53 protein-coding genes and 1 other annotated feature (2 of these 54 cut by a window edge) are annotated in these 57,671 nt (G+C 43.4%); of the genes, 39 read left to right on the top strand and 14 right to left on the bottom strand.

Annotated elements, in window-relative coordinates; all coding sequences use genetic code 11:
• Together pcp and IGJ25_RS15765 are read left to right on the top strand one after the other, a co-directional pair.
• Positions 1 to 555: the 3' portion of a pyroglutamyl-peptidase I gene (pcp, locus tag IGJ25_RS15770; protein ID WP_005227979.1), read on the top strand. The gene continues 93 nt to the left of window position 1, outside the view; 555 of the gene's 648 nt are visible here — the last part of the coding sequence; its start codon lies off the left edge, out of view; it ends in the stop codon at positions 553 to 555.
• Positions 556 to 998: 443 nt separating this feature from the next.
• The gene (locus tag IGJ25_RS15765; protein WP_231472521.1) at positions 999 to 2,660 is read left to right on the top strand and encodes a peptide ABC transporter substrate-binding protein; all 1,662 of its coding nucleotides are present in this window, start codon (positions 999 to 1,001) and stop codon (positions 2,658 to 2,660) included.
• A 100-nt stretch (positions 2,661 to 2,760) separates the two neighbouring features.
• Here IGJ25_RS15765 and IGJ25_RS15760 read toward each other — a convergent pair whose 3' ends face one another.
• Positions 2,761 to 3,096: a DUF3899 domain-containing protein gene (locus IGJ25_RS15760; RefSeq protein ID WP_005227990.1), complete on the bottom strand. Its 336-nt coding sequence runs from the start codon at positions 3,094 to 3,096 to the stop codon at positions 2,761 to 2,763.
• 84 nt (positions 3,097 to 3,180) lie between these two features.
• On the opposite strand from IGJ25_RS15760, the gene opp3b reads away from it, so the two are divergent.
• From opp3b to IGJ25_RS15735, 5 genes are read left to right on the top strand one after another with little or no spacing between them, the layout of a single operon-like run.
• Positions 3,181 to 4,122, top strand: a complete 942-nt coding sequence (gene opp3b, locus IGJ25_RS15755) for an oligopeptide ABC transporter permease (protein ID WP_005227991.1) — start codon at positions 3,181 to 3,183, stop codon at positions 4,120 to 4,122.
• Complete coding sequence (locus tag IGJ25_RS15750) at positions 4,122 to 5,165, top strand: ABC transporter permease (protein ID WP_005227994.1); 1,044 nt, start codon at positions 4,122 to 4,124, stop codon at positions 5,163 to 5,165. The genes opp3b and IGJ25_RS15750 overlap by 1 nt, the downstream gene beginning before the upstream one ends.
• Entirely contained in the window at positions 5,165 to 6,217 is a 1,053-nt protein-coding gene (locus IGJ25_RS15745) for an ABC transporter ATP-binding protein (RefSeq protein WP_216593164.1), read from the top strand. The genes IGJ25_RS15750 and IGJ25_RS15745 overlap by 1 nt, the downstream gene beginning before the upstream one ends.
• Positions 6,218 to 6,231: 14 nt before the next feature.
• Positions 6,232 to 7,170, top strand: a complete 939-nt coding sequence (locus IGJ25_RS15740) for an ABC transporter ATP-binding protein (RefSeq protein WP_005227998.1) — start codon at positions 6,232 to 6,234, stop codon at positions 7,168 to 7,170.
• Positions 7,171 to 7,200: 30 nt separating this feature from the next.
• Positions 7,201 to 8,199: an RNA-guided endonuclease TnpB family protein gene (locus IGJ25_RS15735; protein ID WP_010749109.1), complete on the top strand. Its 999-nt coding sequence runs from the start codon at positions 7,201 to 7,203 to the stop codon at positions 8,197 to 8,199.
• Between the two features lie 145 nt (positions 8,200 to 8,344).
• Here IGJ25_RS15735 and IGJ25_RS15730 read toward each other — a convergent pair whose 3' ends face one another.
• Both IGJ25_RS15730 and IGJ25_RS15725 read right to left on the bottom strand, forming a co-directional pair.
• The gene (locus tag IGJ25_RS15730) at positions 8,345 to 9,175 is read right to left on the bottom strand and encodes an NUDIX domain-containing protein (protein ID WP_005228002.1); all 831 of its coding nucleotides are present in this window, start codon (positions 9,173 to 9,175) and stop codon (positions 8,345 to 8,347) included.
• 50 nt (positions 9,176 to 9,225) lie between these two features.
• A complete protein-coding gene (locus tag IGJ25_RS15725; protein WP_005228003.1) occupies positions 9,226 to 9,501 on the bottom strand; it encodes a hypothetical protein in 276 nt (91 codons plus the stop codon).
• 207 nt (positions 9,502 to 9,708) lie between these two features.
• Here IGJ25_RS15725 and IGJ25_RS15720 point away from each other — a divergent pair, with 207 nt between their 5' ends.
• From IGJ25_RS15720 to IGJ25_RS15665, 12 genes are all read left to right on the top strand, one after another.
• Positions 9,709 to 9,870 carry a hypothetical protein gene (locus IGJ25_RS15720; protein ID WP_438779432.1) on the top strand — a complete coding sequence of 54 codons (162 nt, stop codon included), beginning with the start codon at positions 9,709 to 9,711 and terminating at the stop codon, positions 9,868 to 9,870.
• An 18-nt stretch (positions 9,871 to 9,888) separates the two neighbouring features.
• Complete coding sequence (locus IGJ25_RS15715) at positions 9,889 to 10,197, top strand: immunoglobulin-like domain-containing protein (RefSeq protein ID WP_438779431.1); 309 nt, start codon at positions 9,889 to 9,891, stop codon at positions 10,195 to 10,197.
• Between the two features lie 328 nt (positions 10,198 to 10,525).
• Complete coding sequence (gene metG / locus IGJ25_RS15710; RefSeq protein ID WP_225000620.1) at positions 10,526 to 12,532, top strand: methionine--tRNA ligase; 2,007 nt, start codon at positions 10,526 to 10,528, stop codon at positions 12,530 to 12,532.
• A 262-nt stretch (positions 12,533 to 12,794) separates the two neighbouring features.
• Positions 12,795 to 15,473, top strand: coding sequence for a cation-translocating P-type ATPase (locus IGJ25_RS15705; protein ID WP_005228006.1), 2,679 nt, complete (start codon positions 12,795 to 12,797; stop codon positions 15,471 to 15,473).
• Between the two features lie 171 nt (positions 15,474 to 15,644).
• Positions 15,645 to 16,073, top strand: a complete 429-nt coding sequence (locus IGJ25_RS15700; protein WP_005228008.1) for a hypothetical protein — start codon at positions 15,645 to 15,647, stop codon at positions 16,071 to 16,073.
• 495 nt (positions 16,074 to 16,568) lie between these two features.
• Positions 16,569 to 18,062 carry a ribosomal protection-like ABC-F family protein gene (gene abc-f / locus IGJ25_RS15695; RefSeq protein ID WP_225000619.1) on the top strand — a complete coding sequence of 498 codons (1,494 nt, stop codon included), beginning with the start codon at positions 16,569 to 16,571 and terminating at the stop codon, positions 18,060 to 18,062.
• A gap of 474 nt (positions 18,063 to 18,536) precedes the next feature.
• Positions 18,537 to 19,610 carry an ABC transporter ATP-binding protein gene (locus IGJ25_RS15690; protein ID WP_005228012.1) on the top strand — a complete coding sequence of 358 codons (1,074 nt, stop codon included), beginning with the start codon at positions 18,537 to 18,539 and terminating at the stop codon, positions 19,608 to 19,610.
• Complete coding sequence (locus IGJ25_RS15685; protein ID WP_005228014.1) at positions 19,610 to 20,491, top strand: carbohydrate ABC transporter permease; 882 nt, start codon at positions 19,610 to 19,612, stop codon at positions 20,489 to 20,491. Before IGJ25_RS15690 ends, IGJ25_RS15685 begins: the two co-directional genes overlap by 1 nt.
• A gap of 4 nt (positions 20,492 to 20,495) precedes the next feature.
• Positions 20,496 to 21,314 carry a carbohydrate ABC transporter permease gene (locus IGJ25_RS15680; protein ID WP_005228015.1) on the top strand — a complete coding sequence of 273 codons (819 nt, stop codon included), beginning with the start codon at positions 20,496 to 20,498 and terminating at the stop codon, positions 21,312 to 21,314.
• The gene (locus IGJ25_RS15675; protein WP_225000618.1) at positions 21,298 to 22,590 is read left to right on the top strand and encodes an MBL fold metallo-hydrolase; all 1,293 of its coding nucleotides are present in this window, start codon (positions 21,298 to 21,300) and stop codon (positions 22,588 to 22,590) included. The genes IGJ25_RS15680 and IGJ25_RS15675 overlap by 17 nt, the downstream gene beginning before the upstream one ends.
• A gap of 16 nt (positions 22,591 to 22,606) precedes the next feature.
• Positions 22,607 to 23,890 (top strand): ABC transporter substrate-binding protein, encoded by a 1,284-nt coding sequence (locus IGJ25_RS15670; RefSeq protein ID WP_016609876.1) that lies wholly within the window; start codon positions 22,607 to 22,609, stop codon positions 23,888 to 23,890.
• Between the two features lie 176 nt (positions 23,891 to 24,066).
• Entirely contained in the window at positions 24,067 to 25,614 is a 1,548-nt protein-coding gene (locus tag IGJ25_RS15665; RefSeq protein ID WP_225000617.1) for a bifunctional metallophosphatase/5'-nucleotidase, read from the top strand.
• A 43-nt stretch (positions 25,615 to 25,657) separates the two neighbouring features.
• On the opposite strand, the gene IGJ25_RS15660 is transcribed toward IGJ25_RS15665, so the two are convergent.
• Genes IGJ25_RS15660 through IGJ25_RS15650 form a run of 3 tightly spaced genes read right to left on the bottom strand, consistent with a single transcriptional unit; the run spans position 25,658 to position 27,245 of the window.
• Positions 25,658 to 25,819, bottom strand: a complete 162-nt coding sequence (locus tag IGJ25_RS15660) for a hypothetical protein (protein ID WP_005228019.1) — start codon at positions 25,817 to 25,819, stop codon at positions 25,658 to 25,660.
• Positions 25,820 to 25,852: 33 nt separating this feature from the next.
• Positions 25,853 to 26,203, bottom strand: coding sequence for a hypothetical protein (locus IGJ25_RS15655; protein ID WP_005233740.1), 351 nt, complete (start codon positions 26,201 to 26,203; stop codon positions 25,853 to 25,855).
• A 19-nt stretch (positions 26,204 to 26,222) separates the two neighbouring features.
• Positions 26,223 to 27,245 (bottom strand): lactonase family protein, encoded by a 1,023-nt coding sequence (locus IGJ25_RS15650; RefSeq protein WP_010749118.1) that lies wholly within the window; start codon positions 27,243 to 27,245, stop codon positions 26,223 to 26,225.
• Positions 27,246 to 27,363: 118 nt separating this feature from the next.
• On the opposite strand from IGJ25_RS15650, the gene IGJ25_RS15645 reads away from it, so the two are divergent.
• The 5 genes from IGJ25_RS15645 (at position 27,364) to IGJ25_RS15625 (ending at position 31,971) form a co-directional block, all read left to right on the top strand.
• The gene (locus tag IGJ25_RS15645) at positions 27,364 to 27,717 is read left to right on the top strand and encodes a PTS glucitol/sorbitol transporter subunit IIA (protein WP_005228025.1); all 354 of its coding nucleotides are present in this window, start codon (positions 27,364 to 27,366) and stop codon (positions 27,715 to 27,717) included.
• A 15-nt stretch (positions 27,718 to 27,732) separates the two neighbouring features.
• A complete protein-coding gene (locus tag IGJ25_RS15640; protein WP_115232822.1) occupies positions 27,733 to 28,914 on the top strand; it encodes an AI-2E family transporter in 1,182 nt (393 codons plus the stop codon).
• A 281-nt stretch (positions 28,915 to 29,195) separates the two neighbouring features.
• Positions 29,196 to 29,765 carry a TetR/AcrR family transcriptional regulator gene (locus IGJ25_RS15635; RefSeq protein WP_010749120.1) on the top strand — a complete coding sequence of 190 codons (570 nt, stop codon included), beginning with the start codon at positions 29,196 to 29,198 and terminating at the stop codon, positions 29,763 to 29,765.
• Between the two features lie 33 nt (positions 29,766 to 29,798).
• Positions 29,799 to 30,338 carry a flavodoxin domain-containing protein gene (locus IGJ25_RS15630; RefSeq protein WP_010749121.1) on the top strand — a complete coding sequence of 180 codons (540 nt, stop codon included), beginning with the start codon at positions 29,799 to 29,801 and terminating at the stop codon, positions 30,336 to 30,338.
• 322 nt (positions 30,339 to 30,660) lie between these two features.
• Positions 30,661 to 31,971 carry a family 20 glycosylhydrolase gene (locus IGJ25_RS15625; protein ID WP_225000616.1) on the top strand — a complete coding sequence of 437 codons (1,311 nt, stop codon included), beginning with the start codon at positions 30,661 to 30,663 and terminating at the stop codon, positions 31,969 to 31,971.
• A gap of 227 nt (positions 31,972 to 32,198) precedes the next feature.
• On the opposite strand, the gene IGJ25_RS15620 is transcribed toward IGJ25_RS15625, so the two are convergent.
• The gene (locus tag IGJ25_RS15620; protein ID WP_005228070.1) at positions 32,199 to 33,059 is read right to left on the bottom strand and encodes a MurR/RpiR family transcriptional regulator; all 861 of its coding nucleotides are present in this window, start codon (positions 33,057 to 33,059) and stop codon (positions 32,199 to 32,201) included.
• A gap of 216 nt (positions 33,060 to 33,275) precedes the next feature.
• On the opposite strand from IGJ25_RS15620, the gene rpsO reads away from it, so the two are divergent.
• The 4 genes from rpsO (at position 33,276) to celB (ending at position 39,263) form a co-directional block, all read left to right on the top strand.
• Positions 33,276 to 33,545: a 30S ribosomal protein S15 gene (gene rpsO, locus IGJ25_RS15615; protein WP_005228072.1), complete on the top strand. Its 270-nt coding sequence runs from the start codon at positions 33,276 to 33,278 to the stop codon at positions 33,543 to 33,545.
• Positions 33,546 to 34,191: 646 nt separating this feature from the next.
• Positions 34,192 to 36,309 carry a polyribonucleotide nucleotidyltransferase gene (gene pnp / locus IGJ25_RS15610; protein WP_010749123.1) on the top strand — a complete coding sequence of 706 codons (2,118 nt, stop codon included), beginning with the start codon at positions 34,192 to 34,194 and terminating at the stop codon, positions 36,307 to 36,309.
• Between the two features lie 210 nt (positions 36,310 to 36,519).
• Complete coding sequence (locus IGJ25_RS15605) at positions 36,520 to 37,920, top strand: glycoside hydrolase family 1 protein (RefSeq protein WP_225000615.1); 1,401 nt, start codon at positions 36,520 to 36,522, stop codon at positions 37,918 to 37,920.
• Between the two features lie 2 nt (positions 37,921 to 37,922).
• Positions 37,923 to 39,263, top strand: coding sequence for a PTS cellobiose transporter subunit IIC (celB, locus tag IGJ25_RS15600; RefSeq protein ID WP_010749125.1), 1,341 nt, complete (start codon positions 37,923 to 37,925; stop codon positions 39,261 to 39,263).
• Positions 39,264 to 39,343: 80 nt separating this feature from the next.
• On the opposite strand, the gene IGJ25_RS15595 is transcribed toward celB, so the two are convergent.
• The 5 genes from IGJ25_RS15595 to mvk form a co-directional block, all read right to left on the bottom strand.
• Positions 39,344 to 41,266 carry a heavy metal translocating P-type ATPase gene (locus IGJ25_RS15595; RefSeq protein ID WP_225000614.1) on the bottom strand — a complete coding sequence of 641 codons (1,923 nt, stop codon included), beginning with the start codon at positions 41,264 to 41,266 and terminating at the stop codon, positions 39,344 to 39,346.
• Positions 41,267 to 41,561: 295 nt separating this feature from the next.
• Complete coding sequence (gene fni, locus IGJ25_RS15590; protein ID WP_010749127.1) at positions 41,562 to 42,602, bottom strand: type 2 isopentenyl-diphosphate Delta-isomerase; 1,041 nt, start codon at positions 42,600 to 42,602, stop codon at positions 41,562 to 41,564.
• A complete protein-coding gene (locus IGJ25_RS15585) occupies positions 42,599 to 43,681 on the bottom strand; it encodes a phosphomevalonate kinase (RefSeq protein ID WP_010749128.1) in 1,083 nt (360 codons plus the stop codon). Before IGJ25_RS15585 ends, fni begins: the two co-directional genes overlap by 4 nt.
• Before the next feature lie 36 nt (positions 43,682 to 43,717).
• A complete protein-coding gene (mvaD, locus tag IGJ25_RS15580; protein ID WP_005228088.1) occupies positions 43,718 to 44,716 on the bottom strand; it encodes a diphosphomevalonate decarboxylase in 999 nt (332 codons plus the stop codon).
• Entirely contained in the window at positions 44,709 to 45,641 is a 933-nt protein-coding gene (gene mvk / locus IGJ25_RS15575) for a mevalonate kinase (protein WP_010749129.1), read from the bottom strand. Before mvk ends, mvaD begins: the two co-directional genes overlap by 8 nt.
• A 305-nt stretch (positions 45,642 to 45,946) precedes the next feature.
• Between mvk and IGJ25_RS15570 the strand changes: the two genes are divergently transcribed.
• Positions 45,947 to 46,591 (top strand): deoxynucleoside kinase, encoded by a 645-nt coding sequence (locus IGJ25_RS15570; protein ID WP_010749130.1) that lies wholly within the window; start codon positions 45,947 to 45,949, stop codon positions 46,589 to 46,591.
• A gap of 89 nt (positions 46,592 to 46,680) precedes the next feature.
• Complete coding sequence (locus tag IGJ25_RS15565) at positions 46,681 to 47,586, top strand: magnesium transporter CorA family protein (protein WP_376717001.1); 906 nt, start codon at positions 46,681 to 46,683, stop codon at positions 47,584 to 47,586.
• Here IGJ25_RS15565 and IGJ25_RS15560 read toward each other — a convergent pair.
• Positions 47,583 to 48,218, bottom strand: coding sequence for a pentapeptide repeat-containing protein (locus IGJ25_RS15560; RefSeq protein WP_438779430.1), 636 nt, complete (start codon positions 48,216 to 48,218; stop codon positions 47,583 to 47,585). The two genes, IGJ25_RS15565 and IGJ25_RS15560, sit on opposite strands and share 4 nt — an antisense overlap.
• 334 nt (positions 48,219 to 48,552) lie before the next feature.
• Here IGJ25_RS15560 and nox point away from each other — a divergent pair, with 334 nt between their 5' ends.
• From nox to IGJ25_RS15530, 6 genes are all read left to right on the top strand, one after another.
• Positions 48,553 to 49,887: a H2O-forming NADH oxidase gene (nox, locus tag IGJ25_RS15555; protein ID WP_005228102.1), complete on the top strand. Its 1,335-nt coding sequence runs from the start codon at positions 48,553 to 48,555 to the stop codon at positions 49,885 to 49,887.
• 99 nt (positions 49,888 to 49,986) lie between these two features.
• Positions 49,987 to 50,110 (top strand) — a sequence feature (ribosomal protein L20 leader region).
• A 47-nt stretch (positions 50,111 to 50,157) separates the two neighbouring features.
• Positions 50,158 to 50,679, top strand: coding sequence for a translation initiation factor IF-3 (infC, locus tag IGJ25_RS15550; RefSeq protein WP_005228103.1), 522 nt, complete (start codon positions 50,158 to 50,160; stop codon positions 50,677 to 50,679).
• A gap of 60 nt (positions 50,680 to 50,739) precedes the next feature.
• Positions 50,740 to 50,940: a 50S ribosomal protein L35 gene (gene rpmI / locus IGJ25_RS15545; protein ID WP_003128650.1), complete on the top strand. Its 201-nt coding sequence runs from the start codon at positions 50,740 to 50,742 to the stop codon at positions 50,938 to 50,940.
• 63 nt (positions 50,941 to 51,003) lie between these two features.
• Entirely contained in the window at positions 51,004 to 51,363 is a 360-nt protein-coding gene (gene rplT, locus IGJ25_RS15540) for a 50S ribosomal protein L20 (RefSeq protein ID WP_143112441.1), read from the top strand.
• 202 nt (positions 51,364 to 51,565) lie between these two features.
• Positions 51,566 to 52,018, top strand: coding sequence for an IS200/IS605 family transposase (tnpA, locus tag IGJ25_RS15535; RefSeq protein ID WP_010750015.1), 453 nt, complete (start codon positions 51,566 to 51,568; stop codon positions 52,016 to 52,018).
• A 267-nt stretch (positions 52,019 to 52,285) separates the two neighbouring features.
• Positions 52,286 to 53,905: an ABC transporter ATP-binding protein gene (locus IGJ25_RS15530; RefSeq protein ID WP_438779429.1), complete on the top strand. Its 1,620-nt coding sequence runs from the start codon at positions 52,286 to 52,288 to the stop codon at positions 53,903 to 53,905.
• A 25-nt stretch (positions 53,906 to 53,930) separates the two neighbouring features.
• Here the strand turns inward: IGJ25_RS15530 and IGJ25_RS15525 are convergent, their stop codons facing one another.
• Positions 53,931 to 54,506, bottom strand: a complete 576-nt coding sequence (locus tag IGJ25_RS15525; protein ID WP_010750013.1) for a helix-turn-helix transcriptional regulator — start codon at positions 54,504 to 54,506, stop codon at positions 53,931 to 53,933.
• 551 nt (positions 54,507 to 55,057) lie between these two features.
• Between IGJ25_RS15525 and IGJ25_RS15520 the strand changes: the two genes are divergently transcribed.
• The 3 genes in view from IGJ25_RS15520 to IGJ25_RS15510 are tightly spaced (each overlapping or abutting the next) and all read left to right on the top strand, a layout consistent with a single transcriptional unit that may run on beyond the window.
• Positions 55,058 to 55,657 (top strand): MptD family putative ECF transporter S component, encoded by a 600-nt coding sequence (locus tag IGJ25_RS15520; RefSeq protein WP_225000612.1) that lies wholly within the window; start codon positions 55,058 to 55,060, stop codon positions 55,655 to 55,657.
• Positions 55,654 to 56,355 (top strand): energy-coupling factor transporter transmembrane component T, encoded by a 702-nt coding sequence (locus tag IGJ25_RS15515; RefSeq protein ID WP_010750011.1) that lies wholly within the window; start codon positions 55,654 to 55,656, stop codon positions 56,353 to 56,355. Before IGJ25_RS15520 ends, IGJ25_RS15515 begins: the two co-directional genes overlap by 4 nt.
• Positions 56,352 to 57,671, top strand: partial view of an ABC transporter ATP-binding protein gene (locus tag IGJ25_RS15510; RefSeq protein WP_081116030.1) — the 5' portion only. 117 nt of this gene lie beyond the right edge of the window; the window shows 1,320 of its 1,437 coding nt (coding positions 1-1,320); it begins with the start codon at positions 56,352 to 56,354; its stop codon lies beyond the right edge, outside the window. The genes IGJ25_RS15515 and IGJ25_RS15510 overlap by 4 nt, the downstream gene beginning before the upstream one ends.

The following is a 57,671-nucleotide window of genomic DNA, read 5'->3' as shown; positions in this document are numbered from 1 at the left end:
GGTGCACAGATCGTGAAAGCAGAGATCCCCACTGTATTTGGGAAATCAGCAGCGATCGTCGCAGAGAAAATTGAAGAGATCCACCCAGATGTCGTTTTAAACATTGGCCAAGCGGGTGGACGGTTTGCCATCTCACCAGAACGAGTGGCGATCAATGTGGATGATGCCCGGATTCCTGATAACGAAGGCAATCAACCCGTCGATGAAGCGATCCAAACAGAAGGGAAGCCTGCTTACTTCACACAACTGCCGATCAAAGCAATGGTAGAAAACATGAAAAAAGCAGGAATACCTGCAGCCGTTTCTAATACTGCTGGAACCTTCGTCTGCAACCACATCATGTATCAAGTACAATACATGATTGATACAAAATACCCTGAAATGAAGGGTGGTTTTATCCACGTGCCGTTTATTCCTCAGCAAGTCGTCGATAAAGCAGGACAGCCTGCAATGAGCATCGAAGACATCGCCAAAGGATTGACTGCAGCGGTGGAAGCCATCGTTGATTATGCCGACAAAGAAGATCTAAAAGCAATTGGCGGCGCGATCCATTAATCATTAAAGAGGACATCCTTTCGGGGATGAAACAAATGTCTTTAAGGCGAGAAGACCTGATCAGCAAGCATGCGATCAGGTCTTTTTTTGGACTATTTTGATAAAAATCATTGGCGATTTCTGTATGTTTACCCTTCTATCAGACATTTCTCATTTTGACGGATCAAATGAAAAAGAAAGACGGAAAACGAATGTAAGTTACATTTAACCATGTTTTTTTATTATTTTTTTTGCTTTATTTCTTATAAATAAAGAAAGGAAAAATAGCATTTAACGAATGTTTGATGAGAGTAAGGTAAGTAAATACCAAGAAAACTTTCTGTCAGAGGTGTTTTTTATCGAAAAAAGGATTGCTTTTTTAATAATTATTAATTAAAATCTTATCTAACTTCAGAAATCGCATGATTATTCTGAAAATTAATTCAATTAAGGGGTAGGACAGGATGAAGAATAAATGGGCCTATGGTTTAGTGGCTGTGTGTGGCGTGACGTTAGCCGGTTGTACAACGGGCGGAACAAATAGTTCAAGCAATGACACAGCAGCAAGCGGCGACAGCAGTGCAGAACAAGTGTTTAACGTAGTGGTTTCACAAGAAATGCCAAGTGCGGATCTCTCATTAGCAACCGATACGATCAGCTTCAGTGCATTGAACAATGTATATGAAGGACTGTATCGTTTGGATGCTGACAGTACACCACAACCTGCTGGTGCAGCTGAAGCAGCTGAAGTCAGCGAGGATGGACTGACTTACAAGATCAAATTACGTGAAGATGCGAAATGGTCAAATGGTGACCCTGTTACAGCAGCAGATTACGTCTATGGGTGGCAACGGACAGTCAAACCTGAAACAGCATCAGAATACGCGTATCTATTTTCACCAGTTAAGAACGCAGATGCCATCACAGCAGGCGATACGGATCCATCAGAGCTAGGCATCAAAGCAGTGGGGGATTATGAATTAGAAATCACCCTAGCAAAAGCAACACCTTACTTTGACTACTTATTAGCATTCCCATCCTTCTTCCCACAAAATCAAAAAGTGGTAGAAGAAAATGGCGATCAATATGCGTCAACTAGCGACAATGCTGTCTATAATGGACCGTTTGTCTTGACTGGGTTTGATGGACCAGGAACGGATACGGAATGGGCTTATGAAAAGAACGACCAATATTGGGACAAAGATACTGTTAAATTACAAACGATCAACGTAAGCGTCGTGAAAGAATCCTCAACTGCCTTGAACCTTTTCCAAGATGGACAAGCAGATGATGTCATCCTAACAGGTGAATTAGCGCAACAAATGGCTAACGATGAAGCCTTCGTTTCTCAACCAGAAGCAACGACTTCTTACCTAGAATTGAACCAACGTGATGAAGATTCACCTTTCCGTAACGAAAACTTACGTAAAGCGATCTCTTATGCGATTGATCGTGATGCCTTAGTGACATCGATCTTAGGGGATGGTTCGATTGCTTCAACTGGGTTGGTACCAGAAGGTATGACCTTCAGCCCTGGCGATCATACGGACTTCACGGAAGCAGCTGGCAGTGTCATTGAATACAATGAAGAGCAAGCCAAAGAACATTGGGAAAAAGCCAAAGAAGAATTAGGGATCGATTCATTAGAATTTGATATCTTAGCTTCTGATACAGACTCAACGAAGAAAATCATTGAGTACTTGCAAGATACGATCGAAAAAACATTGGACGGTGTGAAAGTCACGTTAAGTCCAGTACCATTCTCTGTTCGTTTGGATCGTTCAAACGCTGGTGATTTTGATACAGTAATGGGCGGTTGGGGTGCTGACTATGCCGATGCAAGTAGCTTTACTGACTTGTTTACGACAGGCAACTCATACAACCGTGGACAATGGAGCAACGAAGAATACGATGCAGCCGTTGAAGCAGCGGGTACAACCAATGCCAATGACCCTGACAAACGTTGGGAAGACCTAGTCAATGCAGAAAAAATCATTATGAATGAACAAGGTGTCATTCCAGTTTATCAAAAAGCGGAAGCACACTTACGTGCAACAAAAGTCAAAGGTGTTGTTGCTCACGCAGCGGGCGCACAATACGACTACAAGTGGACATCAATCGAATAATCACGAGTAGTTGACTTGAAATGCCGAAGAAAAGGCTGGGACAATTTCTTGTCTCAGCCTTTTGCTTCTCATTTCAATGAGTAAAACTATAAGAATGAAATTAACTAGTAGCAATCATTAAAAAGAGCAATGAAAGGAATAACAAGAAGACACCAGGCCATAACCAAAAGGCGTAGCTCTGTTTGCCGACTTGGGATAATTTCAGATAATCTGTTTTATTTTTGGAAAAAGCTTTCTTCATGGAGTATTGAAAATGGTCAAAGAAACCAGAAGCAAATACCCATAAAAAACCGCCAATGATCAAAAAGAACAGCGCCCACAAGAAAAGGGCATCTGAAAGAGCTGCTATGGAAAATTCATTTTTTATGGCTAACCATCCGCCAGAAATTGCGAGGCATAGGAGGGGTATGAGCCCACTACTTTTTTTTATTTTCATGATCTGACTCCTTTTTAATGATTCGTACTATGTTAATTTACATAATTATTGAATAGAAGTCAAAATACTTAAGGGGGAAACTGCGTGAACAGCTTTTTGAAATATTTATTGAAACGAGTGTTCTACATGGTCTTAACATTATGGCTGATTGCCACGATCACCTTTTTCTTGATGCAATTTTTGCCAGGAACACCATATACGAATGCTGAAAAATTAAGTCCAGAACAAATTGCCTTGCTAAATGAGCAAGCAGGATTGGACAAACCGATCATTACCCAATATTGGCTTTATTTGACCAATTTACTAAAAGGTGACTTTGGGATCTCTTTCCAATTTAAAAACCAGCCAGTAGCGAATTTATTATCAGGAAGAATCGGACCTTCACTGCAACTAGGGCTACAAGCGATCATCTTTGGTACGTTCTTTGGGATCATTTTAGGAACGATCTCTGCGATGAAACAAAATACTTGGATCGATACAACGTCTACCTTAGTGGCGATCTTAGGACGTTCGATCCCTAACTTTGTCTTTGCCGTGTTGCTGCAATACATTTTTGCCATCAAACTAGGGATCTTACCGATTGCTAAGTGGGAGACTTTTGCCAGCACGATCCTACCGACCGTCGCCTTGGCGATGTCGCCGTTAGCGGATTCCGCCAGGTTTATTCGAACCGAGATGGTGGAAGTGCTGCATAGTGATTATGTCGAGTTGGCACGAGCAAAAGGGTTGAGCCGCTGGGAAATTGCCTTCAAGCATGGTTTGCGGAATAGTTTGATTCCGTTATTGACGCTGTTAGGACCGCTAGCTGTCGGTTTGATGACGGGTTCTCTTGTCGTAGAAAATATTTTTGCGATCCCAGGTATCGGTGAACAGTTCGTAAAATCAATCATGACCAATGACTATCCAACGATCATGGCGGTAACAATTCTTTATTCCGCGATGTTGGTCTTTGTTATTCTTGTTGTTGATATTTTATATGGAATCGTTGATCCGCGGATCCGAGTTTCAGAAGGGAGTCGTGGCTAATGGCAGAGAAACCTTACACAGCAAATGATGTTGCTGCCATCGATGCAGCCAAATTTCAACCGTTACAAAAAAATACCAATGAAGAGCGTGAAGCGATCGCAACCCCTTCATTAACGTTTTTCCAAGATTCATGGCGTCGTCTGAAAAAGAACAAAGCCGCTGTTTTCTCAATCATTTTGTTGCTGATCATTATCGCGATCTCAATCATTACGATTTTTGTCTCGCCACATGATCCAACTGCGCAAAATGTGACCTTTACAAATCTGCCGCCGAAAATTCCTGGTATCAACATCAATGGCTTAAACGGCTATGCGATGGTGGGAGGCGAGCTAGTAGATAAGTATGCAGCTGCCAATGTTCCTGACGGGACGTATTTCCTTTTAGGAACGGATGGCTTGGGTCGTGACCTATTGAGTCGTCTATTTGTAGGAACACGTATTTCCTTGTTGATCGCGTTTATCGCGGCAATGCTTGACATTATCTTTGGTGTAACCTATGGCCTGATCTCTGGTCTTTTAGGTGGACGGATCGATAATGTGATGCAACGTTTTCTAGAAATCTTATCTGGTATTCCCAACTTAGTGGTAATGATCTTGATGTTGGTGGTTTTTGAACCTGGGATCTTCTCGATCGTGGCAGCAATGGCGATCACTAACTGGATTCCAATGGCGCGGATCGTACGGGCCCAAACGATGAAACTAAAAGATCAAGAATTCGTTTTAGCCGCAACGACGCTGGGTGAAAGTCGCCTCAAGATTGCGATGAAACACGTATTACCGAATATTTCCAGCGTGATCATCGTACAAATGATGTTCAGTATTCCCTCGGCGATTTTCTTCGAGGCCTTCCTAAGCTTTATTGGGCTAGGATTAAAACCACCTTCAGCATCTTTAGGGATGTTACTAAGCGATGGCTACAAAACCTTCTTGTTCCTGCCTTACCAAATGTGGGTACCAGCTGTGACCTTGTCTGTGATTATGATTGGGTTCAACTTGCTGGCAGACGGTTTGCGTGATGCCTTTGATCCGAAAATGAAAGAGTGATTGCTATGAAAAAAGTCTTAGAAGTGAAAAACTTAGAAATTTCTTTTGACACCTTTGCTGGGAAAGTCCAAGCGATCCGCGATGTCAGTTTCGATCTATACAAAGGAGAAACCTTGGCGATCGTGGGCGAATCTGGGAGCGGCAAGTCCGTGACGACCCGCAGTATCATGGGGTTGTTAGCCAGCAATGCCAATGTCGATAATGGCCAGATCCTCTTCAATGGGACGGACATTTTGAAAAAATCCGAAAAAGAACTGCAAAAAATCCGTGGCAAGGAAATCGCCATGATTTTCCAAGATCCAATGACTTCATTGGACCCAACGATGCCGATTGGCAAGCAAGTGGCAGAATCATTGATGAAGCACAACAAAATCAGTAAAAAAGAAGGCTTGCGACAAGCGTTGGAACTATTGAACCTTGTCGGCATCCCGAATGCTGAGAAACGCTTGAAAAATTATCCGCATCAATTTTCTGGTGGTCAGCGGCAGCGGATCGTCATTGCGATCGCGTTGATCTGTTACCCGCAGATCTTGATTGCAGATGAACCAACGACTGCATTGGATGTAACGATCCAAGCACAAATCTTAGAGTTATTAAAAGATATCCAGAAGAAAATCAATTCGTCCATCGTCTTCATTACCCATGACTTAGGGGTCGTTGCCAATGTGGCGGATCGGGTGGCCGTGATGTACGGTGGGAAAATCGTCGAAGTGGGGACCGCAGAAGAGATCTTCTACAACCCGCAACATCCATACACTTGGGGCTTGTTAGGTTCGATGCCGACGTTAGAAGGAACAGGCGATCGCTTGTACGCGATTCCTGGTTCACCTCCAGATTTGTTAGATCCGCCAACAGGCGATGCTTTTTATCCACGGAACGAGTTTGCCTTGCAGATCGATGCTGAACAGCAACCGCCATTCTTTGACGTCTCACCGACGCACAAAGCGGCCACTTGGCTATTAGCGCCGCAAGCACCGAAAGTGACTCCGCCGGATGAGATCTTGATTCGCTGGAAAAAATTCCAAGAAAAAAATACTCAGGCATCTGTCTAAAGGAGGAGAAACGGTTGGAAAAAGTTTTACTTGAAGTAAAGAATCTCAAACAATATTTTAACGTTGGCCGCAAAGACGAAGTCAAAGCCGTCGATGATATCTCCTTCCAAATCTATGAAGGAGAAACCTTTGGTCTAGTCGGTGAATCTGGAAGCGGAAAATCGACGACTGGACGGACGGTGATTCGCTTGAATAACCCTACCGGAGGCGAAGTTCTTTTTGATGGACAAGATGTTATGAAAATCAAAGGCAAGAAACCGCTGGCTGATTTTCGCCGGGAAGTTCAAATGGTCTTCCAAGATCCTTATGCTTCCTTGAACCCACGGATGAAAGTTCGGGACATTATTGCCGAAGGGATCGATATCAACGGATTAGCCAAAAATGAAAAAGAACGCAATGATCGGGTGGATGAACTTTTGCGAACGGTCGGACTAAACCCAAGTCACGGGACCCGTTATCCCCATGAATTTTCAGGTGGACAACGTCAGCGGATCGGGATCGCCCGCGCGTTAGCTGTCGATCCAAAATTCATCATCTGTGATGAACCGATCTCGGCATTGGATGTTTCGATCCAAGCCCAAGTCGTCAACTTGCTGCAAGATCTGCAAGAAGAACATAAATTGACGTACTTGTTTATCGCCCATGATTTATCGATGGTCAAACACATCAGCGATCGGATCGGCGTGATGCACAACGGCAAACTGCTAGAAGTAGGCACCAGCGATGAAATCTATCATTACGGGGTCCATCCGTATACTGAAAGTCTTTTATCAGCGATTCCGCTGCCAGATCCTGACCATGAGCGTCAACGCAAGCGGATCAAATACGTCAGCGAACCAAACGATAACCAAGAACGAGCAATGGAAGAGATCGCACCAGGACATTTCGTTTATGCCACGAAAAAAGAAGCCAAGATCTATCAAGAAAAGTTAGCACAAAAAAAGGGGAACTAGCGTCAAAGGTATAGGGAGTGTTAGGAGGAGATGAAACTGGGTGTTTTAAAAGCATACAAATTTCGGATCTATCCTAATGGACAGCAAAAACAGTTTTTCATCGAAACCTTCGGCTGTGTACGTTTTACGTACAATCAACTGCTAGAGGCAAAGATGGAGGAGCTGGCCAACAATGAAGCAAAGCAAGGGTTGACGCCAGCCAAACTAAAAAAGGAGTATCCTTTTTTGAAGGAGACCGATAGTTTGGCATTGGCGAATGCACAACGGAATCTGGACCGAGCGTTTCGAAATTACTTTCAAAAGCGGGCTGGCTTTCCAAAAATGAAAACCAAAAAAAGTATCTGGCAATCGTATACCACCAATAATCAGCAGCACACCATTTATTTTGAAGACGATCAAATCAAGCTGCCAAAGCTTAAAACATTGGTTCCCGTAAAAAAGCATCGGGCGATCAAAGGGAAGATCAAATCGGCAACGATCTCAGCAAAAAACAACGAAGAGTTTTACATCTCGATCCTTTGTTTGGAAGAGATCCCGCCATTGCCGAAGCAGCAAGCCTCTGTCGCTGTTGTTTATGATCCGCAGCAGTTGGTCAAAGCCAACCAGCCGATACCCATCACCTGTGAGCATGCCATCCAAACGAAGCAAAAGCTGACGCGAGCAGAACGCAAACTTCAAGTGAAAGCGACGGCGGTCAAACGGAAGAAAATCCTTTTGACCCAGGCGCGAAATTATCAGAAGCTAAAAGGAAAGGTCGCTCGCCTTTATCGTTTTCACTGCTGTCAAAAGCGGGAATTCATCGATCAAGTCAGCTACCATCTCGTAAAACAGTACGATACGATCTATTTGGAACAAATCGCAGAAGATACGGTTTTAAAAGCTGGTCATTACAGCATCAGTGATTGGCATCAATTCGTTCGTAAAATCCAGTACAAAGCGCAGTGGTACGGCAAAGAACTGCGTTTTGTCACGTTGGATACGCAGGACCAACAGAAGCTAGAACGGCTCTCAGGCGAAATGAGCAGCTGAGCCGCTTGAACTGGAAGGAACGCCAGGGATCGCCTAGGGTATAGAAAAAATCTTTCTGATTTTTGTTTCTAGGAACCACGTTCACTAATTATGATTAACCAGCAACCCCCTGCCAAACTACGGTCTGACAGGGGGTTGTATTTTTTTACATTTTGTCACCTAAAAATGCGTCATTTAAGCGATAGATCTTTGAGGGACGCCCGATGCCGACGGGCTTTTCGCCAACTTCCGTAAAATATTGGAGCATGGATTTTTTGAAGTTGGAATGATCGATCATTTTAAAATCGATCCCTAAAAACTTGGCGAATACTTTACGGGCTTCCGTGATCGTAAAGTCTTTGCCTAACACGAGCAGCACTTGTGGCTCGTGTTCCATCTTGTTGGCAACCCGTTTGAAAGCTTTGAGGATGATCGCGCTGTGGTCAAAAGCCAACGTATCTTTTCCAACAGAGGCGCCAGTCACTAGGTCAAGAATGATCTCGATCTCGCCGCTGGTCAAATAAATTTGATTGGCTTTTCTTTCTAAAGAGAACCAGCGTACTTGGTTCGCATCGTCACCGGCACTTAAGGGTTCTTCACCGATAAAAGCCAAATAGCTGACGGTGATCACCCAACCGCGAGGATCGCGATCTGGGGTGCTGAAGGTATGCAGCTGTTCGATGTTTTGCTTGGAGATGGTGACCCCGATCTCTTCTTGCGTCTCACGGATCACACTTTGCCCTGTCGATTCATTGGGATTGACGAAGCCTCCCGGCAATGCCCAAGAATTACGGAAAGGGTGGCCTTTTCTTTGGATCAGCGCAATTTTTAATTGTTCTTCTTCTTTGTTGTAACACATCAAAACCATATCGACGGTTACGGAAGGTTTCTCGTATTTCGGCTGATCTTGCGCCTGATACCATGTAAGAAACTCTGCTTCTGACGCTTCTTTTTCATAGTAGTGTTTTTCAGCTGATTTTGAGGTAAATTCTTTCATTGGTTTCTCCTGCCTTAGATAAAGTAAGTAGCTGAACGCGACGGTTTTCCTTAACGGAAAAAATAAGGAACGATCAAATTAAGGAAAAATAATGCGAGATAAAGCCAAGAAGACGGCGGGTGTTCTTTGAGTGCTGAATAGCCCCAAAGAGCGATCCAGAGCAAAAAAAGCACACGGAGGACTGCCATCGCTGTTGCAAAGAGCGCAGCATAATCATGGCTATTGAAGTACGCAAACAAAAAGGGGTAACTTGTGGTTGAAAAAAGCAAGTGTCCCACAGAAAGCACAGTTAAAAGCAAAAAATGCTGTTTGTTTTTTCGAGTCATAGCGTTCCTTTCTATAAGTGAAGTCTTCCTCATTATAGCAAAAGAAGCACCTGTTAATCAAAGACCGTCTGCAAGAAGCTTTTTCAGATCCTTTTTCTCAAAAAAAGCAATAAATGACTAGAAATGCTGCTGAAAAGGCACGAAATAGGTATACTAGAGGAAAGAAGGTGAGCCACAGAGAATTCTTTCGAGAGGGGGGACAAAGAGGTGAAGACAATCAAGTTTCTCGTTTTTCTATTGCTGTTGTTGATCATTAGTGGCTGTACCCGTTTCCGTCAGCTGCAAGAGCAGCCGACGGATTTGATGGTTGGGCAAAGTGTCAATCGAATCCCTGCCGATACGTTTATGGGGCCCCCATTCCCTCAATAAGCAACCCTTCGTCTGGAAGTGGAAACCAGCACAGCAACATCCGGACGCTTCAAACTGTACAATCATTCCGATCAGAGGGTGATCTACGACAACTATTTTGCAGTGGATGTTTTCGAGGGGGATGAATGGCGGGAGCTCCTTTTTAAAGAAGACGTGGTTTTTCAAGACATCGGTCATTATGCCTCTGCCCACAGTCAAACAACTTTACTAATCAATTGGTCGAAGTATTTTGGCACCTTGTCGAAAGGAACCTATCGCTTGATCAAAGAAGTGACGATTGAAGAAGAGGGACCACAAACGCTGATGATAGAATTTATGATCGAATAAGCGCTAGTTGCCGCTTGGAAGACACAAAACGATCAGAAAAAAGAAGCAACTCCCTCACTAGCACCCTTTGTATCTAAGCAAGATTCTTCCCCTAGAACATTGAAGTGAACGGCTATCTGCGCTATGATAACTAGTAGAAAAGAAATGCTCAAATCTGCTGGTTTATTTGCTGCGTGTTAAGGACCAAAACGATTCCTTTGTTCCTTGTAGACCATGGAAAAAGGTCTTAGGTTATCCGCTTTTTTGATTAAAATTATAGCATTTTTGGGTTGCGAACTGTATACTACCTAAGTATACACTTTACTAGTGAAAAGGAGGACTTGCGTCCATGGCTGAAAAAGAAACATTCTATATTACGACGCCAATTTATTATCCAAGCGGCAAGCTGCACATCGGGAATTCTTACACGACGATCGCTTGTGATGCGGTAGCACGATACAAACGATTGATGGGCTTTGATGTCTTTTATTTGACGGGTGTCGATGAGCACGGTCAAAAAATCGAGAAAAAAGCAGAAGAACTTGGCGTAGATCCGCAAGAATACGTCGACAAAATGGCAGCTGACGTCAAGAAACTATGGAACACACTAGACATCAGTTACGATAAATTTATCCGCACAACGGATGATTACCATAAAAAAGCCGTTCAAAAAATCTTCCAGCAATTGCTTGATCAAGGAGATATCTATCTTGGTGAATATGAAGGGTGGTATTCCGTTTCTGATGAAGAATACTTTACTGAAACGCAATTAGCAGAAGTTTACCGAGATGAAGAGGGCAAAGTCATCGGCGGTAAAGCGCCAAGCGGTCATGAGGTAGAATTGGTGAAGGAATCTTCTTATTTCTTCCGCATGAGCAAATATGCCGATCGTTTGGTTGAATACTATGATGAGCACCCAGAGTTCATTCAACCAGAATCACGTAAAAATGAAATGCTGAATAATTTCATCAAACCAGGGTTAGAAGACCTGGCTGTTTCCAGAACGACCTTTAAATGGGGCATCCCAGTCACTGCTAGCCCTGAACACGTGGTGTATGTGTGGATCGATGCGTTATCCAACTATATTACGGCATTGGGCTATGGCTCAGACGACGATTCCTTGTTCCAAAAATACTGGCCAGCTGACGTGCATATGGTTGGGAAAGAAATCGTGCGTTTCCATACAATCTATTGGCCAATCATGCTGATGGCATTAGACTTGCCATTGCCGAAAAAAATCTTTGGTCATGGCTGGTTGATGATGAAAGACGGCAAGATGTCGAAATCTAAAGGCAATGTCGTTTATCCAGAAATGTTAGTGGAGCGCTACAGTTTAGATGCGTTGCGTTATTACCTCTTACGGGCGGTTCCTTTTGGTAGCGATGGTGTATTTACACCAGAAGATTTCGTTTCTCGTTTGAACTACGATCTAGCCAATGACTTAGGTAACCTGTTGAATCGGACGATCGCTATGATCAATAAATATTGTGATGGCTTAGTCCCAGATTATGCCTCAAAAGTGACGCCTTTTGATAGCGAGCTGTCAACGACTGCGGCCAATGTGGTTGGTCGTTACCATGAAGCCATGGATAAAATGGAATTCAGTACGGCATTGTCAGAAGTTTGGACATTGATCTCCCGTGCCAACAAATACATTGACGAAACTCAACCATGGGTATTAGCCAAAGAAGAAGAAAAGCGTGCTGAATTAAACAGTGTAATGGTTCATTTAGCGGAAAGCTTACGCATCGTTGCGATCTTATTGCAACCGGTGATGACAGAAACATCAGCCAATATTTTCCAACAATTAGGATTGGCTTCTGTTGCCATGGATCTGAAAGATTTACGCTTTGGTGAATTTCCAAGCGGTACGAAAGTCGTTGCCAAAGGCACACCGATTTTCCCTCGTTTGGAACTTGAAACAGAAGTAGCCTACATCCAAAAGAAAATGGCTGAAGGGACACAAAGTCCAGAAGAAACAGTCAAATGGAATCCAGAAGAAACCACATTGCAATCCGAAAAAGCTGAGATCAAATACGAAGACTTCGACAAGATCGAATTAAAAGTGGCAGAAGTCGTTGACTGTCAAAAAGTCAAAGGCGCCGACAAGCTGCTGCAATTCCGCTTAGCTGCGGGAGATGATCAAGATCGTCAAATTTTATCGGGGATCGCTGAATTTTATCCAGAACCGCAAGATTTGATCGGTAAAAAAGTCGTGATCGTTGCTAACTTGAAACCGCGGAAAATGCGGGGACAAGTCAGCCAAGGAATGATCCTTTCAGCAGAAGACAATGACGGTCGTCTGCAAATCGTGGAAGCACCAAAAGGCATGCCAAACGGCTCGATCATCGCCTGATTCATAGGAGAAATCCTTCTGCTAGTTTCAGCAAAAATAAAATTGCCAGACCTGAAAAGTTTTTGTATAATGTAGGTTATTGACATGAACATGAGGGAGTAATTGGCGGATTTTATCTGCGGCAGTATCACCATCCTGAAAGAAATTTCTGGTGCTGTCTTAAACAGTGAGACTTATGTATGCTTAGACAGTGCATACATAAGTCTATTTTTTTTCATATCATGTACAATAAAGGAAGAGTAAATATAAAAGGAGGAGAAACATGTCAGAAGAAAACAAAAAGGAACAGCTATCGCAGGCGTTTTATGCGCAAGAAGCGCAGCATGTTCTGGAAGAAATGCAAACAGATGCCAATGGATTAACGAACGATGAAGCACAAAAACGCTTATCTGAGTACGGTCCCAACGAATTAGAAGAAGGCAAAAAGAAATCGATGGTACAAAAATTCTTTGAACAATTCAAAGATTTAATGATCATTGTTTTGCTAGCGGCGGCGATTATCTCAGCAGTCGTTTCCCATGAAGTCGTGGACTCAATTATTATTTTAGCAGTTGTCATTATCAACGCGATCATGGGTGTCGTTCAAGAGGCGAAGGCGGAGCAGGCGATCGAAGCACTAAGAGAAATGTCTACACCAAATGCCAATGTGTTGCGTAATGGTCATACCGTCACCATCAAGAGCGATGAATTGGTGCCGGGGGATATTGTCCTATTAGAAGCTGGCGATGTCGTACCGGCAGATTTACGCCTTTTAGAAGCAAGTTCTTTAAAAATTGAAGAAGCTGCTTTGACCGGTGAGTCCGTACCAGTCGAAAAAGAATTGACCGTCATCGAAGGGACGGATGTCGGGATCGGCGATCGCGTCAATATGGCATATTCAAACAGTAATGTGACCTATGGCCGCGGCAAAGGGGTCGTGGTCAATACAGGGATGGGAACTGAAGTTGGGAAAATCGCTGGCATGCTGGCTAGCGCCCAAGAAACCGAAACACCATTGAAGCGTAACTTAAATGAACTAGGAAAATTCCTGACGATCGCCATCATTATCATTGCAGTGATCATGTTCTTTGTTGGAACGATCTTTAACAATACGTCATGGGTCGACATGCTATTGACTTCGATCTCATTAGCAGTAGCGGCGATCCCAGAAGGGCTGCCAGCGATCGTAACGATCATCTTAGCCTTAGGTACGCAAGTAATGGCGAAACGAAATGCAGTGATCCGTAAATTGCCAGCGGTTGAAACCCTTGGGGCAACCGATATTATCGCTTCTGATAAAACTGGTACGTTGACGTTGAATCAAATGACCGTGGAAAAATTGTATGTCAATGACAAGCAACATGCTGCTTCAGAAGATATTCCGTTAGACAACATGGCATTAAAAGTCATGAACTTTGCCAATGATACAAAATTTGGTGAAGAAGGCAACTTGATCGGTGATCCGACTGAGACCGCATTGGTGCAATTCGGGATGGATCAAGGATTCCATGTGCGAGATCTTGTCAATCAAGAACCACGGGTAGCAGATCTGCCATTTGATTCTGACCGAAAACTTATGAGTACGATCCACCAACAAGAAGACGGCCGCTATTTAGTTGCTGTCAAAGGCGCACCAGATGTCTTGCTAGGCAGAACCTCAAAAGTACTACTGGACGGCCAAGAGCTGCCGATGACCAATGAAGAAAAAGAAAAAATCTTATTCAACAATACCGATATGGCAAAACAAGCACTGCGGGTATTGGGGATGGCCTACAAATATGTAGACCAAGTACCAGAAAACTTAGAATCAGAAATCGTCGAAAATGATTTGGTCTTTGCTGGCTTAGTCGGAATGATCGACCCAGAACGGGCAGAAGCAGCCGATGCGGTACGTTTAGCCAAAGAAGCTGGGATTCGTCCAATCATGATCACCGGAGACCACCGCGATACAGCTGAAGCCATTGCGGGACGTTTAGGGATCATCAAACCGGGCGATGATGATGCCGTCCTGACTGGCGCTGAACTCAATAAAATGAGCGAAGAAGAGTTTGCCCAAAAGGTAGCGAACTACTCAGTCTATGCACGGGTATCACCTGAACATAAAGTTCGGATCGTCAAAGCTTGGCAACAAGAAGGCAAAGTCGTTGCCATGACTGGTGACGGGGTCAACGATGCACCCTCACTGAAGCAAGCCGATATTGGTGTCGGCATGGGGATCACAGGTACCGAAGTTTCTAAAGGTGCTTCCGATATGGTCCTAGCAGATGACAACTTCGCTACGATCGTCGTAGCAGTGGAAGAAGGACGAAAAGTCTTCTCCAATATTCAAAAAGCGATTCAATACTTGCTAGCCGCTAACCTAGGGGAAGTTTTGACCTTGTTCTTAGCAACCTTGTGGGGTTGGGACTCGCTATTGCCGATCCACTTGCTTTGGATTAACCTAGTAACGGATACCTTCCCAGCAATTGCTTTAGGAATGGAGCCTGCTGAAAAAGATCTAATGAAACATGCACCGCGGGGACGCAGTTCCAACTTCTTCTCTGGTGGTGTGATGAGCAGTATCATCTACCAAGGGATCTTAGAAGCGGCGACCGTGCTGTTCGTTTATTGGTCAGCGATCCAATGGCCCGTTCACAATACGTACGATGCGATCCATGCCGATGCCTTAACGATGGCCTTTGCCACGTTAGGATTGATGCAGTTGTTCCATGCCTTCAACGTCAAATCGATCCATCAGTCGCTCTTTAAAGTAGGGGCATTTAGAAACAAAGCCTTCAACTGGGCGATCCTGTTGTCCTTTGCGTTGATGCTGGTGATCTTCATCGTGCCAGGATTAAATGATATCTTCCGTGTTGCACACCTTGACTTGTATCAATGGGGCATCGTTTTAGGCGCCTCCTTTGCGATCATTCCAGTCGTTGAGATCGTCAAAGCGATCCAACGAGCAATGGGACGCAAATAAGCCAAAAATAAACGGAAAAACAATCAATGGTCTGCTGTCCTTCTCCCTTGGCAGCAGACCTTTTTTTGCTGGCTTATTTTCGATAAACCCTACGGCTGTTACTTGACCTTTTCATTTGCAGTAAGAAACGGTAAAATAGGAGATAATAACAAAGAAAGTAGGGGACCCACTGTGCGACCAAACTTAGGTTTTTATGTACAAACAATCAACGATCTTGTCAAAGAAACAGAAGCGATCGGGGAGAAAATGAATCCCAATTATGAAGAGATCCGCAAAGCGATCGACGAGAAGAAAGAAGCCGAGGTAACACCTGAGCGGCTAGCTGAGATTACCAGAATTTTTAAAGAAGGCACGGACAAATACCGCTTGATGCTGGAAAAAATCAGCAAATTGCGTCCCCCAGCGAATGTGATGGGGATCCATAAAAAATTCGAACGGGCGTATATGAAATATGTTGCTGGCTGTGATGAGATGATTTTGAGTCTCGATAACAAAATCGACCAAGAAGCCTTTGATGCGGCAGAAGCCAAGCAAGATGAAGCAACCGACGAAATTTCTTTTGCCATTCAACGGATGACGGCTTTATTGTTAAAAAAGTGATAAACATTCAAGTTAAACAAGAGTTATTTAATTTAACTGTTATGTTTTTCACATGTAAAGTTTTTTTATCGGAGGTATAATGAATTCACAACCAACAACCTTTTTATTTTTCATTTTACTCCTTTTGCCATCAGGACTAACCAACCTGATGGTTTTTTTGTGTTTCAAGTGTTTTTTAATGAAACGTTTCCAGCGATAACGGGTTTAGTTTGTGAATAAAATATAAATGAAAAGCAGCAGGGGGTACTGAACTTGCGCTTTTTTGCCGATCAATGCTATACTTAGGGCACTATTAAACGAAATGAGGGATCCTCCATTGAAAAATTAACCAATTTGTTGAAAGCTGCATGAAACTGTTCCTCCAAGGGGATAGTCTGCAGATTTTCAGGATTGGTTGACTTTTTCGATGGGGGATCTTTTTGTGTACCTCTAAAAACTGATTCTGAAAATAGCTTTAGGTCTACTCTATTCCGTGAATAGAGACGAGGTATATTTATGTCGAATATCAGTATTAATCATTTAACTTTTGGCTTTGACAGCCAAGAACGGTTGCTTTTTGAGGATGCCAACTTGAACCTTGATACACAATGGAAATTAGGGGTGATTGGCAGAAATGGTCGCGGCAAAACGACCTTGCTGCGTCTGCTACTCAATGAATTGCCTTATAGCGGCTCGATCACCCATGAGCAGCAATTCGTTTATTTTCCCTTACCTGTCGCTGACGATCAGCAACTGACGCTTTTTGTTTTACAGGAATCTGGCGAATTTGAGCAGTGGCGTTTGGAACGGGAATTGAACCTGCTGCAGCTTGATCCAGAAGTTCTTTGGCGGCCCTTTGCCACTTTATCTGGCGGCGAGCAAACGAAAGTCCTGTTGGCGCGGTTGTTCGTTGATGAAGAGAATTTTCCTTTGATCGATGAACCAACCAACCATTTGGATGTGACCGCTCGCGAACATGTTGCCCGCTATTTGCAGCAAAAAACCGGGTTTATCGTTGTGAGCCATGATCGACAGTTTGTCGATGACGTCGTCGATCATGTATTGGCGATCGAAAAAAGCCGCTTGGTGCTGTACAAAGGGAATTATTCAGTCTATGAGCTGCAAAAGCAGCAAAAAGATGCGTATGAGCAAGAACAAAACAGCAAGTTGAAAAAAGAAATCGGTCGTTTGAAGCAGACGGCAGCCGAGAAAGCGGAGTGGTCCCGAGGACGCGAACGGGACAAATTAGGGTCGCCGACCAAAAAAGGCAGCGGGGCAATCTATGATACGGGGGCGATCGGTGCCCGAGCGGCACGGACCATGAAGCGCTCGAAAGCGATCGTTAAACGGATGGAAGATCAAATTCAAGACAAGTCTGCGTTGTTAAAAGACATTGAGTGGATTGATCCTCTGAAAATGACTCCGCTTGTTAGCCATCATGATGTGTTGCTGGAAGCAGAGCATTTTCAACTTGGCTATGAGCAGCCTTTGTTTAAACCGCTGACGTTTGCGATCCGTCAAAAAGAGCGCTTGGGGATTCAAGGGGCCAACGGATCTGGCAAGTCCAGTTTGATTGCGAGTATTTTAGGTACTTTCGATGGACAGCAGACAGGGACGATCAAAACAGCCCATGGGATCACCATCAGTTATGTCCGACAAAACTACGAGGACAACTGTGGGATGCTGACAGAATTTGCCCAAGAGCATGGCTTGAATTATCAAGATCTGCTAAATAACTTAAAAAAGCTTGGCTTGGAAAGAGCTGTCTTTCAAACGCCGATCCAGCAAATGAGCATGGGGCAGCGTAAACGCGTGGAACTAGCCAAATCATTAGCGACACCAGCAGAATTGTTTATCTGGGATGAACCGCTAAATTATTTGGACGTCTTCAATCAGAAGCAATTAGAGGAAGTGATCCATTTGGTGGAGCCTTCTATGCTAATCATTGAACACGACCGTTATTTTCTTGAGCAAGTTTCAACGAAATTGCTGACGCTGACGGATGACTGAGGCGAAGGATAGAATGAAAAAGGATGATTGTTTTTTTAATAACCATCCTTTTTTTGTTATTTTAAAAGAAGAAATACTGATGGTCTTAGTAAACAATTACTAAAGGTGCTTTTGGACAAAAAGTCGCGTAAAAATAGTGTTAACATCAATGGATACTGAAGGATTGATAATTTTTACCCGTTTTTCATGAAAATTTTCTAAAAACGTTAAAATGTTCGTGTTTACTGGCTAGAAACTGCGTTGTTTGGCTCATTGTTTTCTCATTAAAAGGTAAATTAATTAAAAATTCTTTCATAATTCCCAATGATTTTTACAAAACATTTACAATAATGGTATCGAATAAAAACATTCGTTTGTTATGATTAAAATCGAATTTCTTTGAGCGTTTGACCGAAACATCAAGAGTTCGTTTTTTTTGTGACTTGAAATGCCAGTCAACTATTCGGAGGAAAAAGAGAAAATGGAGGGGCAGTTTTGATAGAAGTAGTCGGGTTGAAGAAGGTTTTCGATAATAAGTTTGAAGCCTTGAAAGCAGTAGATTTTACAATAGAAAAAGGCGATTTGGTTTGTTTGTTGGGACCAAGTGGTTGTGGGAAATCGACGATATTGAATTTGATCGCGGGGTTGTTGAGTCCCACCGATGGTGATATCCGCTTTAATGGTTCTTCCGTTGTTAAGACCGAGCCAAAAGACCGCAATATCGGGTTTGTTTTTCAGAATTATGCCCTTTATCCCCATATGACTGTTTTAGAAAATGTCATGTTTCCACTGACAGTCGGAGAGAAAAAGATCAAGAAAAACGAAGCACAGAAAATTGCTGAAAAGTTCATGAAACTGACCAATATTGAAGAGTTAAGTCAGAAAAAACCAGGAACCCTTTCTGGCGGACAGCAGCAACGGGTAGCGATCACGCGTGCCTTGGTGCAAAGTCCAGAAGTCTTACTACTGGATGAACCATTAAGTAACTTAGATGCCCGTTTGCGCTTGAAGATCCGTGAAGAGATCCGTCGGTTAGTCAAAGAAGTGGGCATCACCACGATCTTCGTGACCCATGACCAAGAAGAAGCTCTTTCTATCAGTGATAAGATCATCTTGATGAACGAGGGGATCATTCAACAAAATGATGATCCGCAAAACCTTTACTTAGAACCAAACAATCTTTTTGTAGCGAAATTCATCGGTAATCCAATCATCAACATCTTGCCAGTAGAAGTCAAAGATGGTCAAATGATCCATCCTGCCTTCACTGTACCAGTTGACCGTTTTACTGACCTTCGCTTCAAGAAACCATTAACAGACGGCCAATACACGTTAGGCATTCGTCCAGAAGATGTGCTGACCACCTTGCAAGCAGGTTTGTTCCAAACGGAAGTCAAGAGTGTGGAGCTGATCGGACGAGAACGAATCTTGAACTTTGATCTGGCTGACAAACATATGAAATCGATCGTTAGTATTGAAGAAATCATTGAAGAAGGCGCGCAAGTGTCATTTGATTTTCATTACAAAAAAGCCTTTATCTTTGATGAAAAAGGAGAGCGGGTCTACTAATGTTCAAAAAAAATTATAACCCTGAGAACCAACCGAAAGCATGGCTGTTTTTACTGCCTTCATTGGTCATTATTTTCTTATTCAGTGTATATCCGCTGTTTCGTTCCTTCATCATGAGTTTCCAAAAAGGAACCTTGATTAACCAACAGTATGCTGGGCTTGAGAACTATCAAAGGGTTTTAACGGACCCAGTCTTCTTTCGAGCACTGCAAAATACGGCGCTCTTTGCTTTTGCGGTCGTACCGATCGCGTTGATCCTTTCTTTAGCGATTGCGTGGATCATTTTTGAAAAAGTCAAATACAAAAGTTTTTTTGAAACGATCTTTTTTATGCCTTATGTCACGAGTACGATTGCCATCGGGATCGTGTTTCGCTACTTTTTCAATGGCTCTTACGGGATCATCAACTATTTGTTGAGTCTTGTCGGCATTCCACCAGTCAACTGGCTGGATAATGTCAATATGAGTATGACGACCTTGATCATCTTTGGCGTTTGGACGAGCCTCGCCTTCAACATTATTATCTTGTTGGCAGGAATGCGCAACATCGACAAAGAACACTACAAAATCGCAAAAATGTTTGGCGCCACCGATGGCGAGATTTTTCGGAAAATCACCTTTCCGCAGTTGATCCCGACTTTTGCCTTCTTGTTAACGGTCAATCTGATCAGTGCCTTTAAAGTCTATACTCAAGTATATGCCTTGTTTGGCGGACAGCCAGGGATCGCCCGCAGTGCAACCACGGCAGTCTTTTATATTTATGACAAATTCCATATCGCCGGACGTCCGGGGATTGCAATGGCGGCAACCGTGATCTTGTTCATCATTATTTTGCTCGTCACCTTTATCCAAAATAAACTTTTGAAGAAAGTGGGCGAATAAACGAATGAAAAAAATTGTCACGATTGTTTCGATGCTGTTTTTAGCAATTTTAGCAGTGATCACGCTGTTTCCCTTTGTCTATATGATTTTAGCTGGTCTAATGACCTACAGTGAAGCAACCAGTATTCCACCGACGATCATGCCAGAGTCTTTCCAGTGGAGCAACTACGGGGAAGTTTTTACCCGAGCACCGTTTTTACGCTACTTCTTTAATACGGTCTTCGTTTCCGCGGTGACGACTATCGCGACGCTGATCACTGCGATTCTAGCTGCCTTTGCATTGACTAGTCTTGAATTCAAATACAAACGGTTAGTTATCGGATTGATGATCTCGTTATTGATGGTTCCTTATGAATCGATCATTTTCACCAATTACAATACGATTGCGCGAATGGGCTTATTGAATACGTATAGTGCGTTGATCATTCCCTTTCTGACCAGTATTTTTTACATCTATTATTTAAACGGTTATTTACAAAGTATTTCTAATACCTTTTATAAGGCAGCCAAAATTGACGGTGCCAGCGACCTAGCTTATATCCGCCGAATTTTGATCCCCATGTCTAAACCAGCCTTGGTGACAGTCGGGATTCTGACGTTCATCTCTAGCTGGAATTCCTTCTTATGGCCGTTGCTAGTAACCAATGAGAAAAAATACCGCCTCTTAAATAATGGGTTGGCTGCCTTTACCACAGAAAGCGGCAGCGATGTTCATTTACAGATGGCGGCAGCGACCTTGACCGTCATTCCAATTCTGATCATTTACTTGATCTTTAGAAAAGAAATTATCAAAGGAGTGGCTAAAGATGGCATCAAAGGATAAAACGACGATTACCTTTCATAGCGGGATCTTAACGATTGGAGGGACCGTCATCGAAGTTGCGTACAAAGATGCCCATATCTTTTTTGACTTCGGTTCGGAGTATCATCCAGAAACACCCTTACCAGATGAAGAATTACAAACGTTAGTTGCGCATCGCTGGATACCAGAACTGAAAAATGTCTACGATCCACGCTTAGATTACACGTACCAAGGAAGCGAAACGAAAGAATACCAAGAAACAGCAGTTTTTCTTTCCCACGCCCATCTGGATCATTCCAAGATGATCAACTTTTTAGACCCAAATATTCCTATGTACACCTTGAAGGAAACCAAAGTGATCCTCGAAGTGTTGAATCAAAAAGGGGACTTCTTGCTGCCCGTTCCTCATGAAGAAAAAAGCTTTGTCCGTGAATTGATCGGCTTAGAACCCCATGATGTGATTCGGGTCGGGGAAATCGAAGTCGAGATCATTCCAGTCGATCATGATGCGTACGGTGCGGCAGCTTTGTTGATTCGAACGCCAGATCATTTTATCGCTTATACCGGTGATTTGCGTTTGCATGGCTATCATCCAGAGCGTACCAAAGAATTCTGTCAGTTAGCCAAACACACGGATTTATTGATGATGGAAGGGGTCAGCATCAGCTTTCCAGAAAGAGAACCGGACCCCAAAGCGATCACAGTGGAAAGTGAAACAGAATTGATCGAGACCTTCGTGCGTTTGGTCAAAGAAAATCCCCAACGACAAATTACTTTCAATGGCTATCCAGCCAATGTCGAGCGCTTTATGGCGCTTGTTGAAGCCGCGCCGCGGACGGTTGTTTTAGAGGCGACGCAAGCTGCTTTGTTGAAAGAAATTTTCAATAAAGATGTACCGTTCTATACGATCGATGATCAAGTACCAGCGACTCTCGATCCAGCCTTCGCCATTTCTTATCAGGCATTATGTGCCGACACGAGCCAGTACCTTTGGCAAGCAGTCGCGCATTTTGAAAACTTGCAGACGGGTGGTTTGTATATTCACAGTGATGCGCAGCCGTTAGGCGATTTTGATCCAGCTTATCAAGTCTTTTTGGATCAATTGGCAGCACTGGAGATCGAATTTGTCCGTTTGCCAAACTCGGGACATGCGAAACCAGCTGATTTAGATCAGATCATTGCATGGATCGAGCCCCAACGATTGGTTCCAATCCATACGCTGAAACCAGAAAATCTGGTGAATCCGTATGGTGAAAGAATATTGCCGCAACGCGGTGAAAAAATTATTTTAGAGTGATAGAGGAGAGGAAAAAATGAAAACAAAGAAACTTGCATTTGCAGCAGCTGCAGCCGCGACATTGGTATTAGGGGCTTGTGGAAACAACAACGATTCATCTGGTTCTACCGAAAGTGATGAAATCGTTACAGAACTAAGCGAAGATACGACTGTCACCTTTTGGCATGCAATGAATGGTGCGCAAGAAGAATCATTGACGAAATTGACCGAGCAATTCATGGACGAAAATCCAAACATCAAGATCGAATTGCAGAACCAATCAAGCTATCCTGATTTGCAAGCAAAGGTGAATTCAACCTTGCCTTCACCAAAAGATCTGCCAACTATCACCCAAGCATATCCTGGTTGGTTATGGAATGCTGCCCAAGATGACATGCTAGTTGACCTTGGCGAATACATCAACGATGATACTATCGGTTGGGGTGACCAAGAAGAGATCCGCAGTGCCCTTTTAGATGGTGCACAAATCGACGGCGTGCAATACGGGATTCCTTTCAACAAATCTACAGAAATGCTGTTTTACAATGCAGACATGTTAGACGAGTATGGTATTGACGTACCAACAAACCTGGAAGAATTAAAAGAAGCTTCTCAAGAAATCTATGAAAAATCAAACGGTGAAGTCGTAGGTGCTGGTTTTGACTCATTAAACAACTACTATGCCATCGCAATGAAAAATCAAGGCGTTGATTTTGACAAAGACTTGCAATTAGACAGCGATGAATCAAAAGAAGTCATCAACTACTACCTAGATGGTGTTAAAGACGGCTACTTCCGAATCGCTGGTTCTGACAAATACTTGTCTGGTCCATTTGCCAACGAGCAAATCGCAATGTATGTCGGCTCAATCGCAGGGGAAGGCTTTGTTAAAAAAGATACCGAAGGCAAATTTGAATATGACGTAGCAGCTCGTCCAGAACCAATCAACTTGCAACAAGGAACTGACTTGTATATGTTCAACAGCGCAACACCAGAGCAACGCACCGCTGCTTTTGAATACATGAAATACCTAACTTCGCCAGAAGCGCAAAAAACATGGGCGATCGATACCGGCTACATGCCAGTTGTTGAATCTGTTTTGGAAAGCGATGAATACAAAAACAATCCTGAAACAAAAGTGGCTGCCAAATTAGAAGATGCAACCAAAGAATTGTTCTCGATCCCAGTGATTGAAAATGCTGATCCTGCTTACAATGAAATGCGTTCAATCATGGAAAACATTTTGTCTAATACAGATCAAGATGTCGATCAATTGATTGAAAACGCAAAACCACAATTAGAAGATGCTTGGAACCAATAATTCTGAATTTCTTCGTCAAAATAGGGTATAATCAGGGAAACACCTGAGAATGAAAGACAAAAGGGTTTGTGCCATAAGGTTTGAAGACACAAGGAAGCAGAAAATGCTGGCTTTCGAGGGTTTTCGACTTATGCGCATGCCCTTTTGGTCTATTGAGGGGAAAAGGAGTCTTTTGAATGAAAATCACGTTTTTAGAAACGAGCGATATGCATGGCTATGTCTATCCAACCAATTTTGCCGATGACACGGAACAAGGATTCGGCGTGGCAAAAATTGCTACCAAAATGAAAGAGCTACGTCAAGCAGCCACCGGACCGGTCGTAACGATCGAAAATGGCGACTTTATCCAAGGCTCGCCCTTAAGCTATTACATCGCCAAAAGCCAGCACTCCGTTGCCGCATTGACCGCTGTCGTCAACCACCTAGACGTTGATGTCCATGTCTTAGGCAATCATGAGTTCAACTACGGTCTGCCTTATTTGCAAGAAGCGATCGCCAGCTACCAAACACCAGTACTCGCAGCGAATATTTTAAATGAAGCGGGAGAACCATTCTTTGGCCAAGCTTACACCATCATTGAAAAAGAAGGGGTAAAGATCGCGATCTTAGGAATGGTGACGCCATATATTCCTCATTGGGAACAGCCTGCGACGATTCGCGGGATGCAGTTTGTCAGCATCGTTGAGACAGCGAAAAACTATGTGCCTTATTTAAGAGAAAAAGCCGATATCGTTGTCGTCAGTTACCATGGCGGTTTCGAGCGTGATTTAGTCACTGGAGAACCGACCGAATTATTGACTGGTGAAAATGAGGGCTATCAATTATTGCAGGAAGTCTCAGGAATCGATGCGTTCTTCACAGGACACCAGCACCGTGAGATCGCCACAAAAATCAATGGTGTCCCCGTTGTACAGCCCGGTTATCGTGGAAGCTTTATCGGCGCCATCGAATTGACGGTTGAAAAAAATCAGACAGGGGTTCATGTCACAAACAGTACGGCTGCGTTGATCCCTGTTGCAGATGCTGTCCCAGATCAAGAGACGTTGGCATTGTTAGCACCCATCGAAGAAGAATTACAAACCTGGCTAGATCAGCCGTTAGGCAAAGTCAGTGGGGATATGCGAATCACCGATCCGATGGGGGCACGCTTGAAAGAGCACCCTTATATTGAATTTATCAATCGTGTTCAGATGGCTGCCAGCGGCGCCAAAATTTCTGGTACTGCTCTTTTCAACAATGAGGGCAAAGGCTTTGGCGCAACAATCACGATGCGAGATGTGATCACTAATTATATTTACCCAAATACGTTAGCTGTAGTCAAAATAACAGGTGCCGAATTAAAAGCCGCTTTAGAACAAACGGCGGATTATTTAGCCGTTGTTGACGGTCAGATCATCTTCAATCCTGCTTTTATTGAGCCAAAGCCGCAATATTATAACTACGATATGTATGAAGGCATCGAGTATACGATCGATCTTAGTCAACCCGTCGGTCAGCGAATCACCCGCTTGGACTTTGAAGAAAAAGCCATTGCGATGGATCAAGAATTAGAGATCGTCATTAACCAATACCGTGCAGTAGGTGGCGGCAACTACGCCATGTTTTCTGCCGAAAAAATCGTTCGTGAGATTCAAGTCGATATGACGGAACTGATTGCTGACTATTTAAAACAGCATCCTCAAATCGAAGCTACGACGAATCAAAACTTTCTAGTGACGTTATAACAGTAAAACAGCCTGCGATGAAGGAATCATCGCAGGCTGTTTCTTAATTTTCTACATTGCGTACATAGTCATCAAAGTATTTTACCAAATCCGCTTTGACTTGTTGATAGTCTTCTTCGGAATACTCTTTGTCTTCTAGTTTTGCTTCGAAAAACGGCATGGCCAATTCTTCTCGTAAACGATCCAACACTTGTTCTTGGTTCATAACGTCACCTTTTTCACATTTGATTTGATTTCATCATAACAAATGAAATGAGGCTGTCAATGCTTCGTAAGTGTCTTTCATTTTTTCTAAACGATTTTTTAAAGAAACAAAATCATCGTCATCATGAAAAAGGACTTGTTTTAATTCAAAATAATAGATCTCAAAAGCATCAAAGAAAGCAATGACTTCCGCTGTTTGCAGCTCTTTGGCAGTATCGCAGCGAATATAGGCTTTTTCAGCGATCGCATACGTTTCTGCAGTCGTTAATAGGACCAATGATTCATTGTATTTGCGGCTCGTCACTAGTTCAAAGGTTGATTGACATTTATTGTAGATATTAGAAAAATCTTTGAGCACAAGTTCCTTTGGTGTTTTATCAAACATGGGGGAATCCTCCAAAACTTTATTTTTTGAATAAGACGCAGACACATTCCGGTGCGTAGATGTCTTTTTCTAAGACAGTCAATTTGCCAGTGGCTTCATCGCGTTTGTATAACGTTAGGTTATCAGAATTTTGGTTGGCACAAACGAGATAATCGTTTGTCGGGTCCAAATCGAAGTCGCGAGGGAAGTCGCCTTCAGTCGAGATTGATTGAACAAAAGTCAGGCCAGCGCCTTCATCGGTTACTTCAAAAACAGCGATTGAATTATGGCCGCGATTTGAGCTGTAAACAAAACGGCCATCGTTCGAGATACGTACCGCAGCGCCACTGTTGAAATCCGTAAAGTCTGCAGGGATCGTTGGCACCTTTTGGATATTCTCAAAACTGCCATCTGCTTCATTGTAGCGTAAAACAGTCAATGAGCTGTCTAATTCGCCCACTAAGTAAGCGTATTGGTTAGTTGGATGGAAGACCAAGTGACGTGGGCCAGTTCCGTCTTCTGCCACGTAAACGGCAACTTCTGTCAGTTTGCCATCTTCTGAAATATCATAAGTATAGACACGGTCCGTTCCAAGGTCACAAACTGCTAAACGTTGGTCTGGTGTTAAGTCAGTATAGTGGACATGAGGTTTGTCTTGGTTTTCATGAGAGCCGACGGGTTCATCATGGTAGATGCTGTCCGTTGCTTCGATGCTGCCATCCTCTAGAATTTTATAAACATTCACTTCACCTTTATGGTAGTTGGCACCATATAAAAGCTGACGGGTTTCATCAACTGCTACATAGCAAAGTGGTGCGCCTTCTTCCGTTGCGGTATTCAGCAAGGTAAAGTCTGGGGTATAAGCAGCTGCGCCGCCGTTGCCATCTACTTCTGTGACGCTGTAAACTGCTTCTTTTTTACTGCGGGCAAGATAAGTCGGACTTTTTTCTTCCGCGCATAAGGTCAAATCGGTCAGTGTTCCTTTTTCCGTATCTAAAGCGATCGAATAGATCCCTTTACTTTCGCGACGAGTGTACGTACCTAAATAAATCGTTTGCAACATAAAAAAACCTCCTAATAGTTTCATTCCTATTTAATTCTACCATAGAATGCGGTTTTGGGCGGGTAGAAAAACTCTTTATGTTATAATAAACAAGAAGATAGAAAGGGGAGTTTGTCATATGAAAAAAGGGACGATCAAAGAAATCGGTCCACAAGCGATCGATTCGCAAGAAAGAATGATCATCTTTTTTGGGGAAGAAGCGACCGACACACTGCGAGAATATTCAGTCATTCAAACGATTCCTGATTCGCAAGCGTTAGTCGTCACAAAAGGGGACCAGATCACTTTTGGTGATCAGACCTATCAAGTCCAATATGTAGGGACGGTCGTAAACCAAATCCTGCAAACGATCCAGCATGTGACCTTTGTCTTTGACGAAGTGCCGGCTGAAGATCAGCTTTCAAGTGCGATTTATTTAACGCCAACTGTTCTGCCGAAACTAGAAGTCGGCATGCAGGTGACGTACGACTAGGAGGCAAAGAATGTCATGAAAGAAACGCAGAAAAAGCCGCATTCCTGGTTTTGGAAATGGTTTTTAAACAATCAAGCAGTGACCAGCTTGCTGGTCATTTTATTGATTCTCTTGATTTTGCTGCTCTTTACGAAAGTGTCGTATTTGTTTGAACCCGTCTGGCAATTTTTAGCCATCGTCGGATTGCCAATCATTTTGGCGGGGATCTTGTATTACTTGATGAACCCCACCGTCGACTACTTAGAACGCAAGGGAATCAAACGAATCTACAGTATTTTTGGTCTCTTTATTTTAGTGGTTGGTCTGATCGTCTGGGGTGTGGTGGTGATCATCCCTAAGATCCAAGAGCAATCCATGAGCTTTGCGGATAATTTGCCAGGCTACTTGACGATCATCGAGAATAAGGTGAATGAGATTCTCTCTGATCCAATCTTCTCGCAAGTCCAAGAGCAGATCGAAGCCTCCAATGAGAAGCTGATTTCTTCTTTGACGGATATCGTCCAAAACCTTTCCCGCAGCACGATTCAAAATCTAGGCAGTTTCTTCGGCGCCGTTGCAACGATCGTTTTAGCGGTCATTACCATGCCATTTATTTTGTTCTACCTACTGAAAGATGGCCGTAAACTAGCCCCTTATTTTGTTAAATTTCTGCCAACCAAAATGCGCCAGCCATCACTGGTCGTCTTAAAAGAGATGAACGATCAAGTATCCTCCTATATTCGGGGACAACTGACGGTGGCGTTTGCGGTCGCAGTGATGTTTATGATCGGGTTTAGTATCATTGGCTTAGATTATGCCATCACACTGGGGATTGCAGCGGGATTTCTAAATTTAATCCCTTATTTAGGATCTTTTTTGGCCATGATCCCTGCGGTCTTTTTAGGAATCGTCGGTGGACCCGTGTTACTGATCCAAGTGCTGATCGTCTTTGTCATTGAGCAGACCATTGAAGGCCGCTTGATTTCGCCATTAGTTCTAGGAAACGAGTTGTCGATTCATCCTGTCACGATCCTGTTAGTCCTCTTGACTTCAGGAAAACTGTTTGGCCTTGTTGGGGTCATTTTAGGGATTCCTGTGTATGCGGCAGCTAAAGTGGTCATTACCCATGTGTTTGAATGGTATACGCGGGTTTCCTCCTTGTATGAAGAGGAAGAACCGATCCCCGAAGCGCCACCAGAGAACACCCCAGAAGTGTAGCAGCTTCGAGTGTAAAAGAGCCCATACGTATTATCTACGGTACAGCCTTTTTCTGTGGGCTGTACCTTTTTTATGCGGATAAAAGAGCCAGCAATCATTGGAAAGTAACGGAAGATTTACACCCTATGAACGATGATTTGTGAGAAAGCGACAGCTCTTTATTCAATAGAAAGAGCGAGGGATAGTGGCTTGGATCCAATTGACTTCGAAGGAACAAAAGAATATAATCGATTTATATAAAGAGTTTATATAACGAAACTTGTGCTTAAGGAGGGCAATGAATGCCGAAACAACGAATAACAAAGGAAATGGTGGTTGATGCCGCCTTTGAGATTGCTCGAAAAGGCGGTATGGAGCACGTGATCGTCAAGAACATTGCCGAGAAGTTAGGCTGTTCAGTCCAGCCCATTTATAGTTACTGCACCAATATGGAGGGCCTGCGAACAGAGGTAGAGCAGAAAGCACGGCAATTTTTACAAGCGTATCTAGAAGCCCATAGCGACCCCCAGGATCTGTTTCGCAGTACCGGACACGCGTATTTGCAATTGGCGAAAGAAGAACCCCATATTTTGAGTATTTTTGTCTTACAAAAAAGAGCGAATGTTTCGTCATTAGAAGATCTGTATCAGTTGGAGACGAATCCTCAAGTAGCCCAAAGGATTGCCGCCGATTTGACTATCAGTATAGAAACCGCCAAACAGCTACACATGCATATGCTCATTTACACGATCGGAATCGGTACGATTTTCTCAGTAACGACACCTGGTATTCCACTAGATGAAATCTATGCACAACAGGAAAAAGCGTACGAAACGTTTTTAGAACAAGCAATAGCTGGCACAAAACCATAAGGTGCAGTCCTAACTGCAGAGAGGAGTTCCCCCATGAAAAACGGCATTATTGTTTATCAATCGAAATACGGCGCTGTCAAAAAGTATGTCCACTGGCTTCAAGATGCAACAGGTTTTTCCAGCCTAGAAACCCCAAAAGCGAAAATAGCTGAAGTAATGGATTATGACACAATTATCTTCTGTGGGGGAATCTATGCATCGGGTATTGCTGGACTGTCCTTTTTAAAAAAGAATACCAACCAGCTAAAAGACAAAGAGATACTTATCTTTTGTGCGGGAGCCTCTGCTCCTGAAGAAGATGTTGTGAAAAAACTCAAAGAACAGAATCTCACGGGTCCGCTAAAAGACATCCCCCTTTTTTACGGCAGAGGACAATGGCAGGAAAGCAAAATGAATTTCTTTGATCGAAACTTAGTGAAAATGTTAAGAAAAGCTGCGGCTAAGAAAGCGCCTCACACCTATGATCCGCAGATGAAGGCGCTCATGGAAGCCAACGGACAAGATTGTGATTGGACAGATAAAAAGTACTTGGGTCCGTTGGTGGATTATTTGGAGCAGGGACTGTTTCAATAGTAAAGGCCAATTGCAGCTCAGCTGATTTTTCTTTTGTAGTAGTATAGGGGAGAGAATCATCATTGGGAAGCTGGCTCTTTTTCCCATTCACATCCTTCCAGAAAAGTTATAACGAATCGATCGACAACTACATGAGAATTGTTGGCTTTACTGGGATGATCGTTTGAATAGGCAATTAACCACCATACACAGGACCGGCTTTTCTGATTAGTACTTATTAAGAAATCTCTCAAAATGAAAACGTTATTATAATCAGGTGTTATGATAGAAAGGAACCTTCATAAAAGGGAACAAATTATTAATTGTACTGAGAGAAACGAAGATGAATGAAGCACACAATGAATTCGTAGATTATAAAAAAGCAACCGCTCTTTTTGCAACAATGGGCTGGCAAATGCCAGACCACCAACCCCAAATCGTTCTCAGGCCATCACTTGATGCGGATTTTCGTTTTGAGAAGCAACAGATCATTGTCTCAACTCCTGAGATGGTCTATCCTGCTACAACGAAATATTGGCGAGATTTCTTTACTGATCAATTGCGGGAAGGCTCATATGCGGCGGCTATCCCCGAACGTTGCTTAATGATCGATATTGGTCGCAAATTTTACTCCTTGATGGATTTAAAAGCTGTCGTTCGTAGTATGGCTTGTTTCCAGTTTACCCATCTACAGCTACACTTTTCCGAGAATGAAGGATTTCGCATTGAATCAGAGCAATTTCCAGAAATCGTTTCGGAGGAGTATTTGACCAAACAAGAGATCCGCGAATTGATCGCATATGCCCACGAACATCGCATTGCCATCATTCCGGACTTTGATTCTCCCGGTCATCTGCGGCAAGTGTTGGCTCAAAAGCCCGAGTGGCAATTACCGACAGCCGATGGCACGCGTGATGATCGAGCACTGAACATTTTGGATTCAGAAGCGGTAGCTTTTATTCAGGAAGTTTATCGGGAATATGCGCAACTGTTTGAAGACAGCACCTATTTTCATATTGGTGCCGATGAGTTTATTGATTTTGATCATTTAGAAAACTTTCCGCAAATGATCGAAGCAGCCCGTGAGCGCTATGGAGAAAAAGCCAGTGGAATCGAAGTCTTTATTGATTACGTCAATGAGCTGGCGGCCTTTGTTGAAAGTCTCGGCTTTGTTGTGCGGGTCTGGAATGATGGGTTTTACCGCTTGAATCGCCAAGAGCAGACAACGTTGACGGAGAATTGCCAAATCTCCTATTGGACCCGTTGGAACCAGAATATGGCGCCGGCAGATGTCTTTTTTGAAAAAGGCTATACCATGATCAATCACAATGATAATTTTTTCTATTATGTCTTAGGAGAAGCGGCAGGCTATACTTATCCAACCTACGAAAAAATCAGCAATGAATTCCAGTTGACGACGTTTGCCAATGGACAACAAGTTGCACAGGAACAGCTTGCCCAAACACAGGCGATCGCTTTATCCGTCTGGGCGGATGTACCTGAGGCTCAGACTAGTCGTGAAGTGATCCAAGCGATTTTTTGGCTCCAAGCGGCCATCGCACAAAAGGTGTATCAAGAAAAAGACCGCCCAAAAGCTGCGTATCAAAAACTATTTGATTCGTGGGTAGTCTCGTATTTGGAGGAGGAGCAATGAGGAAAGTAGTCGCGAGCAAGGAGAAAACAGGAGCGGATTCTATCTAGCGAGACGGAGTAAGAATGAATGCAACGTCCAGTTCATTCTACAATGGGGATCATTGCTTAGCATAAAAAAATAGAGGCTGATGACATTCAGCCTCTTGTCTTTGATTGGTAAAAAACGTTTCATCAATGGGTAGAGTCATCGCTTTAATAAAGAGTAGGAGGCTATAGCTCCCTAACATTTTACAAATACTTCTCACGAAAATCAGCGATGGCTTGGCGTGACGCATAGATATTTCGTGCCAGCTTTTCATTTTTACTTAAAAAGACATAGAAAAGGACATCGACCGCTAATAGGTGGGCGATGATTGAATTGGTAGCGGCACTCCGCTGGTTGGCTTCTTTGGAACGGGACACTTGCAGGGGAACATCCGCCAACTTCGTCAACGGATTGCTGCCAAAGCGGGTGAGTGACAGGATCGGAACGCCAAGATTTTTAGCGATTTCGGCTAAGTGAACCATCTCAGGCGTGTGTCCACTGTTGGAAATGACCCAGACCAGACTTTTTTTCTCGTTTTTGACAAGTTGCGGCAACAAGAGATTGTAGTCATTTTCAAACACGACGATCTTGCCTAAACGAGTCCATTTTTGTTGGATATCTTGTGCGATCAATGAGGAAGCACCGATTCCGCAGACAAAAATGCGTTCACGAGTCGCGATCAGTTCAGCGGCAGCCAACATCAGCTGTTCTTCTAATAATTGGGCCGTCTCATTCATGGTCACCTGGGCATTGTGGCTCAATTTTGAGGTGATGGCATGAAAGGGCTCGTTTAATTCAACATCGGCATAGCCTAAATGCTCATTGGCATTGTGGCGCAAGCCGGATTCGGCAGATAATTGTATTTTTAAATCTGTCAAACTAGCAAAGCCGGTTTTTTTCGCAAAACGTACAACGGTTGGTGCACTGATCCCAGTGGCTTCTGCTAATTGACTCGCAGTCATCGACGGCACTTTTTCAGGATTGGCCTCCATGAATGCGAAGAGTTTCTTCTCAGAAAGCGATAATTCATTTTTCATGCTCTCGATTCGGGAAAGAACGCTCATCCTTACACTTCCTTTAGATAGAGTAGTATCCTAAGTATAACATAAGTTTTGGAGGAGCTTTCAAAAGAAACGAAAAGAATAGGTAGATAAACTTGCTTTTTTACTTAGAATCAAGTAAAGTAATTACGTGTGAAAAGCACAGTACCTGTTACTTGGTTTAACGAATCACCAACGTTTTACTCAGTCGCAGGGGAAAAAGAAAAAGAGGTGAAAAACATGGCAATTTCAAAAGAACGCAAAAACGAAATCATCAACAAATTTGCACGTCATGAAGGAGATACTGGTTCTCCAGAAGTTCAAATCGCTGTTTTAACAGAAGAAATCAACCATTTGAACGAACATGCACGTATGCACAAAAAAGACCACCATTCATACCGTGGGTTGATGAAAAAAGTTGGACATCGTCGTAACTTATTAGCTTACCTACGTCAAAAAGACGTACAACGTTACCGCGAATTAATCCAAGCTTTAGGATTACGTCGTTAATCAAACAAAGAAAAGTGAGGTTCAACCCGAATCTCACTTTTTTGCTATGAATTACTGCGACTGAGCGGCGCAAGCCGCACAGAGCAGATGATGAATAGTACTAGGCGAGAGCAGCGAGCGTAGTGACCAAGCAGCGGAATCACTGCGACTGAGCGGCGCAAGCCACACAGAGCAGATGATGAATAGTACTAGGCGAGAGCAACGAGCGTAGTGACCAAGCAGCGGAATCACTGCGACTGGGCGGCGCAAGCCGCACAGAGCAGATGATGAATAGTACTAGGCGAGAGCAACGAGCGTAGTGACCAAGCAGTGGAATCACTGCGACTGGGCGACGCAAGCCGCACAGAGCAGATGATGAAACCTACTAGGCGAGAGCAGCGAGGGTAGTGACCAAGCAGCGGAATCACTGCGACTGCATTGTCGGCTAAAACAGCTGATGCAGTCTGACAGGTAAGCTCGAGCCATCTAAAAAGTGAAACACCAAAATAGCGGCCTTTTGACTGGTGAATCAAAAAGCGCAGCCAAAAAGAATTTTGGGTCCTTGTAAGCAGCATCCTACTAACCAAATGAAAGCAGCGGAACGCCATTCCGATTTTTTCATTTGTTTAGTAGTGACTTGCTGGGATCCGATGAAAAGGAGCAGAACATGACAGAAAAACAAGTATTCAAAACAACTTGGGGCGGCCGCCCATTAGAAGTAGAAGTTGGCCAATTAGCCAAGCAAGCAAACGGAGCTGTATTGGTTCGTTATGGCGACACGGTTGTCCTAAGTGCAGCGGTTGCATCTAAGGAAGCAAAAGATACCGACTTTTTCCCATTAACGATCAATTACGAAGAAAAAATGTATGCCGTAGGGAAAGTACCTGGTGGCTTTATCAAACGTGAAGGACGTCCAAGTACGGAAGCAACCTTGACTGCCCGCTTGATCGACCGTCCGATCCGTCCAATGTTTGCGGAAGGCTTCCGTAATGAAGTACAAGTTACAAACATCGTAATGAGCGTTGAACAAGATTGTACGCCTGCAATGGCAGCAATGTTAGGTTCTTCTTTAGCGTTATCTATTTCAGATATCCCGTTTGACGGACCGATCGCTGGTGTCGATGTCGGTCGGGTCAATGGCGAATATGTCTTGAATCCAACAGTAGAACAAGCAGAACAAACCGATATCGAATTGACAGTAGCTGGAACGAAAAAAGCCATCAACATGGTTGAATCAGGAGCGAAAGAAGTTTCTGAAGAAGACATGTTAGGTGCGTTATTATTCGGCTTTGATGCTATCAAAGAATTGGTTGCCTTCCAAGAAGAAGTTGTCGCAGCTGTGGGCAAACCAAAAATGGAAGTCAAATTGTTACAAGTAGATGCTGACTTGAAAAAAGAAATTTTCGACGGCTACTACCAAACAATGAAAACTGCTGTTATGACGGAAGAAAAATTGGCTCGTGAAGACGAGATCGATAAAGTCAAAGACACAGTGAAAGAAGTGTATGCAGAAAAATTTGCTGGACATGAAGAGGAAGCACAATTCTTGAAAGAAGTGAAACAAATCGCAGAAGATCTTGAAAAAGATGTGGTTCGCGAATTGATCACCATCGACAAGATTCGTCCGGATGGCCGTCAATTAGACGAAATCCGTCCATTGGCATCAGAAGTTGGCTTATTGCCACGTGTTCATGGTTCTGGTCTATTTACTCGGGGACAAACCCAAGCGTTGTCTGCGTGTACGTTAGCACCTTTAGGTGAACACCAAATCATTGATGGATTAGGGGTTGAAGAATCAAAACGATTCATCCACCATTACAACTTCCCTCAATTTTCTGTTGGTTCGACTGGTCGTGCTGGCTCACCAGGACGTCGTGAAATCGGTCATGGTGCATTAGGCGAACGTGCCTTAGCACAAGTGATTCCTGATGAAACAGACTTCCCTTACACAATCCGTCTTGTTGCAGAAGTATTAGAATCAAATGGTTCTTCTTCTCAAGCAAGTATTTGTGCAGGAACCTTAGCATTGATGGATGCAGGGGTACCAATCAAAGCACCAGTTGCAGGTATCGCAATGGGACTTGTATCTGATGGTAAAAACTACACGATCTTAACGGATATCCAAGGCTTAGAAGATCACCTTGGCGATATGGACTTTAAAGTTGCTGGAACCAAAGATGGGATCACTGCGTTACAAATGGATATCAAGATCCAAGGAATCACTGAACAAATCTTGACAGAAGCATTAGATCAAGCGAAAAAAGCACGGATGGAAATCTTAAATGAATTGACATCAACATTGGCTGCTCCTCGTGAAGAGTTAAGCCAATACGCACCGAAGATCGAAATGATCCAAATCGATCCTGCGAAGATCAAAGATGTAATCGGTAAAGGCGGCGACACCATCAATGGCATCATTGATGAAACTGGCGTGAAAATCGATATCGATCAAGACGGAAAAGTTTCGATTGCTTCTGCTGATGCAGAAATGATCCAAAAAGCCATCAAGATCATTGAAGAATTGACGAAAGAAGTAAAAGTTGGCGAAGTGTACCTTGGGAAAGTTGTCCGTATTGAAAAATTTGGTGCGTTTGTCAACTTGATCAAAGGCAAAGACGGCTTAGTTCATATTTCACAACTTGCGAACGAACGGGTCAACAAAGTGGAAGACGTTGTCAAAGAAGGCGACGAAATCTTAGTGAAGGTTACAGAAATCGACAAACAAGGTCGTGTGAACCTTTCAAGAAAAGCACTATTGAACGAAGACAAAGCAGAGAAAAAATAAGCTGCTACTTCTAAATCATAAGCAAAGTCTAGGAAACTGGACTTTGCTTTTTTTGTGTCTAAGTAGCAGCTCTTCAAGAGGGTCTTACTTGACAGGAGTTATTTTTTGCGTTACCGCGAAAAATAAGAGATAATTCAGAATATTGTCTTTGCTATGCAAGCAATAATTCTAAGATGTCAAACGCATCTTATTTAGGATAAGGAGTACGATATGAAACAAACATTTCCAACCGATTTTTTGTGGGGAGCATCGATTTCCGCGCACCAAACCGAAGGGGCGTATCAAACCGACGGTAAGGGACTGAGTGTCCAAGATACTCGTCCAAGAGACAACCATGAGATCGCAGATTTTACAGTGGCTGTCGACCATTACCACAAGTACAAAGAGGATATCGCCTTGTTAGCAGAAATGGGGATCAAAATTTTCCGCTTTTCGATCGCTTGGTCGCGAATTTTTCCAGAAGGGCGCGGTACTATTAATCAAAAAGGCTTGGATCATTACAGCGATGTCATTGATGAATTGCTGAAACACGGGATTCAGCCCTTTGTGACGCTGAACCATTTTGACTTGCCGCAAGCATTGGAAGAAGAAGGCGGCTGGACAAAACGCAGCACCGTTGAGGCATTTGCCGCATATGCCAAAACGCTGTTTACAGCCTATGGGGATCGAGTGACGCATTGGCTGACGATCAATGAACCAAATATCATGCTGCTGGTGGATCAAAAAATATTAGGGAAAAAGATTCCATTATCAGAAAAATACCAGCAATTTCATCACCTGATGATCGCTGAAAAATATGCCTTCGAAGCGTGTCATGAAATCGTTCCAAATGGCAAAATCGGACCGGTGCCGAATATTTCGTTGGTCTATGCGGCGACTAGTCGACCAGAAGACAACCAAGCAGCGTTGTACTTCAACAGTGTCCGGAACTGGGCTTACCTTGATTTTGCCTGCTTCGGTCGTTACAACACGGTCTTTCAAGATTATTTGAACCAAAACGGGCTCACGATTGACTTTGGTCCGGAGGATGAGGCGTTGATGAAACGGGCGCTGCCTGACTTTGTCGCGATGAACTTCTACTCCACAGTGACAGTGGAGCAGCCGACGGAAGCCGGGGATATGAAAAACGGTATCAGCGATCAGCAAAGTGAAGACATTATGGAGCGTGGTTTTTACAAAGGGTTCACCAATACGTTCTTGAAGAAAAATGCCTTCAATTGGACCATCGATCCCTTGGGGCTGAAAACGACGTTGCAGACTCTTTATGATCGTTACTACTTGCCGATCATCATTACCGAAAACGGCTTAGGGGCAGAAGATCATCTAGAAGCAGATGGCACGGTTCATGATCCGTACCGTATCGATTATTTGTCGCAGCATATCAGCCAATGCTTAGCCGCGATCAATGCTGGGGTGGATCTGATCGGATACAGTCCGTGGTCTGCCATTGATTTGATCAGTGTACATGAGGGGATTCGAAAACGGTATGGCTTCATTTACGTGGATCGCAATGATGCACAGGAAAAAGAACAAAAACGAGTGAGAAAAGACAGCTTTTATTGGTATCAAAAGCTGATTGAAGAAGGGGCGATCCCTTCGTTGGAGGAGTAACGATGACAAGTGTTTTTACCTTTTTAGAAACGCGTTTGATGCCGCCTTTGAATAAGTTGGCGAATTTACGCTTTATTCGCGCAATCATGCAAGCAGGGATCATTACGGTCCCTTTTACGATCGTCGGATCGATCTTTTTGATCATCAATAATTTACCGCAGATCATTCCACCACTGGCTGGCTTTTTCGAACAAACGATTTTACGATTTTCACCGCTTTATAGTGTCGTGACCACGATGTCTGTCGGCTCGATTGCTGTTTTTTATTGTTTAGCAACAGGGTATTATTTAACTGAGATTTATCATAAAGAAGATCATTTGACTATGAGCAGTTTTGTAGGGGCGTTATTAAGCTTGTTTGCCTTTTTAATGACGATCGTCCAAGTCGATATCACAGATGGTGCAGCTCAATTGCTGCAGTCAGAAAGCGAAACTGCCATTGTTTACAATGGAATCGCCATAGGCGGTTGGATCACACGCTTTAGCGGGGTAGGCATCTTTATTGGGATCATCACCGCAGTGCTTGCTACGGCGGTCTATCGTTTTTGTGTAAGAAGAAAGATCACCATCCAGATGCCTGAAGGAGTTCCCGATGGAGTCAGCAAGGCATTTGCGTCATTGATCCCAGCGATTTTGATCGCCTTTTTGATGGTGGCGATCAACGGGGTACTGGCGGTTTTCCACACGGATCTTCACGGATTGCTGTCCAAACCATTTGAATTCGTGAAAGAGTTGACGGGTTCTTGGTTAGGAATCATCGTGATTATGCTCCTTATCCATCTCTTATGGGCAGTGGGGGTTCATGGGACGGCTGTTATTAAAAATAGTTTCATCAATCCCATCCTGTTGGTGGCTCTAACAGAAAATATCGATGGTGCCAATAATATTTTTGCTGGGGATTTCGTGAACATGTATATTTTTATGGGCGGCGCAGGAAGTACGCTTGGATTGGTTTTATTGATGCTGTTTGTGGCAAAATCACAACAGCTCAAAGTCTTAGGAAAAGCAGCGATCTTACCAGGGCTTTTTAATATCAATGAACCAGTGATCTTCGGGGCACCGATCGTCTACAATCCGTATTTGATCATCCCCTTTATCATAACCCCTTTGATCAACGTCACGATTGCTTACTTTGCTAGCTCATTTGGCTTTGTCGATAAAGTCATTACTGGGATTCCTTGGATCTCGCCAGTCGGAATTGGGGCGTTTTTAGGAACCGGTGGTGATTTCCGAGCCATCCTGATCGCTTTGATCAACTTAGGGGTTTCCATTCTCTGCTATTATCCATTCTTTAAGATGTACGATGGCAAACTCTACACGGAACAACTTGCCAATCACGCATAAATAGGAAAAACAGCAAAACGCCCGTTGATGGACTTCTAGTGAAGTGCCAACAACGGGCGTTTTTCTAATGCAAGTAGTGATCACGTATGCAAAGACTGTTGATACAAGACGCAATCATCACAATCTTTGCGAGTTGGTTTGGCTTGCTGGGGTGTTTCTTTGTGTAATGGCAAAAGCATACGCAACCCGTTTAAGATAACTAAGATCGTGCTTCCTTCATGACCCACGACCCCTAGAGGCAGCGTGAGAAATTCAAGGAAGTTTGAAGCGATCAGCAACAAGATGACGCTGATAGAAAAGACGATGTTTTGTTTGATGATCCGCTGTAATTTTTTAGCCAAACGGTGACTGTCGACCAAGCGCAGCAAATCATTTTTCATCAAGACGATGTTCGCCACATCCATTGCGACGTCGGTTCCTTCGCCCATCGCGATCCCCACACTTGCGGTCGCTAAGGCGGGGGCATCATTGATCCCATCACCGACCATCGCATTGATTTTGTAGGTTTCTTTCATTTCTTTGATCCGAGTGGTTTTCTCATCAGGCAGGCAATCACTTTCGTAGTCAGACAAGCCGATTTCTGCTGCGATCACTTTAGCAGTACCTAAATGATCACCCGTCAGCATCGTCGTGTGAATCCCCTGCTCATTGAAGTAGGCAAGACTCTCACGAGCTTCAGGACGGGGCTGATCCAATAGCGCTAAATACCCTGCTAACACACGGTCACGATTGATATAAATCAAGGTTTTTCCAGCTGCTTTCAATTCGTGGATGCGGGTTTGCTCACTGGCAGCAACAGAGGTTAGATCGACTTCTTTTCCAATCGTCCAATGGGCAGCTTGGTAAGTGGCGGCTAGACCGACCCCCGCTTGTTCTTCCACGGCTAATTCCAACGGCTTTTCATCATGAAAATACGCCAAGATCGCTTCAGCCAATGGGTGATTTGATTGTTTTTCCATCCCGACGATCAGTTGGGGAATAAAGGGTTCATCCAGCAACAGATGGACATCAGTGACAGCAGGTTTGCCGCGAGTCAGCGTTCCGGTTTTGTCAAAAGCGATCGCTTTTACATTGGCAAAGGCATCTAAGGCTTGTCCGCCTTTGCATAAAACGCCCAAACGAGCAGCGTGAGAAATAGCTGCTAAGGTCGCAGGAGTAGCAGAGGCGACTAAGGCACAAGGAGATGCCACCACCAGTAAAACCATACCGCGATAAAAGCTTTCTTGGAACCCCCAATTCGTGAAAAACGTACACAAAACGATCATTAGCGGGACGGCGATCAGGACGATCGGCACATAGATCCGTTCGATTTTCTCTATCAAGGTCGCCGTTTGACTTGGCATTTGCTGTGCTTCTTCCACCAATTGAATGATTTTTGCAAAGCGGGTGTTTTCACTCGTTTGAGTAACTTCAATGTACAATGGCTGCCCGAGGTTGATGGTTCCGCCAAAGACTTCACTGCCTAAACGTTTCTCGACAGGAATGGATTCGCCACTGATGGCCGCCTCATCAACGCTGCTGTTTCCTTGGATCACGATACCGTCGATCGGGATCGCACTGCCTTTTGCCACCATAATCGTATCTTTTAACTGAAGGGCTTCTACTGGTACTTCGACGAGCTCGCCACTTTCAATCATTTTTAAGGCAGTCGTTGGTTGCAGTGCCATTAATGAACTGATTTCTCGCGTACTTTTGTTGGTCGTATATTCCTCAAGGGCACCGCTCAAACAAAAGATAAAGGTCAGCATCGCCCCTTCAAACCAATGACCAATGATACAGGCACCGATGGCGGCTAATGCCATCAATAGATCGACGTTCAACCGTTTGTCGTGCACCAATTCTTGCGTGCCTTCCCAGGTTTGTTTCCAACCACCAGCAAGAATCGCTAACAGATAAGGGACAAAGCTATAAGGAATGGAAAAAGATGCCATAAGAAAGCCAGTTGCCATCAAAAGCAAACAAGCGATCGTTGAAAAAACAGCCGACGATTCTGATTTACTCATAAGAAACGCCTCCTTTTGAATGTAGTCTAGGAATGAAAAACCGATCCTTTTCTCAAGAAATAATCGATTGTTCCTCCCTCAACTTGAGCATAGCACATTCGAAAACAAGATGGTAAAAAAACAACGTACCTGATAATGAAAGTGATTATCAAGTAGCGATTAAATAACGTTACTATCCAAATGATAAATGGAAACTTACTATTATAGAAAAAAGAACACAAAAAAAAAGCAGTACAATAAAAAACGAATTGTACTGCTTTTACTTATTTGATGTGGTAGTCAGCGATTGGATCGCTTAACGCAAACTATACTTTGCTAAGGGAATCTGACGTGCTTCACACCACTCTTTGACAGCACCAGAAAAAATCAGCTGAACCTTGGTAAGGTCTTTGGTGCTTGTCTGTCCTGCCATTGTGTAGAGCAGCTGCAGCTGTTCCTTCCATGATTGTAAGGTGGCGATGGTTTCTTCTTTGCCTTTTGACAAAAGCAGCACGAGGATCGTGGCGGATAGTCCTACGCTATCGGCACCAAGGCAAAGTGCTTTGAAGATATCGTAAGCATCCCGAACCCCGCCTGAAGCGATGCGGGTAAAGGGCTGTTGGATCTCATTTGCTTCCAGCAAGGAAATCACGGTGGATTGACCAAAGGTGTCTAAATACGCCAATTCACGTTTTTTTCGACGAGCATTTTCGATTTGAGTAAAACTTGTGCCGCCGCTGCCAGCAACATCAATCGTTTGTACGCCGATCGCCAGTAACTGCTGGATCGTTTCACGGGACATCCCAAAGCCGACCTCTTTTACGACAACCGGAACGGCAACAGAAGCCATCGTTTTTTCCAATAAGGACAGCCATTGGCTGAATTGACGATCGCCTTCTGGCATCACTAATTCTTGCGGTGCATTCAGATGGATCTGCAAGGCATCGGCATCAAAGAGCTCCACTGCCCGCTGTGCATTTTCAACGGGACTGCCCGCGCCAATATTGGCTAATAAGAAGCCGTCAGGATTGGCTTTACGGACGATACGGAAAGAATCGGCGACACTTGGGTCTTTTAAGGCAGCCGAAACGGAGCCGGTTGCCATCATCAACTCACAGGCTTGTGCGATCTCTGCTAACTCTTGATTGATTTTTAAGGTTTTTTCACTGCCGCCGGTCATGGCATTAATGAAAAAAGGGCTGGAAAATGAGCGGTCAAAGACAGTCGTCGCAATTGACACATCAGCCACGTCAATTTGTGGAAACGACTGGTGAACCAAGCGAACTGCATCAAAATCGTTGCTGTGTTCTTTATGGAACGCTTTTGCTAAGGAAACATGTTCATCTTTTCGATTCATGATAGGTCCTCCCGGTAATGGTAAACATGCAGCGGCAAGGGGGTGATCTCGGCTTTTTCCCACGCACTCATCAATGGTAAAATACCGGTTTTTTGGTCAACGATCACGATGCCGCAATCGCCGCCGCCGGCACCGGAAGATTTGGCTGCACCACAATAATTTTCTGCTAGATCACAGAGCTTTTTAAGTGCTGGAGTTTCAATCGGCACACCAGTCAGTGCGGACAACTCCCGCAGGAGCTTTCGATTTTCCGTGATCATTTTTTTGATCGTGCGACTGTCTTCATTTAAGAAGCCGTCGATCAATCGATTGACGCAGTCTTTGCTGGCTGCTAAAAAGGCCGCATAGGCGTTTTCTTTTTCTTCTTTGGATTGATAGACTTGATCCACTAAATCAGAGGTGGAGGCAGGAGAGCCTGTCCAGCCAATCAGCAGTCGAAGAGATTTCGGAACCGTCAAGGGACGGATCGATAATCCTGGCCAATCGAAAGCGATCAATTCTGTTAAGGTATGGTCTTTTTGTTTGGTTAAGACCCAGTCGTGATCGAAGGTTGAAAAAGCGATCCAGCCGCCATAGCAAGAGGCCGCAATATCACCGCACGACCCATTGCCTTGAACAGCGAGATGGGCAAGAGCCGCAATTTTGAATTGGGTCAACCGATCCATTTCCATTTGATAGTACAGATTCAATGCTTTGACCGTGGCAACAGTCACGGCACCGCTGGAACCGAGGCCATATTTGCGACCATTCGAGTTATCCAGTTCACTGGTCACTTTTAAATCGTAAAAGGAAAGGGGAATGCCTTTTTCTTGGGCATATTTTTCCGTCAGACGAATGGCTGCCAAAATATAGTGGAACGGGTTATCCCGGTGGTCTAAGACTAATTCGCCTTTGCGACGGGTCCAGCGAATCGGCAGGTCGCTGTATTGGGCAGACTGGATGCTGCCATTTTTACGGGCCTCTTCAACAGTGACCGTGATAAATTGGTCAACGGCAACGATGATTGCAGGATGACCTGGTTCGACAACGGCGTATTCACCAGCAATAAATAGTTTTCCAGGAACGGATAGTTCAATCATTTCGACACTCCTAATCGATGGCTTCTTAATGGCTTCTTAGTTGATGGGGGAAGATTCTTCCACCGGTAAAAAGGCTAATCCTTTGCCCGCATGAGCAGTTACTAATTGTTCTGAGGCAAAGTGAGCACTTAATTCACGTAAAATCGTTTGTTCTTCTTGTTTTTGGCATAAAACTTTGACATTGGGACCAGCATCCATCGTGAAATAGCAAGCCAATCCTTTTTTTCGCAGCATTCGGACACATTCCATAGCTCGTAAAGATTCAGAAGACCAATAAGTAAAAGGTGGTTCGGCGGCTAAGGTCGTTCCATGCATTTTCAAGGCGTTGGCCTCGGTCGTTTCACCTAAAGCAGTAAAGTCTTTTTCGGCAATCGCTTGTTTCATTTTCACGAGATCGCTCGCAGTGGCAGAAAGCCAGCCTGGATAAAAGCTCGATGTTTCAACGGTTCGGCGCATGCCCTCACGACTGGAGACTTCTTTGGCTTGTGCGTTGATCAAAATAAAGATCATACTCAATTCTTCTTCCCAGCCATTCGACGGCACTTGGGTGGCAAAAGAAGTCTCATCGGTGCCTTGATGCCATTCAGCAAAGCCGCCGTAGATACTCCGACAAGCCGAACCAGAACCGCGACGGGCCAAACGGGATAACGCTTGCTCCGACAAGTTTAAGTCCAGTGCTTCACTACAGGCACCCGCCAATGCCGCTAATCCGCTGGCAGAAGAGGCAAGTCCAGCAGCGGTTGGGACGAAGTTTTGACTTTCCACCGTGGCATACCACGGGCAGTCCGCTTTTTTTCGTACCAGATCCAAAAAGTCCGCAACTTTTTTGGTGGCAGCGTCTGTTTGCACCACACCATCCAATGTAAAGCGATCCTGTGTAAAATCGGGTGAAAAAGCCACCGTTGTTTCTGTGTAAAAAGCATCGAGGGTCAGGGACAAACTATTGTTCATCGGTAAAATGAAGGTTTCGTCTTGTTTTCCCCAATACTTGATCAATGCGATATTCGTGTAGGCACGAGCCTTTCCCTTATACATGTTCATAAACTCCTAATCCTTGTATCCATGCCGCACGAGCGCCATCGGACAATAAAATACGGCTGATGTTCTCAGCCTGTTCCTTCGTTTTGGTTAGTGCGATCATACAGCCGCCTCGGCCCCCGCCGGTCAGCTTCGCCCCATAAGCCCCGTGTGCCAATGCTGAGGAAACCAACTGATCCAGTTGCTGATTGCTGACCCCTAACTGCTGCAGTGCCTGATGGGCATTGTTCATGCTTTCGCCTAATATTTCTAATTGATTGGCTATAATTGCCTCTTTGGCTCTTTTGGTTTCGATCCCTAAACGCTGGATCGCTTGACTGGCCAGCTGCTTGCTGGTTTCAAAAAGATGGGCGACACTTTTGACAGCTTCTCTCGTTTGCCCTTTGATGCCAGTATCAGCGACGAGCAAATAACCGTCGATCGTGAGGGGAAACGAAGTGATGGGATGCCCTTTGATAAAGTAAATGGCATCCGTCCCACTAGCTGCTGCAGCATCGATCCCGCTAGGATTGCCGTGAGCGATTTTTTCAGAAAAGTTGACATAGGTCATCAATTCTTCTTTTGTAAAATCTTTTTTGATCCAATCAAAAAAAGCGCGAGTCAGTGCAACAGCGACCGCCGCGCTAGAACCCATTCCCCGTTCAGAAGGGATGGTGCTGACGATGGAGGTTGCAAAAGGACCCGTGTGGAAATCTTGTTGCAGACGATGCAGCAAGTCTTTGACATTTTTTAAGTGGCTGGGGACTTCTTCAAGCAGACCGTGATAGTAACTTGAAATCAAGGTGTTTTTTTCATTTGCTGTGATCTCGACTTGTACTTTTGCTCCCGCAAAAGGGAAAGCAATTGCTGGTTCACCGTAAACAACTGAATGTTCACCCATTAAGATGATTTTTCCTGTAGCTATGCCAGTACCAATTGACATTATTTTCCTCATTTCTCTAGGGAGCTTACCCCACATGATTCATTTATCGTTTGTCAGTCAATTGTAACTATCTCCTGACAAAAACACAATTTAATTAAAGATCCTTTCCTATTTTACTAGAAGAAGGCTCTTTCGTTAAGCATTCCGTATGAGATTTCAAAAAAAAGCAAAAATCTTTAAACTTTTATTGAAAAACTTCTTGATTTGTGCTTCAAAAGTTTCAGTTGACGGCACAAGATATAGTATTGTATAGTTGATATCGCAAATGCAACATACAATATTTAGTGATGAGTGAGTTGGGGGATATGAGCGTGATCGTATTAGCAGGAACGATTGGTGCCGGTAAATCAAGTTTGACCGCATTGATCGCCAATCATTTTGGCAGTCAAGCCTTTTATGAATCGATCGATGACAATGAAGTGTTACCATTATTTTATGCAGATCCAAATAAATATGCGTTTTTACTGCAAATCTATTTCTTAAATAAACGATTTGAAAGTATCAAGCAAGCTATGAAAGACGACAATAACGTCTTGGACCGTTCCATTTATGAGGATTCACTGTTGTTCCATTTAAATGCGGACCTTGGGCGAGCAACCGATACCGAAGTCAAAGTCTATGATGAATTGTTAGCCAATATGTTGGAAGAGCTGCCGTATGCAGCCCACAAAAAGCATCCAGATCTTTTGGTGCATATTCGCGTTTCTTTTGAAACGATGTTGGAGCGTATTGAAAAACGCGGACGGGAATACGAACAATTGACCTTTGATCCTTCGTTATACGACTACTACAAAGAGTTGAACAAACGCTACGATCAATGGTACGAAGAGTACAATGAGAGTCCAAAGATCCAGATCGATGGCGATCAATTCAATTTTGTCGAAGACCCGCAAGCGGCACAGGCCGTTTTAACAATGGTGGAAGATGCTTTGAAAGACGCCCGCAAATAGCAATGGCCGATACAGCCAGAAAAGTCCTTTGATTGGGCTTCTGGCTGTTTTCTTTTATAATAGAAGAAAGCAAGAGTGGAGGATGGACTGTGGAAAACAAACATGTCTTTTATGATGGAAACTATGAATGGATTCAAGTCGACCAGCAAGACGCAAAATGCGTGATGGCACTACAAAAACAATATCATCTGTCGGATGAGATGCTTACGTATTCTCTAGATAAAAACGAACGCGCACGAGTCGAATACGATGCCGAAGAAGAAGCATTGCTGCTGGTTTTCAACGTACCTCAGCAAGAAAAGCGAGACAATCATTTTGAGACCAGCCCAATGACGTTTATTTTAAAAAAGAAGCAGATCTTTACTTTTGCCTCCCATGATACCCGTTATGTGATTCCGATGATGGAGCGCTTGATCCTGCAAAAGCCGCAGCAAACACCGCTTCACTTTTTGTTTCAAAGCTTATTCTTGATTTCAGGCACGTTTTTTCCGCTAGTCGAAGAAGTCAATAGTGACCGGATTCGCTTGAATCAGCGACTACGGGAAAAAACCACCAATAAAAACCTGCTGCAAATGTCCGATTTGGAAGTTGGTTTAGTCTTTTTAGTGTCTGCCACGAAACAAAATGCGGTCCTCTTGGAGCAAATCAAAGCGTTATCCATTTATCGCTTGATGGATGATGACGAGCGGGAACAGCTGGATGATGCCTTGATCGAAGCCAAACAGGCAGTGGAAATGACGTTGCTGGCTTTTCAAATTTTAGAGCAACTATCTGGAACCTATAATAATCTGTTAAACAATAACTTGAATGATACCATGAAGTTTTTGACCGTTTGGTCCCTCTTATTGACTATGCCTTCCATCGTCACCAGTTTCTTTGGCATGAACGTTCCGCTGCCTTTTACCAATAGTATTTTCGGTTGGGGGATTGCCTTATTGATCAGTTTAGTGTTATCCGTTTGGATGTTGATTGCTTTATGGCGTAGAATTCGTTAATCGATCACCAAACCTAGACCGGCGGCGATAACCAAGGCTTGTTCTTGATCGACCGTTAGCCCCCGCAATTGTTCAAAGGACAACGCGATCTTTTGAAATTGATTGGTCCGAAAATCTAAAGTTGCTAATTTTGTGTGAAACCAGTTGCTATTGTTCAACTGGTTTTCTTGTAACGTCAAGTGTTTCCAATCCATTTCATAAAACTCACTGTCGTTTAGTTGGCACTGACGAAACAGCATTGTCCGTAAATTGGTGTTGCTAAAAGAAGCAAAGTTCGCCACGCAATCTTCAAAGGTGCAGTCACGGAAATAGCTTTCCGCAAAATTGGTGCCAGTCAATTTACATTGTTTAAAGTGAACCCGATGAAAGCTGGCGCCAAAACATTCCAGATTAGAAAAATCGCAATTTTCAAAGAGAACGTTTTGGCATTCCCACTGACTCAAGCGTGTTTTTTGCATCGTCACTTTCTTGAAATGACATTGCTTCAAGATGAGATTTTTGCAAGCATCATAGCTATAGTCACAGCCTTCGAAGAAAGCACCTTCGAAAAGCAGTTCTTCTTCTAAATAAAAATCCTGTGGCTCTAATGCCGACAATAAGGGCGGTAGTGGCAATACGATTTTTTTCTTCATCAAGATCCCATCCTATCTGTTTTTTCTCTTCAGTATAACACGGCGAATCGCTGCCGCAACAGGTGCGAAAAAGCGGTAGAACATTGTGAATTTTATTCAATCGGTTTGCAGAATGCTTTTATAACAAGGAAAATCCTTAGGTTTAAATACATGATATTTCACAATCTTTTTACTTGCAAGACGAAAATAATTTTGATATAGAAACTCAACCCGCTGAAAGTGACGTATATCAACGAAAAACTGTCATAAATTTTTAAAATCGCGAAAAAGTTGATAGTTTTCAAATTCACAAGCAAGCTATAATGACAATGTAAACAAAAGGAGGAAATTTTCCATGACAAAAACAGTTATTATCGGTGCAAACCACGCGGGGATTGCTGCTGCCAATACACTATTAGATAACTACAAAGACCAAGAGGTCGTAATGATCGACCGTAATACAAACTTAAGCTACCTAGGTTGTGGGACTGCTTTATGGGTTGGACGTCAAATCGATTCATACGAAGGCTTGTTCTATACAAAACGTGAAGATTTTGAAGCAAAAGGTGCAAAAATCCATATGGAAACAGTGGTTGACCATATCGATTTTGAGAAAAAAGAAGTGCACGCTGTAACCAATGACGGTGAAACGATCGTTGAATCTTATGATAAAGTTGTCATCGCAACTGGTTCTGTACCGATTTCACCAAAAGTACCTGGACGTGACTTGAAAAACATCCATTTCTTGAAAAAATTCCAAGACGGACAAACGGTTGATAAAGAGTTAGCATCAGAAGACGTGAAAAACGTTGCCGTTATCGGTGCTGGTTACATCGGTGTTGAAATTGCTGAAGCAGCAAAACGTCGTGGCAAAAATGTGTTGCTTTTTGATGCAGCAACACGGGCATTGCCAAACTACTACGACAAATGGTTTACAGAAGATATGGACAAAAACTTAGCTGACAATGGCATTGAATTGCATTTCGGTGAATTAGCACGTGAATACAAAGGAACAGAGAAAGTAGAAGCAGTTGTAACAGACAACGGCGAATACCCAGTTGATCTAGTGATCAACGCGATCGGTTTTTTACCAAACAACGAGCTAGGCAAAGATCATTTGGAATTGTTTGCTAACGGCGCGTACTTAGTGGACCGCCATCAACGGACAAGCGATGCAGATGTTTACGCAGTCGGTGACTGTGCAACGGTGTACTCAAATGCTTTGCAACAAACAACGTATATCGCATTAGCAACGAATGCCGTACGTTCAGGGATCGTCGCTGCCCATAATATCGGCGGAACGTCTCTAGAATCAACAGGTGTTCAAGGATCAAACGGGATTTCGATCTTCGGCTACAACATGGTTTCAACTGGCTTGTCAGTCGAAGCTGCCGAACGTAATGGCATGAAAGTGAAATACTCTGATTACGAAGATACCCAAAAACCAGGCTTCATGAAAGAAAATGCGACAGTTAAGATCCGCATCGTCTATGAAGAAGAAACACGCCGCATCGTTGGTGCACAAATGGCGTCACGTACATCTGAAATCGCAATGGGCATCCACATGTTCTCACTAGCGATCGAAGAAGGCGTAACGATCGACAAGATGAAGCTATTAGATATCTTCTTCTTGCCTCACTTCAACCAACCATACAACTACATCACGATGGCTGCATTGAAAGCAGAATAAGAAACACGAAAGTCGGAGCGTATGCTCCGGCTTTTTTTTGAAACAATCATGAAAACTGTTGACAATAAGAGAAAAAAGCAGTATACTATAAAAGTTGAGAAATAAAAGCAGAAGCACCCGCTTCTCGCCTGAGTGAAGATATCGCTGGGCAGAATAGGATTCCTACCATTTATTTGTGTGGAGTACGTGCGGGTTCGTGAAGAACTCGTTTTTTTATTGTCTGATTTCGAATCGACAAGCTTTTCTTTCTCTCAAAAAACTCGGAGGTGAATGACCATAGCAAAGGATATGATGGTAAACGACGGCATTCGTGCACGTGAATTGCGTTTGATTGATCAAAACGGCGAACAACTTGGTGTAAAGAGTAAAGCTGAAGCATTGCAAATTGCAGAACGAGCAAACCTTGATGTGGTATTGGTGGCACCAAATGCTAAGCCGCCAGTAGCAAGAATTATGGATTACGGGAAATTCCGCTTTGAGCAACAGAAAAAAGACCGTGAAGCTCGTAAGAAACAAAAAGTAATCAACATTAAAGAGGTTCGTTTAAGTCCAACGATCGACGTCAATGATTTCAACACAAAATTGCGTAATGCACGTAAATTCCTTGAAAAAGGGGACAAAGTGAAAGCTTCGATCCGTTTCAAAGGCCGTGCCATTACCCATAAAGAAATTGGTCAGAAAGTGTTAGATCGTTTGGCGGAAGAAACTGCTGATTTGGCAACTGTTGAGCAAAAGCCAAAAATGGATGGCCGCAGTATGTTCTTAGTATTAGCACCAAAAAACGATAAATAATGACTCACTGAGTTTCAGTTTAAAGTCAGATAACGAAAGATTTTGAGGAGGAAATTAGTTATGCCAAAACAAAAAACACACCGCGGATTAGCAAAACGCGTAAAACGCACTGGCGGCGGCGGATTGAAACGCTTCCGTGCCTTTACCAGTCACCGTTTCCACGGCAAAACAAAAAAACAACGTCGTCAATTGCGTAAAGCTTCAATGGTTTCAGCTGGCGATTACAAACGTATCCGTCAACAACTAGCACGCATGAAATAATTGCGTAACCCAAGCTTCACGTATACAAACAATTATCGATTTTCATATTAGGAGGAATTATACATGGCACGTGTTAAAGGTGGAACAGTAACTCGTAAACGTCGTAAAAAAGTGCTTAAATTAGCAAAAGGTTACTACGGTTCTAAACACACTCTATTTAAAACAGCAAAAGAACAAGTAATGAATTCATACAACTACGCATACCGCGATCGTCGTCAAAAGAAACGCGACTTCCGCAAATTGTGGATCGCTCGTATCAACGCAGCGGCTCGTATGAATGGCTTAAGCTACTCAAAATTGATGCACGGCTTGAAATTAGCTGAAATCGACATCAACCGCAAAATGTTAGCTGACTTGGCTGTAAACGATGCAGCAGCATTTACTGCATTAGCTGACCAAGCAAAAGACGCTTTAAACCAATAATCAATCGTTGGCAACAACGTTAGCCCCGCTCTTTGAGCGGGGTTTTTTGTTATTGACTTTAGTCAGTTTCGTTCGCGTAGCGTACGAAACAAAAAAACCGCGCGTTTCTACGCGTGGACGAAATAGCTTTAGCGATAAAAAACTCCTTTCGATATACTAATAGTGGCTACCAACCGCATATCAGATCGAAAGGAGTTTTTTTATGTCTAACGACGATAAAAGTTTAGCACATACCAGATGGAATTGTAAGTATCACATAGTCTTCACCCCGAAGTATCGACGAAAAGTGATTTATGGAAAGTTAAGAGTAAGTATTAATCAGATATTAAGAAAATTGTATGAGATGAAAGATGTTGAAATCATTGAAGCTCATGCCATGCCTGACCATATTCATATGTTAGTAAGAATACCACCAAAGATTAGTATTTCTAGTTTTATGGGCTACTTAAAAGGACGAAGTGCAACCTTAATCCATGAAAAACATGCGAATTTGAAATATAAGTATGGGAATAAAAGCTTTTGGTCCAAAGGATACTACGTGAGTACGGTTGGGTTAAATCAAAAAACAATTGAAAAATATATTCGAGAACAAGAAGCAGATGATCGAATAAGAGATAGTATAAGTAAACAAGAGTATGTAGATCCATTTAAATAGTTAAAGAGAGATAGGGCTGTGAGCGGTTGGTGGTCATTTAAAAAGCCCCTTTTAAGGGGCTAGCGAGTGGTGAGCCCTTCTAGGGCTGTTAAAAAGCCACCCGTTTCACGGGTGGATATTTACTTTTTCTCGATGACCGAAGAATGGTTTCTCACTATCTTTCATATGTTTCTTTCCATTAAGCGAAAAATAGATTATACTTTTGAAAGCGTTTGTTTTATTTATCTTACGATTTTTCCACGAACACTGCAGCAAAAGGAGCATACGATGACAATTGATTTATGGCGGCATTTTAAAAATGGATTGACGGTATATGTTGGGATTGGAATTGCGGTCTCATTTTTGAGTGCCGCGAATGTTTTTTATTTTCAAAAACTACTCGATTCATTTGGCAAGACACTTGATTGGCCAGTCGTTTTTATCTATGGGTTAACGCTAGTACTGGTACCGATTTTGTCCTATCTTGAGCAGAAACCAAAAACAACATTGCACAACAGCATGTATTTCTATCTCAAAGAACAAGCTTTAGTAAAAATCAGCAAGATTGCCTATTCCGAGTACTTGCAGATCGGCTCTGGAGCACTCTTACAGAAAACTGAAGCGGGAGCAGCGGCTGGCAGAAATATCCATTTGAATTTTTATGGACGCTTGTTTAAAGAATTGCTTCCCGAAACACTGTTTAACTTAGCTTTTATTGCTATGATCGATAAAAGATTGATTCCAGCGATCCTTGTGGGCTATCTAGTGGTGTTTATTGTGACCAATCTGCTTTTGAAAGTTTTACGCTCTCTCAAAGAACGTGCGCTAGTTTCAGAAGAAGCCATGAACAGTACCTTTATTCGCGGATTAACGGAAATGGTCACGTTTCGGATCAATAAGCGGTTTGAAAAAGAGATCGCACAATATAAAAACATGTCTGCTGACACAACAGAACGTTTGACAAAAATGACGATGATCCATGAGTTTTTCTTTGGTTTTTTTGCAGTTTTAGTCGCATTGATCAAAGTCGCAATTGTGGTACTGGCATTTACAAATCAGATTACGGTCAGTTTGGGCGGTTTAGCAGCACTGATTATTTATGTGGATCGAATCTACACGCCTGTTGCAATATTTAACGTGATTTTTGTTCAATACAACTTAGATAAAGTTGCCTTTGCACGGTTAAACGAATTTTTCTATCTGCCAGAGGACAAAGCATTAACACAAGGCGATGCATTGTCTGAGACCATCAACTGCATCACAGTTAAGGATCTATCCGTCACACTTCAAGAAAAGCAAATCTTAACCAATAGCACACTGGAGCTGAAGCGGGGAGCGATTTATGGGTTAGTAGGAGAAAGCGGCGCAGGAAAATCAACGCTGGTCAAAACGATTTTAGGCTTGTATCAGCCGACGACCGGTGCGATCCTGATCAATCACAAAAATTTAGCTGCTTACAACTTAAATGATTTCTATGAGCATATCTTTTATCTATCGCAAGATGCCCCAATCTTCCAAGGAACGCTGAAAGAGAATATTATTTTTGATAAGGAAATCGCAGACGAGGAAATCATAGCGGTATTAGAAAAATGTCAATTAGGCGCATTCTATCAGGCACTCAAGGGAGGACTGTCTGCTGAAATTGGAGAAAAAGGAGCCAACCTTTCTGGTGGGGAAAAACAGCGGATCGCTTTTGCCCGATTGTTTTTCACAAACGCAGAAGTCATTGTCCTTGATGAAGCCACATCTGCTTTAGACGAAACAACAGAAGAAAAGCTTTTTGCAGCGATCAAAGACCAATTGAAAAATAAACTAGTCATTATGATCACCCATCGCCCGAAAAATTTGATTTATGCGGATGAGATCATTGAGTTGAAAAAAACACAGGTTGTAGCGGCTTCATCATAAAAGCAGTTGCACCCTGTATTTTTTGTCAGCGCATCAGTAAATGCGGCAGTGTACTAAGCCATGCGATGATACCGACGATCAAGGTAAAGACCACGACGATGACTGCTGTTGAAAGGAAATCTTTTTTGACGTCGCGCTTTTTTCTAATGGCATCGAGGTCTTGATTTTCCATGAAGGCAACGATCTCTTTATACGTTTTGATATTTTGGGTTTTCTTGATTTTTTCGATCTTTAATGCGGCATACATGGAGACGAGCCAAAAACATAGAGGCGGGACAATCCACCAGTATCCGGGTAAATAAAGAGCAGGCCCAACAGAGAGTGCGGTCAATAGTATAAAAAGCAGCATCATTTTTGTGTAACGATCCATTTCTGTTTTCTCAATCGTTTCTTTCATTTGTTCAACATCCCCTTTGACTAATTCATCTAAAGAAACATCAAATAGAACACTGAGCAATAATAAATTGTGAACATCAGGATAGCTTTTTTCATTCTCCCAATTGGAGATCGTTTGTCGGGAGACATAGAGTTTTTCTGCCAGCCCTTCCTGAGAGAGACTTAATCGTTCCCGATGTTTTTTTATTTGTTTGCTTAAGTTCATTTTATCCGCTCCTTCTACCATTAGTTTAGGCCAATGTCTGCATTCTAACGATCAAATGTCTTTGACAATGCCTTGAAATCAAGTGTCAAAATGTTTTTACAGTTTGGTTTGGGGTGTTTACATAGCAGTACAGCGTTGATTTTCTTCCGTTAACAAGCGACGGTCAACTTGGTTATTGTTTTTTTATAGACATACCTGCTGGTTTCTAAAAAAAGAAAAAAGATGGCGAGTCTTTGCTGATTTTAAGTGTTTGTCCTTGTCTATTATTCATTAATTTCGCAAAGATGGGAAGAGGAGAAAACAACTAAGCGTGTGAAAGATTCATTTTTCCATTAGTGGATCTTTAAAGGTACCTGTGTGTTGAAATGGAGCCATTCAGAAGACACCTCTATTTGTTGGTTCTGTTTTAGAAGAAAATCGACTGTTGGTAAGCATATCACCCCATAAAAACGTCTGCTTTGTGCTATACTGAGGCTTTGTAAAAATAAGTTTGTACAAGCAAGCAGCAACGGTTTTTTCATTGATTGCTTGCAAGAAGGAGCGTATACGCAGTGAAAAAACTAAAGGTTCAAGATTTAATTGCAGTAGGGATCTATACAGCGATCTATTTTCTTTTAATGAGCGTCTGTCTATTGATTTTGCGTTTTGTGATCCCAGGTTTTCATAATTTATTTATTCCAGCAGTCACCGCTTTGTTTTCTGGCATTATCTATCTGATTTTATTGAATAAAGTACCGAAATTTGGCGCAATCACCATTATGGGTACCGTGGTAGGGCTCTTTTTTTTGATTTCAGGACATTTTCCATTGGCCTTTTTGCCCAATATGATTTGTGCCTTAGCAGCTGATTTGATCCAATACAAAACAAAGCTCAAAGGAAACGTTCGCGTACTGGCGAGTTATATCGTCTTTAGTTTTGGCTTGATGGGTCCGATCTTACCCCTGTGGTTTATGAAAAATGCCTACATCGATTCATTAGTGGCTCGTGGAAAAGATGAAATCTACATTGCCGGCGTGTTTGCTCATACCTCCAATTTGATGTTAGGGCTTTGTGCATTGGCGGTTTTGATTGGTGCGGTGGCTGGTTTAGGTATCGGCAGTCGCTTGATGGAAAAACATTTTCAACCAACGATCCAATCGCATAAAGGGTGAGGAATGTGTCGAAAACAAGGTTTGATCCCCGCAGCAAATTAGCGGTGATTCTCTTTGCTAGTTTTACTATGATGGTGACCATCAGCTGGATCGATGAGTTTGCCTTTGTCACTTTCTTGCTGCTGCTATTTATAGTCAGCGGCTTTTGGAAAAAAGGCTTGCTGCTCTATGGCGTGTTTGTCTTGCTGACAATGGCAGATAGTTTTTTGTTTCGCCAAGGCAACCACGTACTAATCGTGTTGCTGGATTTCTTTTCCGTCGGTTATCGCCGCTTATTGCCAACGATCATGGCGGCGGCTTTTGCCATTAGCGGGACGAAAAACAGTGAGTGGATGGCTGCGCTGCAAAAAATGCACGTGCCCAACGTATTATTAGTCCCGTTGGCAGTCTTATTTCGTTTTTTCCCCACACTGGTACAAGATTTCAAAAGTATTCGCCAAGCGATGCGCTTTCGCGGCATCTCGCTGTCGGCAGGATCGATCTTGCTTCATCCGCTGCAAAGTGCGGAGTATTTTTTGATCCCATTACTGATGTCGGCTGAAAAGACCGCAACCGAACTGTCCGCTACGGCCCTGGTTCGCGGGTTAGCATCAGAAATTCCCCATACCACCGTCCACGAACTGAAGCTGCGCTGGTGGGATGGCTTAGTCTTTTTAGCATTAGGCGGCTTTATCGTGAAAAGGATGTGGCTTGGATGATCACATTAGAACAAGTGTCAGTGAAACGAGAAAATCGGACCGTATTATCTGAGCTCTCTTTGACGGTCGCAGCTGGGGAAGTCATCGTTTTGTGCGGCGCTAGCGGCAGCGGAAAATCGACCTTGCTCAATGTTTTGAATGGCTTGATCCCTGAGCTGTATCCCGCCGAAGTGCAAGGAAAGATCCGTGTCGGAGAAACAGACTTGCCAGTTGCCGATTTCTCCCATTATGCCCAGACGATTGGCGTCGTCTTTCAAAACCCCAAGACGCAATTTTTCACCACGGATGTCTATTCGGAGTTGGCTTTTTCGATGGAAAATGCGGGCGTCGCACCAGAAAACATTCGGCAGCGAATCACCGAAGTAGCACAGCAGTTTTCCCTGACCCCATTGCTTGATGCTAGTGTCTTTGACCTATCTGGTGGGGAGAAGCAGCTGGTTGCTCTCGCTGCAGCCACGATGTTGCCCCATGATGTGTTCTTATTGGATGAGCCTTCCAGTAATTTGGATCAAGAAGCGATCCAAAAGTTGACTCAAGGATTGGCTTCTTTAAAACAACAAGGGAAAACCATTGTGATCGCCGAACACCGCTTGGCGTATTTGGCGCCACTGGCAGATCGCTTCTGTCTATTAGAAGCAGGACGATTGCGGGCGTCTTATCCAGCAGCTCAGCTTTTGTCACTATCAGAGGAGGCAATTCACGAGTTGGGATTGCGAAAAGTAGGCGAGGCGGCATTGGAAACTCAGCACTGCCGAGAATCTTTGCCAGAAAAGTCTGGATTAAGGGCAACGCATCTGCAGATCAAGCAATCGAAACGCTCAGCAAACAGCAGGAATTGGGCGCTCAACTTGCCTGAACTACAATTGCCGACGAAGCAAGCTGTGGGGATCGTTGGACCAAATGGTGCTGGCAAAAGTACGTTGGTGCAAGTCCTGTCAGGATTGAAAAAATGCCCAGAAGCAGTATTTGCCATCAATGGACAAAAGCGGACCCAAAAGCAGCTGCTGCAGGAAAGCTTTCTTGTGATGCAGGATGTGAACTTGCAGCTGTTTTTTGAAACGGTGGAAAAAGAGCTGCTGATCAAAGCCCAAAAACCAGCGCGTTTTGAAGAAATTGTCTCATTGTTGCACTTAACACCACTCCTTGCCCGACATCCGCAAAGCTTATCGGGTGGGGAAAAACAACGAGTTGCCATCGGCAGTGCCCTGCTTTCTGGTAAACGCTTGTTGTTTTTCGATGAACCAACGAGTGGGTTAGATTTGCAGCAAATGGAAGAAGTCGCAAAACTGTTGCGAACAGTTGCCAAAGAAGTTGAT

This window comes from Enterococcus sp. DIV0240d (assembly GCF_051711245.1).
Classification (GTDB): Bacteria; Bacillota; Bacilli; order Lactobacillales; family Enterococcaceae; genus Enterococcus_D; species Enterococcus_D casseliflavus.
This window is presented reverse-complemented; position numbering and strand designations above follow the sequence as displayed.

What these genes read in the sequence shown, in the direction of transcription:
- IGJ25_RS15765 (WP_231472521.1), top strand. Translation starts at nt 999, where the DNA reads ATGAAGAATAAATGGGCCTATGGTTTAGTGGCTGTGTGTGGCGTGACG.
- IGJ25_RS15760 (WP_005227990.1), bottom strand. Translation starts at nt 3,096, where the DNA reads ATGAAAATAAAAAAAAGTAGTGGGCTCATACCCCTCCTATGCCTCGCA.
- IGJ25_RS15750 (WP_005227994.1), top strand. Translation starts at nt 4,122, where the DNA reads ATGGCAGAGAAACCTTACACAGCAAATGATGTTGCTGCCATCGATGCA.
- IGJ25_RS15735 (WP_010749109.1), top strand. Translation starts at nt 7,201, where the DNA reads ATGAAACTGGGTGTTTTAAAAGCATACAAATTTCGGATCTATCCTAAT.
- IGJ25_RS15730 (WP_005228002.1), bottom strand. Translation starts at nt 9,175, where the DNA reads ATGAAAGAATTTACCTCAAAATCAGCTGAAAAACACTACTATGAAAAA.
- IGJ25_RS15725 (WP_005228003.1), bottom strand. Translation starts at nt 9,501, where the DNA reads ATGACTCGAAAAAACAAACAGCATTTTTTGCTTTTAACTGTGCTTTCT.
- metG (WP_225000620.1), top strand. Translation starts at nt 10,526, where the DNA reads ATGGCTGAAAAAGAAACATTCTATATTACGACGCCAATTTATTATCCA.
- IGJ25_RS15705 (WP_005228006.1), top strand. Translation starts at nt 12,795, where the DNA reads ATGTCAGAAGAAAACAAAAAGGAACAGCTATCGCAGGCGTTTTATGCG.
- abc-f (WP_225000619.1), top strand. Translation starts at nt 16,569, where the DNA reads ATGTCGAATATCAGTATTAATCATTTAACTTTTGGCTTTGACAGCCAA.
- IGJ25_RS15685 (WP_005228014.1), top strand. Translation starts at nt 19,610, where the DNA reads ATGTTCAAAAAAAATTATAACCCTGAGAACCAACCGAAAGCATGGCTG.
- IGJ25_RS15680 (WP_005228015.1), top strand. Translation starts at nt 20,496, where the DNA reads ATGAAAAAAATTGTCACGATTGTTTCGATGCTGTTTTTAGCAATTTTA.
- IGJ25_RS15675 (WP_225000618.1), top strand. Translation starts at nt 21,298, where the DNA reads ATGGCATCAAAGGATAAAACGACGATTACCTTTCATAGCGGGATCTTA.
- IGJ25_RS15670 (WP_016609876.1), top strand. Translation starts at nt 22,607, where the DNA reads ATGAAAACAAAGAAACTTGCATTTGCAGCAGCTGCAGCCGCGACATTG.
- IGJ25_RS15665 (WP_225000617.1), top strand. Translation starts at nt 24,067, where the DNA reads ATGAAAATCACGTTTTTAGAAACGAGCGATATGCATGGCTATGTCTAT.
- IGJ25_RS15660 (WP_005228019.1), bottom strand. Translation starts at nt 25,819, where the DNA reads ATGAACCAAGAACAAGTGTTGGATCGTTTACGAGAAGAATTGGCCATG.
- IGJ25_RS15655 (WP_005233740.1), bottom strand. Translation starts at nt 26,203, where the DNA reads ATGTTTGATAAAACACCAAAGGAACTTGTGCTCAAAGATTTTTCTAAT.
- IGJ25_RS15650 (WP_010749118.1), bottom strand. Translation starts at nt 27,245, where the DNA reads ATGTTGCAAACGATTTATTTAGGTACGTACACTCGTCGCGAAAGTAAA.
- IGJ25_RS15645 (WP_005228025.1), top strand. Translation starts at nt 27,364, where the DNA reads ATGAAAAAAGGGACGATCAAAGAAATCGGTCCACAAGCGATCGATTCG.
- IGJ25_RS15640 (WP_115232822.1), top strand. Translation starts at nt 27,733, where the DNA reads ATGAAAGAAACGCAGAAAAAGCCGCATTCCTGGTTTTGGAAATGGTTT.
- IGJ25_RS15635 (WP_010749120.1), top strand. Translation starts at nt 29,196, where the DNA reads ATGCCGAAACAACGAATAACAAAGGAAATGGTGGTTGATGCCGCCTTT.
- IGJ25_RS15630 (WP_010749121.1), top strand. Translation starts at nt 29,799, where the DNA reads ATGAAAAACGGCATTATTGTTTATCAATCGAAATACGGCGCTGTCAAA.
- IGJ25_RS15625 (WP_225000616.1), top strand. Translation starts at nt 30,661, where the DNA reads ATGAATGAAGCACACAATGAATTCGTAGATTATAAAAAAGCAACCGCT.
- IGJ25_RS15620 (WP_005228070.1), bottom strand. Translation starts at nt 33,059, where the DNA reads ATGAGCGTTCTTTCCCGAATCGAGAGCATGAAAAATGAATTATCGCTT.
- rpsO (WP_005228072.1), top strand. Translation starts at nt 33,276, where the DNA reads ATGGCAATTTCAAAAGAACGCAAAAACGAAATCATCAACAAATTTGCA.
- pnp (WP_010749123.1), top strand. Translation starts at nt 34,192, where the DNA reads ATGACAGAAAAACAAGTATTCAAAACAACTTGGGGCGGCCGCCCATTA.
- IGJ25_RS15605 (WP_225000615.1), top strand. Translation starts at nt 36,520, where the DNA reads ATGAAACAAACATTTCCAACCGATTTTTTGTGGGGAGCATCGATTTCC.
- celB (WP_010749125.1), top strand. Translation starts at nt 37,923, where the DNA reads ATGACAAGTGTTTTTACCTTTTTAGAAACGCGTTTGATGCCGCCTTTG.
- IGJ25_RS15595 (WP_225000614.1), bottom strand. Translation starts at nt 41,266, where the DNA reads ATGAGTAAATCAGAATCGTCGGCTGTTTTTTCAACGATCGCTTGTTTG.
- fni (WP_010749127.1), bottom strand. Translation starts at nt 42,602, where the DNA reads ATGAATCGAAAAGATGAACATGTTTCCTTAGCAAAAGCGTTCCATAAA.
- IGJ25_RS15585 (WP_010749128.1), bottom strand. Translation starts at nt 43,681, where the DNA reads ATGATTGAACTATCCGTTCCTGGAAAACTATTTATTGCTGGTGAATAC.
- mvaD (WP_005228088.1), bottom strand. Translation starts at nt 44,716, where the DNA reads ATGTATAAGGGAAAGGCTCGTGCCTACACGAATATCGCATTGATCAAG.
- mvk (WP_010749129.1), bottom strand. Translation starts at nt 45,641, where the DNA reads ATGTCAATTGGTACTGGCATAGCTACAGGAAAAATCATCTTAATGGGT.
- IGJ25_RS15570 (WP_010749130.1), top strand. Translation starts at nt 45,947, where the DNA reads ATGAGCGTGATCGTATTAGCAGGAACGATTGGTGCCGGTAAATCAAGT.
- IGJ25_RS15560 (WP_438779430.1), bottom strand. Translation starts at nt 48,218, where the DNA reads ATGAAGAAAAAAATCGTATTGCCACTACCGCCCTTATTGTCGGCATTA.
- nox (WP_005228102.1), top strand. Translation starts at nt 48,553, where the DNA reads ATGACAAAAACAGTTATTATCGGTGCAAACCACGCGGGGATTGCTGCT.
- infC (WP_005228103.1), top strand. Translation starts at nt 50,158, where the DNA reads ATGACCATAGCAAAGGATATGATGGTAAACGACGGCATTCGTGCACGT.
- rpmI (WP_003128650.1), top strand. Translation starts at nt 50,740, where the DNA reads ATGCCAAAACAAAAAACACACCGCGGATTAGCAAAACGCGTAAAACGC.
- rplT (WP_143112441.1), top strand. Translation starts at nt 51,004, where the DNA reads ATGGCACGTGTTAAAGGTGGAACAGTAACTCGTAAACGTCGTAAAAAA.
- tnpA (WP_010750015.1), top strand. Translation starts at nt 51,566, where the DNA reads ATGTCTAACGACGATAAAAGTTTAGCACATACCAGATGGAATTGTAAG.
- IGJ25_RS15530 (WP_438779429.1), top strand. Translation starts at nt 52,286, where the DNA reads ATGACAATTGATTTATGGCGGCATTTTAAAAATGGATTGACGGTATAT.
- IGJ25_RS15525 (WP_010750013.1), bottom strand. Translation starts at nt 54,506, where the DNA reads ATGAACTTAAGCAAACAAATAAAAAAACATCGGGAACGATTAAGTCTC.